The sequence below is a fragment of the Streptomyces sp. NPDC044984 genome, assembly GCF_040646935.1.
Taxonomy (GTDB): Bacteria; Actinomycetota; Actinomycetes; order Streptomycetales; family Streptomycetaceae; genus Streptomyces.
The window spans coordinates 208385-265600 of record NZ_JBEZBE010000002.1 but is presented as its reverse complement, the minus strand read 5'-3'; the positions used below and the strand labels follow the sequence as shown (position 1 = coordinate 265600).

The 57216-nt window shown below is 70.4% G+C and carries 49 protein-coding genes and 2 pseudogenes (2 of these 51 only partly in view); 17 read left to right on the top strand and 34 right to left on the bottom strand.

Annotated elements, in window-relative coordinates; all coding sequences use genetic code 11:
• Positions 1-1189, bottom strand: partial view of a serine protease gene (locus tag AB0A94_RS03360; RefSeq protein ID WP_361738097.1) — the 5' portion only. The gene continues 137 nt to the left of window position 1, outside the view; only the first 1189 of its 1326 coding nucleotides appear in the window; the start codon lies at positions 1187-1189; its stop codon lies beyond the left edge, outside the window.
• A gap of 91 nt (positions 1190-1280) precedes the next feature.
• On the opposite strand from AB0A94_RS03360, the gene AB0A94_RS03355 reads away from it, so the two are divergent.
• On the top strand, positions 1281-1595 hold the full coding sequence (locus AB0A94_RS03355; RefSeq protein WP_361738095.1) for a trypco2 family protein: 315 nt from the start codon (positions 1281-1283) through the stop codon (positions 1593-1595).
• Positions 1596-1793: 198 nt separating this feature from the next.
• Positions 1794-3332: a hypothetical protein gene (locus AB0A94_RS03350; RefSeq protein WP_361738093.1), complete on the top strand. Its 1539-nt coding sequence runs from the start codon at positions 1794-1796 to the stop codon at positions 3330-3332.
• 91 nt (positions 3333-3423) lie between these two features.
• Here AB0A94_RS03350 and AB0A94_RS03345 read toward each other — a convergent pair whose 3' ends face one another.
• On the bottom strand, positions 3424-3579 hold the full coding sequence (locus AB0A94_RS03345; protein WP_361738090.1) for a hypothetical protein: 156 nt from the start codon (positions 3577-3579) through the stop codon (positions 3424-3426).
• A gap of 150 nt (positions 3580-3729) precedes the next feature.
• Between AB0A94_RS03345 and AB0A94_RS03340 the strand changes: the two genes are divergently transcribed.
• Positions 3730-4302, top strand: coding sequence for a GNAT family protein (locus AB0A94_RS03340; protein WP_361738087.1), 573 nt, complete (start codon positions 3730-3732; stop codon positions 4300-4302).
• An 89-nt stretch (positions 4303-4391) separates the two neighbouring features.
• Positions 4392-4529: a hypothetical protein gene (locus AB0A94_RS03335; RefSeq protein ID WP_361738084.1), complete on the top strand. Its 138-nt coding sequence runs from the start codon at positions 4392-4394 to the stop codon at positions 4527-4529.
• Between the two features lie 251 nt (positions 4530-4780).
• On the opposite strand, the gene AB0A94_RS03330 is transcribed toward AB0A94_RS03335, so the two are convergent.
• From AB0A94_RS03330 to AB0A94_RS03320, 3 genes and pseudogenes are all read right to left on the bottom strand, one after another.
• Positions 4781-6916 (bottom strand): UvrD-helicase domain-containing protein, encoded by a 2136-nt coding sequence (locus tag AB0A94_RS03330; protein WP_361738081.1) that lies wholly within the window; start codon positions 6914-6916, stop codon positions 4781-4783.
• 37 nt (positions 6917-6953) lie between these two features.
• Positions 6954-8213, bottom strand: coding sequence for a restriction endonuclease (locus tag AB0A94_RS03325; protein ID WP_361738078.1), 1260 nt, complete (start codon positions 8211-8213; stop codon positions 6954-6956).
• Positions 8210-10026 (bottom strand): annotated as a pseudogene (locus tag AB0A94_RS03320) (DUF4357 domain-containing protein). Before AB0A94_RS03320 ends, AB0A94_RS03325 begins: the two are co-directional and overlap by 4 nt.
• Before the next feature lie 212 nt (positions 10027-10238).
• Between AB0A94_RS03320 and AB0A94_RS03315 the strand changes: the two are divergent.
• Positions 10239-11558 (top strand): hypothetical protein, encoded by a 1320-nt coding sequence (locus AB0A94_RS03315; protein ID WP_361738075.1) that lies wholly within the window; start codon positions 10239-10241, stop codon positions 11556-11558.
• Positions 11559-11592: 34 nt separating this feature from the next.
• Here the strand turns inward: AB0A94_RS03315 and AB0A94_RS03310 are convergent, their stop codons facing one another.
• A complete protein-coding gene (locus AB0A94_RS03310) occupies positions 11593-12045 on the bottom strand; it encodes an ATP-binding protein (protein ID WP_361738072.1) in 453 nt (150 codons plus the stop codon).
• A gap of 414 nt (positions 12046-12459) precedes the next feature.
• On the opposite strand from AB0A94_RS03310, the pseudogene AB0A94_RS03305 reads away from it, so the two are divergent.
• Together AB0A94_RS03305 and AB0A94_RS03300 are read left to right on the top strand one after the other, a co-directional pair.
• Positions 12460-13257 (top strand): annotated as a pseudogene (locus tag AB0A94_RS03305) (serine/threonine protein kinase).
• Positions 13254-14801 carry a serine/threonine-protein kinase gene (locus tag AB0A94_RS03300; protein WP_361738069.1) on the top strand — a complete coding sequence of 516 codons (1548 nt, stop codon included), beginning with the start codon at positions 13254-13256 and terminating at the stop codon, positions 14799-14801. The pseudogene AB0A94_RS03305 and the gene AB0A94_RS03300 overlap by 4 nt, the downstream one beginning before the upstream one ends.
• A 100-nt stretch (positions 14802-14901) precedes the next feature.
• Here the strand turns inward: AB0A94_RS03300 and AB0A94_RS03295 are convergent, their stop codons facing one another.
• The 4 genes from AB0A94_RS03295 to AB0A94_RS03280 all read right to left on the bottom strand — a co-directional run bounded on the left by AB0A94_RS03295 (position 14902) and on the right by AB0A94_RS03280 (position 16760).
• Positions 14902-15276 (bottom strand): hypothetical protein, encoded by a 375-nt coding sequence (locus AB0A94_RS03295; protein WP_361738066.1) that lies wholly within the window; start codon positions 15274-15276, stop codon positions 14902-14904.
• 266 nt (positions 15277-15542) lie between these two features.
• The gene (locus AB0A94_RS03290) at positions 15543-15905 is read right to left on the bottom strand and encodes a hypothetical protein (RefSeq protein ID WP_361738063.1); all 363 of its coding nucleotides are present in this window, start codon (positions 15903-15905) and stop codon (positions 15543-15545) included.
• 80 nt (positions 15906-15985) lie between these two features.
• Positions 15986-16453 (bottom strand): hypothetical protein, encoded by a 468-nt coding sequence (locus AB0A94_RS03285; protein ID WP_361738060.1) that lies wholly within the window; start codon positions 16451-16453, stop codon positions 15986-15988.
• An 82-nt stretch (positions 16454-16535) separates the two neighbouring features.
• Positions 16536-16760 carry a DUF397 domain-containing protein gene (locus AB0A94_RS03280; protein ID WP_361738057.1) on the bottom strand — a complete coding sequence of 75 codons (225 nt, stop codon included), beginning with the start codon at positions 16758-16760 and terminating at the stop codon, positions 16536-16538.
• A gap of 320 nt (positions 16761-17080) precedes the next feature.
• Between AB0A94_RS03280 and AB0A94_RS03275 the strand changes: the two genes are divergently transcribed.
• Together AB0A94_RS03275 and AB0A94_RS03270 are read left to right on the top strand one after the other, a co-directional pair.
• Positions 17081-17974, top strand: a complete 894-nt coding sequence (locus AB0A94_RS03275) for a helix-turn-helix transcriptional regulator (RefSeq protein WP_361738054.1) — start codon at positions 17081-17083, stop codon at positions 17972-17974.
• Entirely contained in the window at positions 17971-18162 is a 192-nt protein-coding gene (locus tag AB0A94_RS03270) for a DUF397 domain-containing protein (RefSeq protein ID WP_361738051.1), read from the top strand. The genes AB0A94_RS03275 and AB0A94_RS03270 overlap by 4 nt, the downstream gene beginning before the upstream one ends.
• Positions 18163-18241: 79 nt before the next feature.
• Here the strand turns inward: AB0A94_RS03270 and AB0A94_RS03265 are convergent, their stop codons facing one another.
• Complete coding sequence (locus tag AB0A94_RS03265) at positions 18242-20158, bottom strand: SMI1/KNR4 family protein (RefSeq protein ID WP_361738048.1); 1917 nt, start codon at positions 20156-20158, stop codon at positions 18242-18244.
• 513 nt (positions 20159-20671) lie between these two features.
• On the opposite strand from AB0A94_RS03265, the gene AB0A94_RS03260 reads away from it, so the two are divergent.
• Complete coding sequence (locus AB0A94_RS03260; protein WP_361738045.1) at positions 20672-25378, top strand: RHS repeat-associated core domain-containing protein; 4707 nt, start codon at positions 20672-20674, stop codon at positions 25376-25378.
• Positions 25379-25387: 9 nt separating this feature from the next.
• A complete protein-coding gene (locus tag AB0A94_RS03255; RefSeq protein WP_361738042.1) occupies positions 25388-26386 on the top strand; it encodes a hypothetical protein in 999 nt (332 codons plus the stop codon).
• A 935-nt stretch (positions 26387-27321) separates the two neighbouring features.
• On the opposite strand, the gene AB0A94_RS03250 is transcribed toward AB0A94_RS03255, so the two are convergent.
• Positions 27322-28344 carry an MFS transporter gene (locus AB0A94_RS03250; RefSeq protein WP_361738039.1) on the bottom strand — a complete coding sequence of 341 codons (1023 nt, stop codon included), beginning with the start codon at positions 28342-28344 and terminating at the stop codon, positions 27322-27324.
• 50 nt (positions 28345-28394) lie between these two features.
• A complete protein-coding gene (locus AB0A94_RS03245) occupies positions 28395-29156 on the bottom strand; it encodes an SDR family oxidoreductase (protein ID WP_361738031.1) in 762 nt (253 codons plus the stop codon).
• A gap of 288 nt (positions 29157-29444) precedes the next feature.
• On the opposite strand from AB0A94_RS03245, the gene AB0A94_RS03240 reads away from it, so the two are divergent.
• Together AB0A94_RS03240 and AB0A94_RS03235 are read left to right on the top strand one after the other, a co-directional pair.
• Entirely contained in the window at positions 29445-30017 is a 573-nt protein-coding gene (locus AB0A94_RS03240; protein WP_361738028.1) for a helix-turn-helix domain-containing protein, read from the top strand.
• A gap of 129 nt (positions 30018-30146) precedes the next feature.
• Complete coding sequence (locus AB0A94_RS03235; protein ID WP_361738025.1) at positions 30147-32147, top strand: ATP-binding protein; 2001 nt, start codon at positions 30147-30149, stop codon at positions 32145-32147.
• 14 nt (positions 32148-32161) lie between these two features.
• On the opposite strand, the gene AB0A94_RS03230 is transcribed toward AB0A94_RS03235, so the two are convergent.
• The 3 genes from AB0A94_RS03230 to AB0A94_RS03220 all read right to left on the bottom strand — a co-directional run bounded on the left by AB0A94_RS03230 (position 32162) and on the right by AB0A94_RS03220 (position 35506).
• A complete protein-coding gene (locus tag AB0A94_RS03230) occupies positions 32162-33166 on the bottom strand; it encodes a zinc-binding dehydrogenase (protein ID WP_361738022.1) in 1005 nt (334 codons plus the stop codon).
• Between the two features lie 67 nt (positions 33167-33233).
• Positions 33234-34355 carry a glycosyltransferase gene (locus AB0A94_RS03225; protein ID WP_361738019.1) on the bottom strand — a complete coding sequence of 374 codons (1122 nt, stop codon included), beginning with the start codon at positions 34353-34355 and terminating at the stop codon, positions 33234-33236.
• A gap of 407 nt (positions 34356-34762) precedes the next feature.
• A complete protein-coding gene (locus AB0A94_RS03220; protein WP_361738016.1) occupies positions 34763-35506 on the bottom strand; it encodes a thioesterase family protein in 744 nt (247 codons plus the stop codon).
• Between the two features lie 917 nt (positions 35507-36423).
• Here AB0A94_RS03220 and AB0A94_RS03215 point away from each other — a divergent pair.
• Positions 36424-38514: an AAA family ATPase gene (locus tag AB0A94_RS03215; RefSeq protein ID WP_361738013.1), complete on the top strand. Its 2091-nt coding sequence runs from the start codon at positions 36424-36426 to the stop codon at positions 38512-38514.
• A 69-nt stretch (positions 38515-38583) separates the two neighbouring features.
• Here the strand turns inward: AB0A94_RS03215 and AB0A94_RS03210 are convergent, their stop codons facing one another.
• The 4 genes from AB0A94_RS03210 to AB0A94_RS03195 all read right to left on the bottom strand — a co-directional run bounded on the left by AB0A94_RS03210 (position 38584) and on the right by AB0A94_RS03195 (position 41973).
• Entirely contained in the window at positions 38584-39270 is a 687-nt protein-coding gene (locus AB0A94_RS03210) for a response regulator transcription factor (protein WP_361738010.1), read from the bottom strand.
• A 39-nt stretch (positions 39271-39309) separates the two neighbouring features.
• Positions 39310-40551, bottom strand: coding sequence for a sensor histidine kinase (locus AB0A94_RS03205; RefSeq protein WP_361738006.1), 1242 nt, complete (start codon positions 40549-40551; stop codon positions 39310-39312).
• A 105-nt stretch (positions 40552-40656) separates the two neighbouring features.
• Entirely contained in the window at positions 40657-41121 is a 465-nt protein-coding gene (locus AB0A94_RS03200) for an SRPBCC family protein (RefSeq protein WP_361738003.1), read from the bottom strand.
• A 51-nt stretch (positions 41122-41172) separates the two neighbouring features.
• A complete protein-coding gene (locus AB0A94_RS03195; protein WP_361738000.1) occupies positions 41173-41973 on the bottom strand; it encodes an SDR family NAD(P)-dependent oxidoreductase in 801 nt (266 codons plus the stop codon).
• A 262-nt stretch (positions 41974-42235) separates the two neighbouring features.
• On the opposite strand from AB0A94_RS03195, the gene AB0A94_RS03190 reads away from it, so the two are divergent.
• Complete coding sequence (locus AB0A94_RS03190) at positions 42236-42916, top strand: TetR/AcrR family transcriptional regulator (RefSeq protein WP_361737997.1); 681 nt, start codon at positions 42236-42238, stop codon at positions 42914-42916.
• 60 nt (positions 42917-42976) lie between these two features.
• Here the strand turns inward: AB0A94_RS03190 and AB0A94_RS03185 are convergent, their stop codons facing one another.
• Entirely contained in the window at positions 42977-43330 is a 354-nt protein-coding gene (locus AB0A94_RS03185; protein ID WP_361737995.1) for a DoxX family protein, read from the bottom strand.
• 276 nt (positions 43331-43606) lie between these two features.
• Here AB0A94_RS03185 and AB0A94_RS03180 point away from each other — a divergent pair, with 276 nt between their 5' ends.
• Positions 43607-44032: an OsmC family peroxiredoxin gene (locus tag AB0A94_RS03180; RefSeq protein WP_361737992.1), complete on the top strand. Its 426-nt coding sequence runs from the start codon at positions 43607-43609 to the stop codon at positions 44030-44032.
• Positions 44033-44099: 67 nt separating this feature from the next.
• Here the strand turns inward: AB0A94_RS03180 and AB0A94_RS03175 are convergent, their stop codons facing one another.
• Complete coding sequence (locus tag AB0A94_RS03175) at positions 44100-44729, bottom strand: LuxR C-terminal-related transcriptional regulator (protein ID WP_361737989.1); 630 nt, start codon at positions 44727-44729, stop codon at positions 44100-44102.
• A gap of 444 nt (positions 44730-45173) precedes the next feature.
• Here AB0A94_RS03175 and AB0A94_RS03170 point away from each other — a divergent pair, with 444 nt between their 5' ends.
• A complete protein-coding gene (locus AB0A94_RS03170) occupies positions 45174-45776 on the top strand; it encodes a DUF6518 family protein (RefSeq protein ID WP_361737986.1) in 603 nt (200 codons plus the stop codon).
• Positions 45777-46396: 620 nt separating this feature from the next.
• Here the strand turns inward: AB0A94_RS03170 and AB0A94_RS03165 are convergent.
• From AB0A94_RS03165 to AB0A94_RS03110, 12 genes are all read right to left on the bottom strand, one after another.
• On the bottom strand, positions 46397-47311 hold the full coding sequence (locus tag AB0A94_RS03165; RefSeq protein WP_361737984.1) for an alpha/beta hydrolase: 915 nt from the start codon (positions 47309-47311) through the stop codon (positions 46397-46399).
• Between the two features lie 118 nt (positions 47312-47429).
• Positions 47430-48017: a ricin-type beta-trefoil lectin domain protein gene (locus tag AB0A94_RS03160; RefSeq protein ID WP_361738458.1), complete on the bottom strand. Its 588-nt coding sequence runs from the start codon at positions 48015-48017 to the stop codon at positions 47430-47432.
• 430 nt (positions 48018-48447) lie between these two features.
• Complete coding sequence (locus tag AB0A94_RS03155; RefSeq protein ID WP_361737982.1) at positions 48448-49182, bottom strand: hypothetical protein; 735 nt, start codon at positions 49180-49182, stop codon at positions 48448-48450.
• A 93-nt stretch (positions 49183-49275) separates the two neighbouring features.
• Positions 49276-49968 (bottom strand): TRIC cation channel family protein, encoded by a 693-nt coding sequence (locus tag AB0A94_RS03150; RefSeq protein WP_361737979.1) that lies wholly within the window; start codon positions 49966-49968, stop codon positions 49276-49278.
• Between the two features lie 34 nt (positions 49969-50002).
• Complete coding sequence (locus AB0A94_RS03145) at positions 50003-51172, bottom strand: D-alanine--D-alanine ligase family protein (protein ID WP_361737976.1); 1170 nt, start codon at positions 51170-51172, stop codon at positions 50003-50005.
• 73 nt (positions 51173-51245) lie between these two features.
• Positions 51246-51824, bottom strand: coding sequence for a sigma-70 family RNA polymerase sigma factor (locus AB0A94_RS03140; protein WP_361737973.1), 579 nt, complete (start codon positions 51822-51824; stop codon positions 51246-51248).
• A 249-nt stretch (positions 51825-52073) separates the two neighbouring features.
• On the bottom strand, positions 52074-52889 hold the full coding sequence (locus AB0A94_RS03135; protein ID WP_361738455.1) for a M15 family metallopeptidase: 816 nt from the start codon (positions 52887-52889) through the stop codon (positions 52074-52076).
• A 55-nt stretch (positions 52890-52944) separates the two neighbouring features.
• Positions 52945-54174: an MFS transporter gene (locus AB0A94_RS03130; protein WP_361737970.1), complete on the bottom strand. Its 1230-nt coding sequence runs from the start codon at positions 54172-54174 to the stop codon at positions 52945-52947.
• Between the two features lie 304 nt (positions 54175-54478).
• A complete protein-coding gene (locus tag AB0A94_RS03125) occupies positions 54479-55288 on the bottom strand; it encodes a DUF3152 domain-containing protein (protein ID WP_361737967.1) in 810 nt (269 codons plus the stop codon).
• Positions 55289-55439: 151 nt separating this feature from the next.
• Entirely contained in the window at positions 55440-55859 is a 420-nt protein-coding gene (locus tag AB0A94_RS03120) for a thioesterase family protein (protein ID WP_361737964.1), read from the bottom strand.
• 31 nt (positions 55860-55890) lie between these two features.
• The gene (locus tag AB0A94_RS03115) at positions 55891-56688 is read right to left on the bottom strand and encodes a methyltransferase domain-containing protein (protein WP_361737961.1); all 798 of its coding nucleotides are present in this window, start codon (positions 56686-56688) and stop codon (positions 55891-55893) included.
• Positions 56689-56718: 30 nt separating this feature from the next.
• Positions 56719-57216: the 3' portion of a ribonucleotide-diphosphate reductase subunit beta gene (locus AB0A94_RS03110; protein WP_361737959.1), read on the bottom strand. It continues 492 nt past the right edge of the window; 498 of the gene's 990 nt are visible here — the last part of the coding sequence; its start codon lies beyond the right edge, outside the window; the stop codon is at positions 56719-56721.

Sequence of the window (57216 nt, the reverse complement as noted above, 5' to 3'; positions counted from 1 at the left end):
CGGAGCCGAGGGAGGCGCTGTCGACGATGTCGCGGCGTATCGCCCGGCTGAACTCCGCGCGCTGCAGGCGGTCGAGCAGCGTGTCCGCGTGGTGGAGGAGCGCGGGCCGCAGGAGGAGGTCGCGGGACGCGGCCCAGCCGGGCCCGCCCTCGTGCCGGAAGACGAGCAGCAGCCGGAAACCGAACACCCGTAACCGGGCCAGGATCTCGATGAGAGGACCCGGCTGCGGCTCCTCGTCGAGACCGTCTACGAGGACCGTGACCGGCCGTACGGGCACCCGGTCGGCCGCCCGCTCGGGCCGCCGGGCCTTGGCGCCGCGCAGCCAGTCCCAGTACGCCAGGTACTCGCCGGCCGGGAAGGTCACCTGGTCCAGCGCGTGGTCGATTAGCTCGGGCCTGCTGGCGCCACCGCGGTGGACGACATGGGCGCGGTGCAGCAGATGGCGCAGGGAGCGGTCCTTGCCGCTGCCCGGGGGCACCACGGTGATCTTCACCGGGTCCTCGTCCGGGTCGTCGAACCACCGGGTCAACCGCTCCTCGAAGCCGTGGTCCCAGGCGCCCGGACCGCTCAGCTCCTTGACCACCGGCGAGAGTTCGGCGATGCGGCCGACGGGGATCAGGTACGAGAAGGAGAGCCGGTTGTCCTCGGGCAGGGCCGCGCCCAGGTCTCCGCGCCAGCTGACGACGAGGCCCACCACCCGGGCGGGACGGTCCTCCTCGGGCCGGGTGCACACGGCGGCGCCGCTGAACCCTGCGCGCACCACCTCCGACCGGGTGACGGCGTCGAGCTGCACCCGCTCACCGCTGGCACCGCCGATCCGCCCCCACAGGCTCATGCCGTCGTCGAAGCCCTCCGCGTAACCGGTCGCGTACACCTCCATACCACCCCACAGCCGGGTGTCCAGCGGAGCGCGGCGCGCCTGCGGACGGGGGCTGTCCAGGCGCAGCACGGCGACGTCCTCGCCGCCGGCGCCCTCCGCCAGCCAGCCGCCGGGCATGACCCGCGCGGCAACCGGTTCCAGCCCGCCGTTCTCGGCGAACTCCAGCCACATCACGGCGTCCGGACGGCGCACCACGTGCGCGCACGTCAGCGCCGTGTACTGGTCGACGAGCACGCCGGCGCCGCAGACGGGGCCGTGGGCGTCCTCGCGCCGCAGCCGGAGTCTCCAGTCCGCACGCAGTTCCCCCATGCCGTCTCACACTACGTGCAAAGCACGGGGCGTCCCTAGACTTGTGAGCAGGGTGCATCGGTCGATCAACCGAAAGTGGCGGTGTGTTGACATGGCGAACGGGGAACCGATCGGTCTGGCGGAGGCCATCGGCACGGTGCGCGCGGAGCTGGCGCGGGCCCAGGCCGAAGGCGCGGAGAGCGACTGGCGGTTCCACGTGGAGCAGGTCAGCCTGGAGTTCTCGGTCCAGTTCCACCGGGCCGGCGAGGGCGGGGCGGGCCTGCGCCTGGGCGTGGTCGAGGCACGTCTGGGCGGCTCGGTGAGCCACGACTCCACGCACCGCATCGAGGTCGCCCTCAAGCCCCTGCCCCGCCCCGACGGCCGGCACCACGAGGTCGGCCGCGAGGACACCACCGCCCGGAGCTGAGCCACTCCGCTCCGGAACCCCTCCCGCCGCGCTGCTGTGGCCATGCGTCGTCGGGCACCGAGGGGAACGAGGGGACCGGCCACGGCCCGGACGGTACCGAGGGGGACCGGCAATGCGATCACCGAAGGCGTCAAGTCGAGCTCCGCACGTTCCACTTGATACCAGTGGGCGGACGAGGCGATCGCTCCCGTGACCCAGATGCGCTATGACCGACGTGTACGGGTCTTCGTCGAGGTCTGCGGCGGCCCCGACGACTGGCAGGAGGCCGAGAAGCGCTTCGACGCGCACGGCTGGCCCGTTCGAGGGTTCCACTCGGACGGGGAAGGGCCTTTGGCGGCAGCGCTGCGGCAGGATCCCGGGTCGCGCGTGTACGAGGTCGAAGTCCGCCTGTTCGGTGCGGCGAAGCGGTGCGATCGCGGGGCTGTGGACCGGCTGCGCAAGATCATGCGCAGAGCCAGGATCGAGGCGTACGTCCGTCGTGCCGAGCCGTTGGACAGGGACCGCGAGATGTTCTCCAACTGGCGGGTCGTCAGTGTCGATCACCGGCGCCCCGGCGGGCGTCCGAGGTGGAAACGGTTCCTCCTGCGCAGGGCCGTGATGCTGGGCAGGTATGACATCGACGGCATCGTCTCGGGCACGCCCCGCCAGGCCGTGCGACTGGCACGCGCCGAGCCCATGGGCGGGGCAGCCCCCTCGGCTGTGTCCGTGAGGCCGCTCGACGGCCGCTGGCGGGGCTCCGTGAAGTACTGGCGGGAAGAAGAATTCGAACGCCGACTCCTCCTCTTGGTCTTCTGGGCGTTTCTGCCGGCCGCGGCGCTGGTCTTCGCCTCCGGCGCGCCCGGCCTTGCGCGCTGGTTCTGGATCCTTGTGGCATGCCTTGGCGTGTACCGAGCCGTGCGCGCGGGGTGGGGCCTGTTCCGTGAGGGCGGACCGGCGGGTGTCGGACTCTCCCTGTTGCTGGTGATGCTCTTCACCTCGATGGGGCTGGGGGTGTTCAACAGCGAGGGGAAGGGCTGGACACCGGAACAGATCGTGGTCACGGTGACCGTGATCGGTGTCATCAGTGGGCTGAGGCTTCTCGTGCGCCAGTGGACCTGGGGGGAGTGGGTCGCCTGGGTGGCTCCCCTCGTGGCGACCCTGGCCCTCTCCTCGTTCGTGGCCGCAGGCTCCGTCCTGCACGCCTTGTACGCCGACGGCCTGAGCCTCTCACCGGACGACCTCGGCGTACCGCCCGCCTGGCAGGCGCTGGCCGGAGTGAAACTGCTCATGATGTTCAGCATGGTGATGGTGCTGCCCGCCTGGTGGGGCTTCGCCCGCCACCGACACCACGGGTACGCGGCGCCGGGAGACGGGTTCAACATCGTCCTGTATGTGCTCGTCCTCCTGCTGATGGTCGCCGGCGCGACGCTGCAGGCTCTCGACTCGGCCAGAACCGCCGTGAACGAAGTGGTCGCGGCGGCCGAGAGCGGTGAGGTCCCCCCGTCCTACTTCGGGGCCGAACCGGCGTGGACGTGTGTGCGCCCCTTGGTCGCCCTCGACGAACTGTCCGGTGAAGGTCCTCCGCTGAACCCGCGCACCCCGTATCTGTCCTTCGGTGTATCGGGAGACACGGCGGTGCTCTGGGACCCGTCGACCAGGAGTCCCGTGAAGATCCTGGCGAGCCAGGCATGGCTGAAGTCGGTGAAGTCGGGAACCGTGTCCTGCGCGGTGGACGCGACCAGGTCGGAGAAGCCCTGACCGTCGTACCCCGACACGCTGGAGCCGCGCACCGGAGGGCGGAGTCATGGCTCCCTCCGGCCGGCGGCGCGAAGGCGAGTGTGTGACGCGATCATCGGGCTTCGAACGCGTCGCGCACGCGCGAGTCGATCTCGACGACAGCCCCGGCCGGGTCGCCGTTTGGCGGGACCTGATCCTTGCCGTGCACCTTCTCGAGGCCGCCCTCGACCGGCAGGCCCGACGAGACGGAGGAACCCCGCACGGCCACTTCGAGCTCCTCGTGCTTCTCAACGCCGCCGATCGTCGGACCCGGGCGCTGAAGAGCCTCACCGACAGTCTCCGCTTCCCCTGGAGGGTGTTGAGTCCGGGTCGGATGTTCGGTGTTCTGCCCGCCCCGTGAGGACGCAGGATGACGCGCATGACTTTGGCCACCCCCGCACTGCACACCGCTCGCCTGCGACTGCGTCCCTTCACCGACACCGACGGGGATCCCCTCTTCGCACTGCACAGCAGCGCCTACGTGCTGCGCTACTGGGACTCCCCGCCGTGGAACGAACGGGCTCGAGCCGACCGCTTCATCGCGACGTGCCGGAAGACGGCGGACGAAGGCACCGGGGTGCGGGTGGCCATCGACCGTGCTTCTGACGGGGCCTTCGTCGGCTGGCGCGGTCTGACCGGATGGAACCCGGACTACCGCAGCGCGTCGTTGGGCTACGTCCTCGGCGATGCGATGTGGGGCCACGGCTACGCGACGGAAGCCGCGCACGCCGTGCTGAAGTGGGCATTCGGCACACTGGACCTGAATCGAGTTCAGGCTGAGACCGATACGCGCAACGTGGCGTCCGCCCGGGTCCTGGAGAAGCTCGGATTCGTGCGGGAAGGGACACTGCGGGAGGACTGCGTCGTGAACGGCGAGGTGTCCGACTCGTGGGTGTTCGGGTTGATCAGGCGAGAGTGGCGGCCGTCGGCCATGCCGACCCCGGCCCGCTGAGCGGCCGTTGCATCCGCTTCCGGTACAGGCCGCGTCCGGACTGGGCGAGGACGCCTTGGCGGGCCGGCGGCCCGGCCGCCGCCCTCGCCATGGTGTTCAAGCTGGTCGAGTCCGCCCAGGAACGCCGGCGCGCGATCACCGGCGTCTCCCTCGTCGCCCTGGTCCGCTCCGGGGCCAGGTTCGAGAACGGCTTCCTGGAGGAGTGCGACGAGACCGTCGCGACCTGATCGCACCTGGGGCACAGCCGTTCGGGCACGTCGCGCCTTCCCGCAGCCACGAGCAGGCGATGTGCAAGGCACTGGAGGCGTCTCACGTCCTCCTTTCCGCAAGGACGGGCCCGTACGGGCTCTGGGCGCCCGCGCACGGGGCAGCGGAGCCGGGGGACGGGTCCTCGCCTCCACAGACGGCACGGGGCGCCCCATCGGAGAAGGGCACCCCGATGGGGGCGTCCCGCACGGGTCCGCGGCGGGAGGGCGGCTCAGGCGGCGTGCGGCAGGAACGGGCTCGGAGCTCCGCTCCACGTCACACTCAGCGCCTCGCGGGCGCGGGTGCAGGCGACGAAGAGGAGGCAGCGTTCCCGGAGCAGGTCGGCGTCGTGCTGCAGGGGGTCCGCCTCGCGCGGGGTGACCTCCCGGGCGAACGGGACGGCGCCCTCGCCGGCACCGAGGACGGACACCGCACGGAACTCCAGCCCCTTCATCGCGTGCATCGTCGCCAGCCGCACCCCCTCGGCGCCCTGCGCGGTCTGCCCCTTGACCCGGAGCACCGGTATGCCGGCGGCCCCCAGTTTCTCCTCGGCCGTGTCCAGGGAGAGGTTGAAGCGTGCGCACACGCCGATCTCGTGCGGTGCCAGGCCCTCGTCGAGCAGCTCCCGGACCCGGTCCACCAGGGCCTCGGTCTCCTCCTGCCGGGTCGCGTACCCCTGCGCGTGGGGGCGGCGCCCGTGCAGCAGGGAGCGGTACCCGGCCAGCGAGTCCGTCCCCGCGCCCTCGAGCGCGTCGACGGTGACGGGCGCGAGGAGCCGTGCCGACCAGGCGAGGATCTCCTCGGTGGAGCGGTAGTTGACGCGCAGCCGGAAACTGCGGCCGGCCGTGGCGATGCCCAGGGAGCCGAGCGACACCCGGGAGTCGTAGATCCGCTGGTGCGGGTCGCCGGTGACGAACAGGTCGTCGGGGCCGGGGGACACCGCGGCGCGCAGCACACGCCACTGCGCGGGATGCAGGTCCTGCGCCTCGTCGACGACGACATGGGCGTACGGAGCCGGCTCGCCCGCGAGGAGTTCCGCCGCGCGGGCGCAGACCCGCAGGTGCGTGGTCTCACCGCGGTCCCGCAGGAACCGCTCGAACCGCTCCACGCCGCTCCACACCTCACGGCGGCGCGCGGGGCCGAGACCGGTGCCGCGGCCGCGGCGGCTCGCGCCGAGGTAGGCGTCGAGATCACGGAGGTTCTGGCCGAGCACGACGTGCCGGTACTCCTGGGCCAGGAACCGGGCGGTGACCGGCAGACCGAGCTGCTTGACGGCCTTCTCCCACAACTGCCGCTGTTCCCGGTCCCCGATCGGCCGGGGCGCGGCCGCCGACCTCGCGCGCACGACGCCGTGCGCGTAGGCGTCGACCGTCGTCACGTCGACCCGCGCCAGCAGCTCCTCGTCCCCGTCGAGGAGCAGGCCGAGCATCTCGCGCAGTCCGGCGGCGAGCGCGTTCGTGTACGTGGTGAGCAGGACGCGGCCGTCACCGGACCGGCCGAGCAGGTGCTTGACCCGGTGCAGGGCGGCCACCGTCTTGCCCGTGCCGGGACCACCGGTGACCTGGACGGGACCCCCGTACGAGGTGCGGTGGGCGACGCGCCGCTGGGAGGGGTGGAGGAAGACCCGCCAGGCCGCGAACGGCTTCTCCAGCACCTCCTCCAGCTCCTGCGGCCCGGTGACCAGGCGGATGCGCGCGGGGGTGTTGGCGATCACCGTGGCCAGGTCCTCGACCGGCTCGGCGGGCGCGTCGGCGGGCCTGCGGACGGCCACGACGTCCCGGTAGACCTCCTCCGGGCCGAAGCCCTCGGCGAGGTACTGCAGCACCTCCAGCTGGTCCTCCGGCAGGAGCGTGGAGAACGCCTCCAGCTGGGCCTTGTCCACCAGGGAACGCGCGGCGCGCAGCACCTGGTCGTCGATGCCGAGCTCGCGCAGCGTGCCGTCGGAGACGTCCGCGAACAGCAGCCGGGGAGCCGTGCGGGCGGCCGTCTCGTACAGCGGTGTCAGCTCGTCCAGGGCGACGGCGTTGCGCACCTCCAGGGCCCGGGTCGCGGAGTTGGCGCTGTACAGGCGCTTCGCCGCCCAGGTGTAGGCGTCGTCGTGCGGCAGGACGTTGACCAGCAGGAACATGTCGCTGCCGTCGTCGGGGGCGAGGACGACGCCCCGCCAGAAGTCGGTGATGCGTATGGTGCGCATCCGCCGGTCACGGGCGTTCTCGACGGACTCCAGGTGCAGTCCCTTGTCCGCGTTGAGTTCGGCGACGCTCATGGCCTGGAACTTGGCCATGGCCTTGCGGACTCCGGCTCGGACCGGTTTCTCCAGGGTGTCGTAGCCGTCCCAGAAGCTCTGGGCGAAGGCGAGCCGGGGCATGGGGTTCCTTCCTTTCCGCCACGGGGGCGTTTCGTGGTCACTGATGCGCGGTGGCTCCGGTCAGCCGTCCGGCGATGTCCCGGAGGGCCGACAGGAGCTGTCCCGGTTCGCGGGAGAGGTCGAGGCTGTGCTGGTACAGCCGTACTCCCCGTCCGCCCGCCCCCACGGCTGTCCCGCGCACCTCGTGGAAGCGCTCGGGCCGCCGTCCGGCCGCGTACACCAGGTGCGCCTCGCGCAGACCGAGCACGGTGGCGTACGCGAGCGCCTGGTACAGGTCGGCGTTGAGGAGTCCGTCGGCCTTCTCGACCTTGTACTTGGCGTCGACGACGGCGAGTGGGGTGCGGCCGTCGCCGGTGCGGACGACGAGGTCGGGGCGGATCCGCACGAGACCCGCGGTGTCGAGGTGGTGGGGGTCCTGGAGGCGCGCGGTCAGGCCGTGCTCCTTCAGGGCCTCGCGCAGGGCGATGGTGACGAAGTCCTCGAACAGCCTGTTCATGTCGAACAGGAAGCCGTCCACGGCGAGCGGTTCGGCTCCTGACGGTGGCGGCCGATGCTCCGGCGAGGAACCGCGCAGGACGGCCTCGGCGAGCCGAAGGGCGGGCTGGTAGCGGGAGTTGAGACGCGAAGGCTGCCAGCGCGGCAGCTCCTGCCCCCGCACCAGCGGCAGGACGTCGGCGAGCCGGACCCGCTGGTGGGCCAGGCGCCGCCGGACGGGGCCGGGGACGCCCGGCAGCCGCAGGAGCCGCTCGGCGGCGGCGCGCAGGATGCGGTTCTCGGCGGTGTCGGCGGTGTACGCGTCGTAGGCGATCTCCACGGGCGGCGTACGGCCGAAGTGCCGCCGGAGCTGCTCGGCCTCGCGCAGCCGCCCGCGCACCACCAGCGCGGACTCCTCCACCTCCCGGTAGCCTTGGAGGACCCCCTGCCGCAGCGCCGCGTCGATCCGCCGCTCCACGGCGTGCGCGAGCGCGGGCACGACGTCGTCGTACGCGCCGGTGTCGACGGTGCCCTCCCGCCCGTCGCGCCAGGCGCGCGCCGGGTCGAGGCTGAACCCGAGCAGGAAGAACAGCCGGCTCACCGGGGTCTTCGGCATGATCCGCACGACCGGACCGCCGGGCGTGCGGACGGCGCCGACCCGGCTGCCCGCCCGCAGCAGCCAGTGCCCGTCCCGGCCGGGGTCGGGGGTGGCGCTCTGCAGGATGCCGGAGGCGGCCAGCGCCCGCCCGGCCGCGGCGTCCAGCGGGGCGGAGACGGCGGGCCCGTACTCGTGCAGCACCACCTCGGGCACGGGCACGGTCACGGCTGCCGCTCGCGCAGCGCGTCGAGACCGTAGCGGGCGGCGACGTCGATTCCCTCGCCGTAGTGGTGCTCCTCGAGCAGCGGCAGGATCTTCGTGCGCCAGGTCCGTTCGAGACCGCCGTCGCGGTACACGCCCGGCTTCATCAGGTACGACGGCCCGATGGCGAAGTCGGCGTCGTCGATACGGGCGTTGAGGGCGTCGAGGAGACGGGCGGGCTCCTGGTCCCTCCCCTCGCGCTCCAGCCAGCGCGCGAGCAGCCCGGCGGTCGGCTCGGTGCGGGGGGACAGCTCCACGAACGCGAAACGGCGCCGCATCGCCGCGTCCACCAGCGCGATCGACCGGTCGGCGGTGTTCATCGTGCCGATCACGAAGAGGTTCGGCGGCAGCCAGAAGTCGTCCCCGGAGTAGGTGAGACGGACGGACTTCTTCCGGTACTCCAGTAGGAAGTACAGCTCGCCGAAGACCTTCGCGAGATTGGCGCGGTTGATCTCGTCGATGATCAGGAAGTACGGGATGTGCCCGTTGCCCTCGCGGGAGGCGAGATCGGCGAGCTCCCGCAGCGGGCCCGCCGTCAGCCGGAACGCCACCTCCCGCGTCTCGGGATCGGCGACGGGCCGGAAGCCCTCGAAGAAGTCCTCGTAGGCGTACGAAGGGTGGAACTGCACGATCTTGACTTGCTCGGGGCCGCCGCCGAAGTGCTAGGCCAGCTTCATCGCCAGGTACGTCTTGCCGGTGCCCGGCGGGCCGTAAAGCACCAACTGCTTCTCATCGATGAGGAGTTCGCGCATCTCCTCCAGCCAGGCGCGGTCGTGGACCAGGAGGTCGGCGGCGAGGTCCCCGTCGACGTCCGGCAGCGTCAGCTCCCGCTGCACCGGCCGCTCGGCGCTGTCCCCGGTCTCCGTCGGGTCCGTGCCCTCCACCTGTCCGACAAGCCCGTCCAACGCGTCCAGCACACCGGTCAGGTCCACGACGTCGTGCTGCACGGACAGCTTCTGCTGCACTTCCCCCGGCAGCTCCTCGTACGCGTGGCTGTCCGCCCGCCAGGCGACGGCCCGGCGCAGATTGGACAGCCCGCCCGGCGACGCGCTCTGCGTGGCCTCCCCGGTGATCCGTCCGACGTGCAGCCGGTCGTCGTCGAAGGTGGCGACCGTGTCGCCGACGCGCATCTGGGTCAGGAAGGCGTGCAACTCGTCGACCAGGCCCTGCTTCTGGTTGTACGAGGCCGCGCTCCCTCGTACCCCTTCTCGACGAAGCGCCGCAGCGCGCTCTTGGTCGGGTCGGTGTCCTCCAGCGGTGGCAGGTGCGCGCCCGCGAGCGAGACGAACCCCTCCTTCAGCCACGACTGCCGCACCAGGTTGTGCCCCGACACGTTCGAGCCGCGCACCAGCCACGCCTTGCGCGGAGGGCGCCAACCGGTGGACAGGTAGTCGGAGAGCGGATGCCCCTCGGCGGTGCGCCACGACTCCGGGCCGGAGGCGTCGTAGCCGTACACCAGCGCGGCGGCGGCCGAGGAGGAGTTGCACTCGACGTCCCGGGTCACCACCCAGCGCGCGGGCGCGTTCCCCGGCCGGCCGGGACCGGCCGGGGCGTCGACGAGCGCGCCGCTAGCGCGCAACTCCGCCCGGAACCGGCGGGCGTGGCGGCCGAGGCCGGGCCACTCCTCTGCGGTCACGACCGAGCCCTCGCGCAGCGCGAACTTGTACGTGCCGTTCCCGCCGAACTCGGTGAGCAGATGCCCGCGCGCCTCGGCGCCGTCCGGGGAGAGCTTGATGCGGAACTCGGGCGTGCCGGGGAGACAGCCGGGCTGCGGCATGGGTGACCTTCCGGGTGCTCAGGCAACGCAAGAACCGTAGAAGAGTGTGTTGGTACTGTCAACGGAGTCTATGCTGCGAGAGTCGTTCGATTCTCACCGGTCCGGCGAGCCGGTCGATGTGGGTCGAGTGACCCCTGGGTGCTGTGATTCGGCTATACGGTTCTGCCGGGACGTCAGTCGTGGGCTGACGTGGGGATGAGTCAGGGGGGACGATGATCGACTATCGCAAGGCAACACCCGTTCCGGTGTGGACGCTGGCGACGGGTGACGTCCGGGTGCCGGCGGTGGCCGGGGACGGGCCGATGACGGCTGAGCGTCTGGCCGAACTGCGCGGGGTGCTGGCCGCGTTGGCCGACCGGCCGATCGCCACACTCGAGTTGCATCCGCTGCCGGACAAGCTCGACCGCAGCCGGGGCATCTCGCTCGATGCCGCGAGTCCGCTGGCGCAGCACCTGTCGCAGCTGATCACACAGTCGGCGCGCGGTTCCGCGGCGGCCAAGGCGACGGCTTCCGGCGAGGGGCTGTACCGCATGGTGGTTCCGGCGAAGGTCGCCAAGCAGTTGGGGCAGGGCATCCTCCGCTTGATGCCGTCGAAGGCGGTGGCCGGTGGTGCCCGTGCCTCCGTCGTGGATTCGGTGACGGGCAAGATCGTCGCCGGTGTGACGTACGTGCCGGTCGGTAAAACGGCAACGGCGGGCGCAGCCGGCGGAGCAGGTGCGACTGCTGGCGTCGCGGCCGCCGGCAGTGCGGCGCTCACCGTGGCCGCACCGCTCGTGCTCATGGCCGTGGCGGTCGGGGTGAGCGCGCACGCCGACGCCAAGCGGCAGGAGGCCATCGAGCACATCACGGAACTGCTGGAGCAGCTTCAGGCGGACAAACTCGACGACGAGCACAGCGCGCTCAACGGCTGCCGTCCCGCCATCGACAAGGCCACGGCCATCCTGCTGGACCAGGGCAAGCTCGGTGTCTCGCTGGGACTCGACTCGGCGGTGCACGCCATCGACACCGCGCTGAGCAAGGCCGACATCCGCCTGGCCCGGTGGACGAGCGCGCTCGACAAGCTTCCCGACGGCGAGCCCGTCGAGATCGGCACGCTGACCGAGTCGTTCCCCGGTGTGGACGAACAGGGTGGCACGTTCCGCACCCACCTCGAACTGGCCGCCCTGGCGATCGCGTTGAAGCGGCGTGTCAACGTCCTCCAGGCGGTAGAGCTGGCCCAGAGCGACCCCGACAACCTGTTCGAGAATTTCACCCGTACGCTGCGGGGTGACGAGCAGCGCCTCGACGAGCTGGAGAAGGGCCTTGCCGGTGTCCTGCTGCGCCTGTCGGCGTTGGAGCTGGCCCGCCCGAAGAGTGTGCGTCCCGTCCTGACGAACGGTGAGGTCGACCGGCTGATGCGTACGGCGTACCAGATCCGTGGGCTGGGCGACGGTGTCGCGGTGGGCGGCCGTCCGACGGATGTGGCGATCGAGATCGCCCGTGACAAGGACGGCTCGGTGGTCGTGTTCCCCGCGCTGGCCGCGGCGGCGTAGGCGCGGGGGGTTGGGCTCTCCTCGGGCGACGCGGTCACGCGCCGGCCGGTGTCGTCAGCACCGCCCGGACCGTCTTGCCGCTGGGCGGGTAGGGGACGCAGTCCCAGTGGTCGGCGAGGGCGGTGACGAGGGTCAGGCCGCGTCCGCCGGCGGGGAGGGGGTCGGGCGCGGCGTCCGTGGAGCGGCGGGGGTGCGGGTGGAGGTCTCCGCGGGCGTCGCTGACCTCGACGCGGAGGCGGCGGGCGGCCGGGTCGAGGACGAGCGTGAGCCGGAAGCAGCGGCCGGGTACACGGCCGTGGAGTACGGCGTTGGCGGCGAGCTCCGCGACGACGAGTTCGGCACGCTCGGTCAGGTCCTGCGAAGCGCCCCGGGAGCGCAGCTCGGTCACCGTGAGGAGCCGGGCGAGACGGGCGCCGCGCCGTGTGGACGACAGCAACTGGGTGAAGGTGCTGACGAGGGCGCCCACTTGGGGTGTTGCGTGGTTCATGGCGCCAGAGTGGCGGCCGGACGCGGGCGGGGGCGAGTGCCGCGCCCCGTACGGAGAGCAGGCGTACGGACGGGGGAGGAGGGCGGTACGCCGGATCCCCGCCACGCCGTGTGAGGAACGCGGGAAGGCGGCAGAGGGTTCCCGATGTCCCGGGGCACGCCCGCGACCGGGTGCGGTCGAGCGGCCCGGGGGCCGGTGAGAAGCCTTCGCGGCACTGTGGCGCGCCGACCGACCCGCCGTCCACGGCCCACTCGTGCGGCACCCCGTCCGGAGCGTGCGCCCCGGCGTGGCGGACGGTATCGGCCGGTGCGATGGGACGCGATGAGAAGGGGCGGATCCCGGGGGCGTCCGGGACGGCGGCGGCATGCGGAATCCGTGCGTAAAATCCACGCGACCACATCGGGGGAGTCAGACATGGAAACGATCACCGTCCAGTTGCCGGGCTCCGCGCGGTCGGCCGGAAACGGGCTCGACAGGCCTGAGTTACTGCACCTGGGGCCGGGGAACGTCGTCGACTTCGGACGCGGTCTGCCCGGTGACGGGGGAGTGGCCGTCCCCCTGACCGATCCCGGCGTCTCACGCCGGGCGGGGCGGCTGGAGGCGGCCGGAGACTACCGGCGGCTGTCCAACTTCAGCCGGAGCGTCTCCTACGTGGTGGAGAACCTGGAGGGCGCCGGCGAGTACATCACCGTGGCCCCGGGGCGCCTCGGCGCGCCCGTGCCGTTCGAGTTCTCCCGGGTGGTGCTGCCCGCGCTGTCGGGGACCGCGGCCTTCAAGGTGTTCGCCCCGCAGCACGCCTACCTCGGCCACGAGGTCGCCGACGGCGCCGGGGAGCAGACCGTCCACCCCATCGCCCTGGACCCCACGTCCAAGTACTTCCTCGTCCTGGTCGCCCTGTGCGAACAACGGCTGCGGGACGCCTCGGACACCACCCTGCCCGGCGTCGGGGACATCGTGGAGCGACTGCGTCCGCTGGAGTCCTGCCGCGGTCTGACGCGCTCGGCGGTCAACTAGCACATCGACTACCTGGCCTCCGCCAAGCTGCGCCCGGACCTCGGCGACGAGACCCCGGTCGACGGCGCCCGCACCGGGGCCAAACGTGCCCGGCCGGCCTCCGTGGCGCTCCGCTTCGGTCTGGTCCGCGAGGAACACCTCGCCCTGCTGCCGCCCCGCGGCGCCGGGCGACCCGCCCCGTGGGAGGCCCGCGCATGATGACGTCCGACGCCCGGGAACCCCTGGGAACACCGCGCCCGTCCCGCCTCCCGGAGGGTTTCCGCATCGACGGCTGGGAGATCGGGGCGGTCATCGGCTCCGGTGGCTGGGGCACCGTGTACGAGGCCCGTGCGGTCGCCGACGGCGCCCCGGCGGCGGTGAAGGTGCTGCCGACCGGCGCCCTGGCACCCGGCCAGAGCGCCGCGCTGGGCGAAATCGTCGAGCGGGAGGTGCGGTTCAGTTCCGAGGCCGACCACCCCCACCTGGTCCGCACCCGTGCCGTGCGCACCGTCGACGCCCCGGACCTGCCCGCCCTGGACGGAGCCGTCGTGCTGGTCATGGACCGGGCCGAGGTCAGCCTGAAGGACGTCCTGGACGCCGCCGGGACCGGTCGCCCGATCGCCGGCGCGGACCGTGTCCTGCGCGGGGTCGCCGCCGGGCTCGCCCACATGCACGGCGCCGGCTGGGTGCACGGCGACCTCAAGCCCGCCAACGTCCTGCTGGGCGCGGACGGGCAGGTGTGGCTCGCGGACTTCGGGCTGGCCGCGGAACTCGACGGCAGCCACGCCCACCTGCCGCCGCTCGGCACCCTCGACCACCTGCCGCCCGAGTGGTGGTCCCAGCGCACCGGCACCCGCGGCTCCGTCGTCCGGCCGACCGCCGACGTCTGGGCCTTCGGTGTCCTCGCCCACCAGGTGCTCACCGGCGGCCTGCACCCGTTCCCCGGCGCCGACGCACGGGCCCGCTCGCTGGCCGCCCAGGCCTACGCGCGCGGCACCGCGCCACTGCGTCTGGACGCCGGCCTCGGCGAGGGCTGGCGCCGGCTCGTCGCCGACTGCCTGGCCCCGGACCACGCCTCCCGCCTCCCGCACACGGCGGAAGCCCTCGCGGCGCGGGTCGAGCGGCTGGCGGGCGGGACGCGCCGCCGGCGCGGACGCCTGGTCCCGGCCGTCGCCGCCGGGCTGGTGGGCCTGGCCGTCGCGGCGGTCACCGGGACGGTCGTGTTCGGCGGCGACGAATCCGAGGACGACGACGGCCGCGGCGCCCCCGCCGTCGTCACCGACGCGCGCGTCGCGGCGCCCGGTGAGATCCCCGCGGACTCCGACGTGCCCGAGGCGCTGCGCTCGGTCATCACCAAGGCCGCCCACCGCTGCACCGACGAGGAGATCACGCCCGCCCTGCTCGCCGCCATGCTCAAGGCGGAGAGCGGATTCGACGAGGACGCCGCCCGCCCGGCCACCGACGAGTACGGCATCGCCATGTGGACGCCGTCGGTGTTCCGGGCCTGGGCGGTGGACGGGGACGGCGACGGGGACAAGGACCACATGTCGCCGCCGGACGCGATCGCCACCATGAGCGGGTACGTGTGCTGGCTCGACCAGCGGTTCAAGGAGGCGGGGATGCCGAAGGGGGCCCTGCCCGCCCTGGTCGCGGCCGGCTACCGCACGAGCGACCGCGCCGTCATCGAACAGGGCGGCGTGCCCGAGCAGGTCCGGCCGCACGTCGACGAGGTGCTGCGTCATCTCGCCGCGTACGGCGGGTGAGCCGGCCCCCGTGCCGGCTCACCCGCCGTCGTTCTCGCCGGCGACGCCGTCCCGGTTCAGACCGGTGGCACGGCGGCTACGGCCGCCGTGCGGGGTCTTCTCAGGTCGGGCGCCACTCGGAGAGCGTGACCGAGTTGATGGGATCGAGGTTGAAGTACAGGCCTTCCTGGGAGTTGATGCTGTCGTGGCAGTCCGTGCCGACGCTCTTGCAGAGGTAGGCGAGCGCGTAGTCGGACTGGTTGTTGAGCACCCAGTGGTAGCCGAACTGGTTGTAGATGCGGTGCGGCCCGTACGCCCAGAACACGTGGCTGGGGCTGACGGCGGGGTTCTGGTTCTGCGGGTAGATGCACACCGCGCCGTACGGGCAGTTGGCCCACGAGTCGGCGGCTTGGGCCTGGGTCGTACCGCCCGCCGTCATGGCGGCGGTCGCGAGAGCCAGCGCGGCGGCCCCGCGGAGGAGTTTGCGCACGGTCATGCCTTTCGAGAGTCGCCCTGTCGTTGCGGCAGCCCGGTGGCTGCGCTGACACAGTAGGAGGACGAGCGGCGGGAGTGGTCCTGACGGATGTCAGGGGCGGGCGGTGCCGGGGTCCGCCTCGCCGCACCCGCGGAGACCGGCTCGTCCCGGCCGCTCCGACAGCGGGCCGCGCCGGGAAGGGGAATCCCGAGGCGCCGGGGGCAGGGCCGTGAACCGAACGGGCCGCACCCCGGAGTGGGGGTGCGGCCGGGTGTGCGTCTTTGGTGTCAGTCGGCCGAGGGCCTGGGGTCCGTCGGCCCTTGGCCGGGGACCGCGGTGTGCTCCGGGCTCTGGGCGGGGGCGGGGACGCGGTCCGTGGAGGAGGAGACGGCGAAGATCTCGTCGAGGGTGGTGGCGTCGATGGCGCGGTCGAACCAGAGGTCCAGGAGCGGCATGTCCGTGCAGGTGGTGACGTGCTGTCGGGTCTCTCCCGTCAGCGAGAAGCCGCGGCGCTCCATCAGGCGCAGCAGTTGCTCGGCCTTTCCGGCCACGCGTCCTTCCTTGAACCCCTCCTTGAAGCCTTCTTCCAGTCCTGCGAGGCGGGCGTCGCCCACGATGGTGCCTCGTCTGGGGGTGAAGAGTGTTTCCATCAGGTTCCTCCGGATTTTCCGGGAGCGTTCGATGCCCAAGCCGCGTGCGGGTCAGGGCGGGGGCGAGTGCCGGGTCTGCTCTACGCGCACGGGCAGGGCAGTTCGGGGAGCGTGCGGTTCGGGGAGCACGTGACCACGGCCAGGGTGAGGTACGAGGGGCGTTCGAGGTAGTGGCCGTACGAGATGTCGGCCCCGGAGCGCAGGCGTTCGGCGGCGGCGTCCACCAGGCGGGCCAGGCGTGCGGTGTCCCGGTCGGCCTCCACCGCGAACCGGGGCGTGTACTCGGCCAGCCGTTCACCGAGCCAGGCCGCCGCCTCCTTCGCCTCGTCCCAGGTGCCCCGGACCAGTGAGCGGGGCTTGGCGAGCCAGTACGCCGTCTCCAGGGGCGGGAGGTCCGACGTGCGGAACTCCGCGGCGACCTGGCGGTAGCGGTCGATCAGTTCCGGCCTGCCCCCGGCCGGGGGCAGGCCGGGGTGCGAGGGCCGCCGCAGGGCCTCGTCGTCGAAGCGTGCCTTCGGGCCGGTCCAGAGGTAGGCGTGGTGGTGCACGAGCTGTTCCCGTTTCGAGAGGCGCCGGCCGGGCGCGGGCGTGGAAGGCGGGCCCGGCCCGGCCGGCGGGAGGGGAGGGGGATCAGACGCCGATGCCGAAGCGCGCCGGGTCGATGCCAGCCGCGTCCAGCTCCTGAGTGGTGAAGCGCAACGGCTGCGCGTCCGGGCGCTTGCTGTCGCCCAGGGCCCAGGCGTCCTCACCGATCCGGGCGAGGGTCACGCAGCCCTCGGTGCAGGGACCGCCGCACGCCTTCGTGAACGAGGCCCCGCTGATGTCGAGTGCGTACAGGTGGGTTCCGTTCTGCATCACTGCACCTTCTTCCGGTTCGTCTGAACGCGGCCAGGTCCTCCGGCCGCTGCCCGTGCAGGGCGGGAGTCCACGGGAGGGGCGACGGCCGCCCGGGTGTTTCCGCAGGTGACCGGCGGACACGGACGGTTTCTCCTCGCTCTCCGTGACCTCAGAGTGGCGGTCGGCCGGGGTGGGAGACGAGCATGGCACTCCATACGCTGAGTCAACGTACGGACACGAAGAGTAGGCGGTACGTCTGATTGTCCGTCAGGCTGGAGGTGAGCGCGGGGCGGCGTGAGGAGCCGCCGCGGTGCGGTACGTGAGGAAAGGGGCGGCGGATGGAGAGCGTGGGAGTCGAGGGGGAGGCGGCCGGGGCCGGGGGCGCCGGTGTGCGGGCGGTTCCGGTGGGGGAGTGGGAGCGGGAGCCGCATCCGTCGGACAGCCTGCGGACGTTCGGGGCGGTCGTCCAGGCGCTGCGTGAGCACGCGGGGCTCAGTCGGGTCGACCTGAGCGCCCGGGTCCAGTACTCCAAACACACGGTCGAGTCGGTGGAGTTGGGGCGGCGGATGCCGGACGAGGCGTTCGTGGAGCGGGCGGAGGAGGCGCTGGGCAACACCGGTGCGCTGCGGAAGGCGGCACGGCATCTGACGCGGGGGGAGGCGGGGCTGGCGGCTTGGTTCCGGCGGTGGGCTCGGCTGGAGCGGGAGGCGGTGAGCTTGTGCACGTATGAGTGCCGGTTGGTTCCGGGGTTGTTGCAGTCGGAGGGGTATGCGCGGGCGGTGTTCGACAACAGCATTCCGTTGCTGACCGACGAGCAGACGGAGGCGCAGGTTGCGGCCCGGATGGAACGGCAGGCGATGATGCGGGAGCGGCCGACTGTGCCGTTCGGCTTCATCGTGGAGGAGTCGGTTTTCCGGCGTGGGCTGGGTGGGGCGCAGGTCCAGGCGAACATGCTGGACCACGTGCTGGAGCTCACCGCTCCGCGCAACGTGACGCTGCAAGTGGTGCCGGTGGAGTTGGAGTTCCACGGGTGCCTGGACGGGCCTATGCGAATCTTGGAAACCCCGGAGGGGCGGCGGCTCGGGTACTCCGAAGGGCAGCAGAACGGACGGCTGATCTCCGACGCGAAAGAGATGAGTCTGCTCTGCCGACGCTATGACACACTGCGCTCGCAGGCCCTCAACCCCAAGGAATCCAGGGACCTGCTGGAGCGACTGCGAGGAGAGCTATGAGCAGCGGTACGTCGGAACTCGCCTGGTTCAAGTCCAGCTACAGCGGCACCCAGGGAGACGACTGCGTGGAGGTCGCGATCGCCGAACTGGCCGTCCACGTAAGGGACTCCAAGGACGCGACCCGCCCGTCCTTCGCCGTCGGCCGTGAAGGCTGGGGGCAGTTCGTACGGTTCGCGTCGGAGCGCTGAGCGAACTTGAGGGCGTACCGTCCGCTGGAGTAGCGAACGGCACGCCCTCACCGCGTTCGGGAGCGCGGGCCGTGCGGCTTCATCGCCGCTCCAGGCGGACCGTGACGTACGCGTAGGACTCGCCCTCCCGCGGCGCGCGGTTCCAGGACCGTGTGGTCAGCTGCGGCAGGACGCCCTCGGCCAGGGCGTGCCGGGGCAGGGAGAGGCCGAACTCGTCCTGCACGGCGGCCAGCAGGCACCGCTCGCGGTCCGCCTCGCCGACGCCGCGCAGGACCCGTTCCGGGTCGAGGGTGTCGGGTACCGGTCCCGAGCGTTCGACGTCGTTCGTGCCGCGCAGCGTATACGCGTACAGCTCCTCGCCCCGCTCGGCGACCGACAGGTGGAACAGCGTGAGGCCGTCGTCGCGGGTGCGGTGCGCCCACAGCACCACCGCGCGGCCGTCGCGCGAGGCGGCGGCGGCCGGGGAGACGAAGAAGTTCCCGGGCGTCGACGTCCGCGGAGCCGTGTCGTGGCCGAACGCCCACCCGGAGTCCGTCCGGCCCACCGCCAGCACGGCCCGGTCCTCCCACGGCGCCGACTCGTCCCGCTGCTTCCTGACGTCGTAGGGGAACCACCCGTCGGGGCGGAGGGGCGGCGGGGTCAGGCCCGAGCCCCCGTCCTCCCCGATCAGGCCGGGCAGCGCCTCCGGTTCCGCGCCCTCCACCCACAGGCACCGGTAGGAGCCGTACGGGGCGTTCCACCGCATGGTCTCCGCCAGCCAGCGCAGTCCCGGCGGATCCAGGTCCGGCACCGGATCGGGCACCGGGCCCTCCCGGCCGGCCCGGGGCGTGGCCAGCAGCTCCAGGCCGCGCTCCCGCGTCACCACCGGACCCAGCACGGGGTCCCCCAGCAGACCGACCGGTGCCAGCAGGTCCGGCCCCGGCGGTGACCACGACGGCAGCGCGGCACGGATCACCCGCCACGCCGTGTCCGTGTCCCCCCGTCTCGCCGACTCCCACGCCTGGGCCACCGCCTGTCCGAAGGCGCCGTCCGGCGCGTAGCGGTAGGTGCGGTCGCGCACCTGGGCGAGGATCGCGTCCGCGGCCGACGTGACACCGTCATCGGTCTCGGCGCCCAGCGGGAACCGGCGGGGAGGGGTGCCGGGGCGTTCGTCCCGCAGGTGCGCGGCGGCCATCACGGGCACCAGCTCACCCGTGTAGCGCGGATCGGCGACGAGCCCACCGAATCCGTGGTACCCGTACCCGACGCCGTGCGACAGCGCGTTCAGCTGTTGCAGCATGCCCCGGGCACGGGGCCGTCCGTAGCGCTCCGCCTTGGTGAGCAGCTCCCGGGCGGTCTCCCACCTCCCGCTCAGGGCCTCCTCCCGCGCACGCTCCACGTCGGCGTCCAGGGCCCGGGTGGTGTCGTTCTCGAAGCCGGGGAGACCCGCCCGGTCGGAGTGGAAGTCCTGGTACATCCGCTGCATATAGGCGCGGAACGACGGATACCGGTCAGGGTGTTCGCCGCTCCACCCCTTGTAGACGTACAGGGCCCACTCGCCGTCCTCGTCGGTGTCGCCCGGGTCCAGCAGGGCGTAGGACATGTCCGAGTCGGTCTCCAGCTGCAGTGCCCGCTGCCACATCCCGGCCAGCAGCACCTCCTGCTCGGTCGAGCGCTCGGTCAACCCCTCCTGGTAGGCCGGGGTCATGTCGAACGGGTCCCCGAACCAGTCGATCTCGTGGGCCGCGCCCAGCCGGTAGATGGATCCCCCGTCGAGCCGCCAGCCGTTGCTGGCCGCGAGGAACCGCCGGTAGGACGGAGGGAGCCGGGCGCCCAGGCGCTCCTCGGCGGCGGCTATCTCCGCCTCGGCCGCGGGCGGGGCGGCGAGCGCCAGGTCGGCGAGGGTCATGCCGCCCTCCGCCAGGTCCTCCATGTCGTCCTCGCCCGGGACCCATTCCTCCTGCCAACGCCGGAGGAACTGCTGCCAGTCGAAACGGTTCTCGGTCTCCTCGGTCACGGGCCGAGTGTGGCAGCCGCCACCGACAACGACGCGGGCACTCGGGCCCCGGTGGCCGTGGCCCGCCCACGTCGCTTCCCGCGCTCCTCGGGCGGCCGATCGCCCTCCTGGACCCGGATGGTGCCCAGGTGCCGTCGTGATCCGGGTGCCGAGCCGGACCAGGGCGTCCTGCGGGGCCTCGGCGGCACGCTCGCGAAAGGGTGACGTAACCCGCGGCGGCGCGGGTCCGGGAGTCCGCCCAGCCGTTCCGTCACTGGAGGCCCGGCCCGGTCGTGCGATGACCTGAATGTCCATGCCGTGCTTCTCGTGTCCCCGGGAGTGGTGCGGCGCCAAGGAGGCACAAGATGTCGAAATCGTCTCACCAAGGGTCGAACCGGACCTGGCCGGCGGAAGTCAAGCAACCACGTTCGCCTGGGAGACGGTTTTCGGGAACCGCTGTTCTTCCCGGGAGTATCTTGAAGATCAACGGATGAATGCCCGTAATGGCATGGGACAACGGGGAGTTGAGGCGGAGTGGGATACACCATTCCCGAAGGTGTCGACACGATGCTGGACGTGGTCGGGGTCGGTTGGCCCAATGTGGATGAGGACGCCTACCGGGACATGGCGGAATCGCTGCGGGAATTCGCCAACAACGCGGAAAGCGACGCCCATGACGGACGTCAATACATCCAGCGGCTGCTTTCCAGCGGCAATGCGGAGTCGCTCGATGCACTGGACCGGCACTGGCAGAAGGTGCAGGGGAAGCACAAAGACCTGGCGAGTGCGGCGCGGCTCGTTGCTGGTGCTCTGGACCGGGTGGCGGACATCATCGTCGCCCGGAAGATCGCAGCAGTCGGTGAACTCGCCGATCTGTGCGCCACGGTAGGTATCACGCTCGCCCTGGCCCCGGTCACCGCAGGCCTGACCACTCTGCTGGCCGCCGGCAAGATCGCGGCCACCCGGATCGCCTTCAAGCGCATCCTGAAGGAGATGGCCGAGGCGGCTGTTGCGGAGATCGTGGCGACGCTCACAGAACCCGCGGTCGCCGCGATCGAGAACATCATCACGGACCTGGCCATCCAGACGGCTCTGAACGTCACCGGTGTCCAGGACGGTTACGACACGGGCCGGACGGTGCAGACCGCCAAGGACGGGATGCAGCTCAATTCGACCGGCCGGGGCGCCGGTCCGGGGGGTGCCAAAGAACTCGGCATTGACTACGACGCCCACGGACGAGCTGGACTCGACCTTGCCGACGTACAGGTCAATATGCGCACCAAGACCGGTGGTTCGCTGGGAAAGGCGAAGGGGCACCATGGGCGGGCCAAGGGCAAGGACTCCCTGACGGCCGTCCTGGACACCACCATCGACGGGGTGGTGAAAAAGCTCGACAAGGCGCTCGACGACCTTGCGGAGCATGTGGGAACCAAACTTCCCAAAGCCATGGGTAAAAGCGCGAAGACCCATAAAGACACCGATCTCGATGTCCGTGACCGCCTCAAACGGATCGATGCCGGTGACCGCAAGGACGGCGAAGGGGGCGGGCGTCGTGGTGGTCCAGAGGGAGGAAGGCGCAACAGTCCGTCCGTGTCGCTGGCCAAGGCCAGGGAGAACCCGCGTGATCATGCGGTCCCGCTGAAGAAGCGCCGGTGCATGACTGACCCCGTTGACATCGCCAGTGGCGAGATGGTGTTGCCCCAGACGGATCTGGAACTGGCGGCGGTTCTCCCCCTGGTGCTGCGCCGTACGCACCTGTCCGCCTACGCCTACGGCCGCTGCTTCGGGTCGAGCTGGGCCTCCACGTTGGACGAGCGCCTGGAGATGGTGGGCACCGGTGCCGCCTGGGCCCGTGAGGACGGCTCGGTGCTCGTCTATCCGCGTCTGCCGGCCGGGCAGGACGACGAGGTGCTGCCGTTGGAGGGCGAACGGCTCGCGCTGACGTTCGTCGAGCGCAATGCTCTGGGAGACCTCACATACGCAGTGACCGACAGGCATGCCGGTTGCCTGACCCGGCGTTTCACCGGCAACCCGTACCAGGGGTCGGGCTTGTACTGGCTGACCGAGGTGGAGGACCGTAACGGCAATGCGCTGCGTATCGACCGTAGCGCTGATGGTCTTCCCGTCACCGTCGTCCATGACGGTGGTTACCGCGTGGCTGTCTCCACGGACGCCGGCCTCGGACGTGTCACGGCCCTGACGCTCCACACGCCGGAGGGCCCGGTCGATGTGGCGTCCTTCACCTATGGCGACACCGGCTGCCTCGAAGGTGTCACCAACTCATCGGGCGTGCCGGTGCGGTTCACCTACGACCACCAGCAGCGCATCACCTCCTGGACCGACCGCAACGGGTCGACGTACGAGTACGTGTACGATGCAGCGGGCCGAGTCGTGCGTACTGTGGGGCCCGAGGGTTTCCTGTCGTCCTCCTTCGGTTACGAGACGCATGAAGGCGATGACGGCGCCGGCAGGCGCATCACCCGCTTCACCGACTCCACCGGGGCCACCACCGTCTTCCAGCTCAACGAGCGGCGCCAGGTCGTTGCCGAGACCGACCCTCTCGGCAACACCACCGTCCAGAGCTGGGACCGCTACGACCGGCTCCTGAGCCGGACCGATGCGCGGGAACGCACCACGCGATGGACCTGGGACGAACACGGCAACCTCACAGCCGTGTGCGAAGCCGACGGAAGTGTCACCAGCGCCGAGTACGACCAGTGGGGCATGCCCCTCACCGTGACCGGACCCGACGGGGCAGTATGGCGGCGGGAGTATGACGCAGCCGGCAACAACACGGCATTGATCGCACCGGACGGAACGATCACCCGCTACACGCATGACGAGCGCGGGGGCATCATCGCGATCAGCGATGAACTCGGGTCAACGGAAACCTTCGTACCCAACGCGGCAGGTCTGCCGATGGCCCGGACCGACCCCCTCGGGCACACCCACACCTTCACCCGTGACGCGTTCGGCCGCCCGACTTCGCTCACCGATCCGCTGGGTGCGACCACTCGCCTGGAGTGGGACACCGAAGGCCACCTGACACGCCGCGTCGAGCCCGACGGCACCGAGCTGGCATGGACGTACGACGGCGAAGGCAACTGCCTCACCGAGACCGGTCCGAACGGCGGCACCACTAGTTATGAGTACACGCACTTCGCGCTGCTTGCGGCCCGCACCGAACCGGACGGCGCGCGTTACGAGTTCGCCTACGACACCGAGATGCGCCTGACCGAGGTGCGTAACCCGTCAGGGCTGACGTGGAGTTACGCGTATGACGCCGCGGGACGCGTTGTGCGCGAGGCCGACTTCGACGGGCGGGTGCTCACCTACGCATACGACGCGGCGGGCCGGTCGGTCTCCCGCACCAATCCGCTCGGCCAGACCGTCACCCACCACTTGGACGATCTGGACCGTCTGGTGGCGAAGGACGTCGACGGGACCGTCACCACCTTCGCCTACGATCCGGCGGGCAGGCTCCTGCAGGCCCACTCGCCGCACTCCGTGATGGAACTGGAGTGGGATGCGCAGGGACGCCTCCTCGCGGAGGCAGTCGACGGCCGGCGCCACCGCTACACCTACGACGCCGCCGGCCGCCGTACAGGCCGCACCACCCCCCACGGCGTGAGGACGACTCAGGGGTATGACGCGGCCGGCAACCGCACGCTCATGGAAATCGCAGGACATCCCCTGCACTTCACCCATGATCCCTGCGGGCAGGAAACCACCCGCACCTTCGGCTCGCCCGACCACTCCGTCACACTGGCCACCGCATGGGACACCCTGGGGCGCGTCAGCGAACGCAGCCTCATCACCCGGAGCACGACACTGCGCTCACGGGCGTACACCTACCGTCCCGACCACCACCTGGCGGCCGTCACCGACCAGCTCACCGGCAACGTCACCCATTTCGCCCTCGACCCCCACGGCCGCCCGACCGGTGTCGACGCGCGAGGCTGGAGCGAACGCTACCGCTACGACGCCGCAGGCAACCAGACCCAGGCCACTTGGCCCGACCGCGCTCCGCACCTCGACGCACGCGGTCCACGCACCTACGACGGCACACGACTGCGCTCCGCCGGAGCTCTGCACTACATCTACGACGCTGCCGGACGCGTCATCGAGCGTCGCCGCAAACGTCTGTCCCGCAAGCCCGACATCTGGCGCTACACCTGGGACGCCGAAGACCGGCTGACCTCCTGCACGACACCGGACGGCGTGCTGTGGACGTACACCTACGACGCCTTTGCCCGCCGCACCGCCAAGCGCAAGCACGCCGAGGACGGAACGGTCCTCGAGGAAACCGTGTTCGCCTGGGACGGGGGCCGTTTGTCGGAGCAGAGCGACACCGTTACGCAAACCACTCTGACCTGGGAATATGACGGTGTGCGACCGGTGGCGCAGGCCGAGACCCGCGAAGCTGGTGATGAGCTGGGGACCGTCGACTCGCGCTTCTTCGCGATCGTCACCGATCTGATCGGCACCCCGACCGAACTCGTCGACGAGGACGGCGGCATCGCATGGCACAGCCGATCCCTCACATGGGGCACCACCGCGTGGAACCGCGATGCACAGGCCTATACACCGCTGCGTTTTCCAGGCCAGTACGCCGACCCCGAGACCGGCCTCCACTACAACCACTTCCGCTGCTACGACCCCGAACCGGGGCGCTACGTCACACCGGACCCCCTGGGTCTGGCACCCGCACCCAATCCCGCGGGATACGTGGACAACCCGGCGACCATGTCGGACCCCATGGGGCTCGCGCCGTGCATGCAGGCTATGGAGGACATGGCGACGCAGATCAACAACCTCAAGCCCGAGGGCCGGGCCCGCAACAGCCAGGTCGTCGCTCTCATCCATGCCCAGACGCCCCACGGCCCGGTCACCTTTGTGGCGGGCACGAGCAAGAGCAAACTCGACAGTGCACAGGTCCAGTTGGCTCGATCCATGGGGTTGATACCCATTCCCGACGACGCGTACATGAAGGTGCCCAGGGGCGCCAAGGGCGGCCACGCCGAACAGAACATCCTCGCCTATCTCAGCCGCCTGAACGAAGGAAAGACCCAGCCGAAGTGGCTGCCCACCCACGGCGCCGCCTCCAACAGCGTGTGCACGGACTTCTGCTCCCCACTGATCAGGGGAAGCAACGGTGCCATGTACGGTCAGGTCCATCCGGGGACACAAGGTACCCAGCAGAAGCAGTTCTATTGGCCTGCACGCCACTCCCCGAGGTAGACAACTCCCATGACCCACCCACGCACTGCCGTCGAGTTGCTCGCCGAAGAAGAACTGCCGGGTTTCGGCGCCCGGTCCACCCGCCGTGACGCTTTCCTGGTGCGTGACGCAGCCTGCTGGCTGGTCGCCCGGAACGGGAACGAGACCGTCGTGGGCCGGGCGGCCGCAGACAGCACCCGCGTCTTCGCCGAACAACGGCGCTGGCCCTGCCCGGACCACGGATTCGCGTCACCGCTGCCGGACGGCGGCCTGGCTGTGGTCGGCAACGGCCTGCTCACCGTGTACGGCACGGACACCCGCAGGCGCTGGACCGTGGAGTTCGAGCCCTGGCACGACGGAGGGAACGCCGGCCCCGCCTGCGTCGCCGACGCGTCGGGCCGTCGGCTTCTGGTCACCCTGCCGGGCCCTGACGCCGGGAACGGCACCTACGCCGGTGACCTGTGCGTCGCCCTCGACGTGACCGACGGACAGCACATCGCGCAGACGGTGCTGCCCTCTGCCACCGCGGGCTACGTCTTCCAGCAGTCCCTCACCGACCCCGCGGAGATCTTTCTCGACGCGCTGCAGGGCGACACCTTCCACTCGCTGCGGGTCGGTCTGACGGACGACACCCTGCACACGCAGAGCGTCGGCGCGGACAACGAGCCGTTCGCCGGAGTGAGTCTGAACGGTGCGGTCCTCAAACTGGACGTCGGAGGGGAATGGCTCAGCCGCTGTGAAGCCGGCCAGGAGGACGTCGTCGCCGAAGCCGAGGACGTACTTCCCGAGGGCCTGCGTTTCGTGGGCTACCGCCCCGGCTTCCTGGACGACAGCCGGATCGTGGCCGCCATCGCCGAGGACCAGGACTCGGCCGACAACCGGCACCTGCTTCTGGACGGCCGCACCCTGCAGCCGGTGGCCGAGCTCGACTACCCGGGGATCACCTGCCCCGACCCGCTCGCGCTCGGAGACGGCACCTGGCTGACGGCACAGGGCGACACACTGCGCCGGTGGCGGCTGCGGGTGTGAGGAACCCTCTCGCACGCACCGCCGGTCCCAGCGGAGCGTCCCGACAGCACATACGGTGCACAACGGCTCCGCCCCGGCATGCCGGGGCGGAGCCGTTCGTCGGTACGGAAAACCGTACGGTGGGCCACGCGGCGGACTGTCACCGCCAACGAGCAGCTCATCCACCGCCGACTCGCCCGGAGCACACGCACGCGGCTGACCATTGAGGCGTCCTGCCCCGTACGGACCGAGCAGGTCGGCCCCGGGGCCTGTGGCAGGCGATGATGCCGGCGGGGCGGGAGCCGGTCGACTCCCCGCCTCGTCGGCGAGCTGCTCGCCCTTGACCTCGACGGGTCCGACTACGCGACGGCTGTCATGGAGCCGGGCACGGAGGTCGATCCCCCGGCGCCGTACATCGCGAGCGGCCGGCTCGCCGACCTCGCCGGTCGGCTCGTCCGGCCCGAGCGCTGAGCACGGCCCGTCCTCGCGGACCGCGCAGAAGCAGCCCGGACGCCGCGGGCACCCTCGCCCCCGCGGGCGGGAAGAGGGCGGCGGCCTCCGTCCTCAGATGTCCCGGAACTCATATACGACGTCTCTGACCTGCGCGAACGAATCCAACAAAGATCATCTTGCACGGTCGCTGCACAAACCGCGCAGTGCAGGAGTCACGAGGCCCTCGTGCAGGCACTCCGGACCGCGACGAGGATTCTGGAACGTCGGCGACATCGGCGAGGTTGGCCGGCTCGCGGGCTGCAATGGCCGACCACAACCCTTCCACCGGATTGGTGCGAGTGCGTAGACCGGCAGTCGCTCCGGCGTCAGTCCGTTCTGCTCGGCCGCCCGGGCCCGCACGTCCCGGCTCCAGCGGGCCGGCACTTCGCTCCATACCGGCACCACTGGCTCATCGGCGATCGGGGACGGGGAGTCGACTGCGGCCGACACTGCCACCTCTCGGCTCACCTGCTCGCGGAAGCCGGCCGCCGGCCTGCCGTGCGGAGCAGGGCCGCCGTGAGGCAGGCGACGACCGTGAGTGCACCCGCGGTGAAGAAGGCCGCCCGGACGCCGGGCACAAAGGCGCCGGGTACGGCTCCGACGGCGTACACCGACACGATCACGGCGAGTCCGCCGAGCCGTCGCCAGCTGTGGAGCAGAACCGGCGGCAGCAGGGGGGCGGACACGCGGCGCTCGGTCACCACGAGGACGACGACGCACACGATGCCGATGACGAAGGCGGCCACTGTCCGCGGCGAGGTCCAGCCGTGGTCCGGCGCCCCGATCGGAGCCCAGACGGCGAACACCGCGGCGCCGGTGGCCGCGACGGCCCCCACCGTGTCGAAGCGGCCGGGGCGGCGCGGGGTCTCCGTGACGAAGAGCCGGGCCAGAACGAGGACGGTCAGGCCGAGAGGGACGTTGATGAACAGGGTCCAGCGCCACGAGCCGTACTCGGTGACGAGCCCGCCGAGGACGAGGCCCAGCGTGCTGCCGCCGATACTGACGGCGGAGAAGAGCGCCAGCGCACGGTGCCGGGCGCTCTCGTCGGACGCGTTCGTGGTGAGGAGGGTGAGGACACCCGGCGCGGCCAATGCCGCGCCGACGCCCTGGGCGGTCCGGGCGGCGATCAGCAGTCCGGGTGTGTCGGCGATGCCTCCGGCGAGCGACGCGGCGCTGAAGAGGGCGAGTCCGGTCTCGAAGACACGCCGTCTGCCGTAGGTGTCACCGAGGCGCCCGCCCAGCAGGAGCAGGCCGCCGAAGGCGAGGGTGTAGGCGTTGAGTACCCAGGGCAGTCCGGCCGGGCCGAAGTGGAGGCCGGAGCCGATGTGTGGCAGCGCCACGTTCACGATGGTGGTGTCCAGGGCGAGCATCAGCTGTACGACGAGTATGACGGCGATGCCGACGGCCGGGGAACCGGTGCGCCGTGGTGCGGGAGCGGTGGGGGCGTGTCGGCCGGTGGGGCGGGAGGCGGAGCGGGTGGAGGGCACGAACGGTCTGTCTCCCGGGTCGGAGGAGTGAGGGCGGGGGAGGGGGCGGGTCACACCTGTGCCGTGCCTCCGTCGACGAAGAACTCGACGCCGGTGACGAAGCTCGCTGCGTCGCCGGCCAGGAAGACGGCGGCCTTCCCTATCTCTCGCGGGTCGGCGATGCGCCCGGTGGGATTGCCCTCGCCCATGGCCCGGACGAGGGGGATCACCGCGTCGGCTCCTTGAGCCTGCTCCGCGGCCCGTCGCAGGCTCGCGGTGTCGACGGCTCCGGGGCTCAGGACGTTGATCCGGATGCCCGAGCCCTTGATGTCCTGGATCCAGGCGCGTACGAGACAGCGGACGGCGGCCTTGGAACCGCCGTAGAGACTCATTCCCGCGGGCGGTCGGACGGAGGCCGTCGAGCCGATGACGACGATGGATCCGCCGTTCGGCATGAGCGGCAGCGCGGGCTGGACGGTGAAGAGCACGCCTTTGACGTTGACGTCGAAGGTACGGGTGAACTGGTCCTCGGTGATGTGGCCCAGGGGAGCGTGTGCTCCGATGCCCGCGTTCGCGACGACGGCGTCCAGGCGGCCGTGGACCGACTTCACCTCGCGGTACATGCGGTCCATGGCGGCGGGATCGGTGACATCGGCGACGATGCCGGTGCAGGAGCCGCCCGTCTGTGCGACGGCCCGGTCGAGATCGGTTCGGTCGAGGTCGGTGATGACGACCTTGGCACCGTGGGCGGTGAATTCCTGGGCGATCCCAAGGCCCACGCCGGAGGCGCCTCCGGTGATGACGGCGACCTTGCCGTCTAGTGGCATGCTCATGATTACTCCGGAACTTCGAGGTGCCGAGTCGGTCGGCGCCGTCGTGTGAAAGGAGAAGGCTCGTCGGGCGCGTCCTTGCGAGGGGTAGCCCGTTGCGTCAGTGATGTGCGCGACCTCCCGCCCCGCTGTGCGGGTGGGGGACCGCGCCGAAGAGGCGGTGCCCTACGCTGAAAGCGGAGGCGTCGCCGTTCAGTAAGTGGAGGAGCCCCCACTTCGAGTACAGTAAGTGGAGGCGCCCCCGCTTGGCAAGTGCGGGCATGCGCGCCGACGATCGACGGGAGTCCGCTCATGCCGAAGGAGACAGGGCGTCTGCTGCGCGCCGACGCCCAGCGCAACAGGGATAAGATCCTGGCCGCGGCGGTGCGGGTGTTCGCGGAGGAGGGCCTCGACGCGCACATGGAGCGCATCGCGAAAGAAGCCGGCGTCGGCTCAGGCACCCTCTACCGCAACTTCCCCACCAGGGAAGTCCTCATCGAGGCGGCCTACCGCAAGGAACTCGCCAAGCTCTGCGACGCCGCGCCGGAGCTGTTGGCCGCTCTGCCGCCGCGCGACGCCCTGCGGGCGTGGATGGGCCGCTTCATCGATTACGCCACCGCGAAGTTCGGCATGGCCGACGCGCTGCGCTCTTTGGTCGCGTCGGGCGTCAACCCGTACGCGCAGAGCCACGAGTTGATCCTCACGGCGCTCACCTCACTGCTCGACGCGAGCGTCGAAGCCGGCGCCGTCCGCCGGGACATCGGAGCGACCGACATGTTCGCCGCCCTCACCGGCATCGCCCTGGCCTCGGGCCGGCCCGAACAGCGCGAGCAGGCCGAGCGTCTCCTCGACCTCACGCTCGACGGCCTCTGTACCGGTACCTGAGCGCACGCCGGCGCCGGCCGGCACGACGTGGTGACCGAGGCGGCGGAAGCCGCCCAGTGTGAAAGGCATGGGATGGAAGCGCCACCACGTGGCAGGATCGCCGACCGGATCAGTGTGGGGAGGGACCATGTGTTCGTCGGCAGGGAAGCCGAACTGCGTCTGCTGCGTGATGTCCTCGCGGGGCGTCCCGACGCACCTTCCGTGCTGTGGGTGCACGGCCCGGGAGGCATCGGCAAGTCGGCGCTCATCCGGCAGTACGCCAAAGAGGCGTCCGCTGCCGGACGAACGGTCGTGCAGGTCGACGGGCGGGCGGTACCGGCCGCTCCTCGGACGTTCGAGACGGCCGCCGAGACGGCCGCGCGGGCTGCCCGGGCGCTGCTGCTGATCGACACGTTCGAGTACTGCCAGAGCCTGGAGGGTTGGCTGCGCGACGAGTTCCTGCCGGGACTGCCCGTCGACATCCTGGTCGTCGTGGCGAGCCGGCACGCGCCGGACGCCCGGTGGTCGGCGGACCCGGGGTGGGCGGGCGTACTCAAGGTGGTCGCCCTCGGCAACCTGGCCGCGGACGAGGCGGAGTCCTTCCTGGACAGGCGCGGGGTCGAGCCGGCCCGGCGCGACGCGCTGCTGGCGTTCGCCTGCGGTCACCCCCTCGCCCTGGTGCTGGCCGCCCACGCGTCCGCCGGGCACGAGCTGCCCGCTGCCCGGCCGTGGGAGCCCGCCTCCGAGGTCGTCGCGCCGCTGCTCGCCAACATCCTGGGGGATCTGCCCGGCCCACGGCACCGGCTGGCCCTGGAGGTCTGCGCGCAGGCACACCTGACGACCGAGACGCTGCTGCGTGCCGTGGTCGGTGACGACGCGCCGGAACTCTTCGCGTGGATCCGCGAACAGCCCTTCATCGAACGGTGCGCCGAGGGCGTCTTCCCGCACGACGTCGTCCGTGAGGCCCTCGCGGCCGACCTGAAATGGCGCGACCCCGAGCGGTTCGACCAGCTGTACCGCCGGCTCCACCGCCATCTGCTGGAGCGCATCGGCTCCGCCTCGGCCGGCCGGCTGCTCCAGGACGTGGGTTCCCTGCAATTCCTGTACCGGGGTGCCGGGCTCATGGCGCAGAGCCACGCGTGGTACACACCGGGACTCGTGGAGGACCACGCGTACGACCCCGCGGACGAGGCCGACGTCCTGGCACTCGTCGAACGCGGTGAGGGCCCCGACGCGACCGGTCCGGTCCGTTACTGGCTCCGGAACCGGCCGCAGGACTTCCGCGTGCAACGGTTGCGCGGTACGTCGGCAGCCGCCGCCTTCTCGGCCTGGCTCCGACCGGAACCCTCTCAGGGCCGCGACCACGATCCGGTCGTCAAGGCGGCCTGGGAGCACGTGGCGGCCCACGGTCCCCTCACACCGGGCGAGCACATGGTGCTCGGCCGCTTCCACGTGTACCCGCGCCAATACCAACGGCCCTCGCCGGTGATGGACCTGATGCTCTGGCGCATGCTGGGTGAACTGCTGCGCGACACCGACCTGGCCTGGTCGTTCATCGTGCTGCGGGACGACGGTTTCTGGGACGCCCACATGAGCTTCTGCGACATGACGCCGCTGGAAAGGCCCGTCATGGTCGGCGGACACCCCTACCGGCTCTTCGCGCACGACTGGCGCGACATGTCCCCCAGGGACTGGCTGGCCGAGAAGCAGCGGACCCTGCTCACCGACACGGTCGACGACGAGGACTTCGCCGTCACGGACCGGTCCTGGGCTCCGCTGCCGTCGCCGCAGTCGATGTCCAGGACGGAGTTCGCCGCCGCTGTCCGCTCGGCCCTACGGGACCTCCGGCGACCGCAGGCGCTGGAAGCGAACCCGCTGCGCAACAGCCGGCTCGTCGTCGAGCACGGTATGAGCTTGCGGGACGTCCTGTCCAACGCCGTCGCGGGCCTCGTCACCGGGCGTGGCGGTGACAAGGCGCATCAGGTCGCCACCCAGGCCTTCGTGGAGGGCGCACCGACCCAGGAAGCGGCGGCGCGGCGGTTGCAGATGCCGTACAGCACCTACCGCCGGCATCTGACGACCGCGACCGCGCGCATCGAGGAGAAGCTGTGGCAGCACGAACAGAGGGGGCTGCCGCTGCTTCCGCCCTGATGCGCGCCGCACGGTCACGGGCGGTCGCCGGACCGGGGTCGCAGCACCACCTTGCCGATGGTCTTCCGGGTCTCGAGCGCCGAGTGCGCCTGCGCGGCACGGTCGAGGGGAAAGGACTGGACGACGGGGCGGAACACGCCCTGTGCCGCCTTGTCGAGTGCGGTCCCCTCCAGCCGGCGGATGCCACCGGGCAGTGCGAAGAGGGAAGGTCCCACCACCAACCGCGACGTGATGCCGTACTTCGCCAGCTCCGCCTCGGTGAACGTGGTGAAGTGGCCTTCGTCGGACGCCCAGCCGTAGTACAGGTGCCTGCCCCCGGGGCCCAGCGATTCCGCGGCGCCCCGGCCGAGCCGGCCGCCCACCCCGTCGAGGACGACGGTGGACGCTCCGCCTCCGAGAGCCTCACCGAGGCGTCGTTCCCAGCCGGGCAGCGTGTAGTCCACGGCATCGTCGGCGCCCTGCTCCAGCACCACCTCCGTCTTGGTTCCGCCGCCGGCCAGACCGATCACCCTGGCGCCCGCCTGCCGCGCCGCCTGGACGAGCAGGATGCCCATCCCGCCGGCCGCGGCGGTCACCACCACGGTGTCCTCGGCCGACAACGCCGCCTGTTCGAGGACTCCGACCGTGGTGCGACCCGTGCCGATCATGGTGACCGCGGTGGCGTCGTCGACTCCGTCCGGGACGCGGTGCAGACTGTCGGCCGACGTCACGGCGTACGTCGCGTAGCCGCCGTTGCGTTCGTGCCCGAGGTAGGCCACCACCCGGGCGCCGATCCAGCTCCGGTCCACGCCGGCGCCGACGGTGTCCACCACGCCCGCCGCCTCCCTGCCCGGTGTCATCGGCAGGCGGGGCAGTGCCATCCCCGTCTCCCGTCCCGCGCGCAGCACGGTGTCCATGAGGTGGACGCCCGCGACTGTCACGGTGAGACCTGCTTCGCCGGGCCCGGGAGAGGGCGCGTCGACCTCTTCGTACACCAGCGTTTCCGGGGGACCGAAGACGCGCTGCCGCACTGCGTACATGATGTTTCCTTTCAACGGCCTCTCACCGGCCGATCCGGACAGGGATGTTCTGCCTGTTCCGCGTGCGTCAGCGGTCCCGTCGACCGGTCAGCAGGGCCAGGACCTCCTCGGCCGGGGTCATGGCCGCGATCTGCGCCGCCGCGTCCCGGGCGGCCGTCCGGTAGGACGGCTGTGCCAGCACCCGCGTGACAGCACCACCAGCCTCGTCCGCCGCGCCGATGACCTCGGCGGCCCCGAGAGCCGCGGTGCGCTCCGCGTTCAGGGGCTTGTCCAGGCCCAGGGGCCAGATCACCATCGGGACGCCGGAGCCGAGCACCGACAGCACCGTGCCGGCGCCACCGGAGGAGACGACCACGTCCACGTCCTGCAGCAGGAGACTCATCGGCACGAAGCCGGTCACGTGGACACCCGCGCCCTCCACCGGAAGCGTCTCCCCCTCGGCCGACGGCGGGAGGGCGACCACCACGTTGACGTCCTGGCCGGCGAGTGACGCGACGATCTTCACGAGAGCGTCGGAGTCGTCGATGATGGTGCCCAGGGTCACCAGCACCCGGGGCAGGTGCTCGCGGCCGGGGAAGACCGGCCGGTGCCACTCCGGGCCCGCCTCGGCCTCGTGCGCCTCGGGCCGGATCGTGACGCGGTCCGCGGACGGCTTCCAGTCGTCGCGCTGGAGGCAGGCGGGCCAGGGGTCCACCGAGGCGAAGGGCTGGGTCAAGGAGATGCCCCGCTCCGCCGCTCGGGCCACGGCCGTCGCCCGCATCGCCTCGGCCAGGGGGGCCTCCAGCGCGATGCCCACACCGTGCGACGCCCACTCCACGCCCAGTTCGGAAGCGACCAGCGGACCGAGGAAGTCCGCCGTCTCGGCGACCACCAGGTCGGGGGCGAACGCGCGGGCCGCCGACAGCGCCTCGTCGGCGCCCAGGTCGACCCGGGTACCACCGAAGAACTCGCCGGCGGTCGCCGGAGACATGTCGGTGGTGGCGTCCTTGCCGGTCCGCTGCGCGAACTCCAGCAAGGTCGCCTCCAGCGTGGCACCGGCCGGAACGACGGGCGCGGGAGCCACGACGGACTCCAGCGACGCGTGCGTCAGGAACGCGGTGGTGTGACCGGCCCGGCGGGCGGCCCTCTCCAGGGGAAGCAGCGGCAGCAGATGGCCGTAGGCCGGAGTACCGGAGAACAGAATGCGCATGGAACACCTTCGAACAGAGCGATCGTCGGGCCGACATGAAACGTGCCACGGTGAAGACGCGGCAGTGCCCGCGAAGGTCCGGCCGTCGCGGGCCGGGTGGCCGTGGCCGGACCCCGTCATTCCATCTTGCGGGTCGTGATCGCCGGAAACGCGGTTGCGGGCCGCTCAGAGGTGCTCACTTCCGCCAACGACCGCCACTGCGCCGCTGAGAGGTTCGCCGAAGACGACGTCGTGCGAAGCCGTGGGCCACAGCCCGTACACGGCCCAGCAAGGACGGACACCGGCCCCGGGTCCGGTTGGTGACATCCGTCGGCAGTGCCGACAGGGAACACCGTCGGCAGCGTGGCCGACCGCCCCGACCGACGCCTCCTAGACGATGCGGCAGCAAGACGTGTGGTCCAGGTCGTTCACACGGAGGCGGCGAACTGACGCGACTGCAGGACCAGGTCGCCGGACGAGTCCCAGACCTCGGCGTCCTCGATGACGTGATCGTCCCTCAGTGCCTTGGAGCTCGTGCGTACCTGCAACCAGCCGGGAGCGGGACAGCCGCGGATGTGGGCCGTGAGCTGGACGGTCGGCAGCCACCCGACACGGCCGAAGGCGAAGGAGATGGGAGGAAGCGCGTGTACGGCGGCCAAGAGCGCCAAGGGATCCGGTTCGCGGCCGTTGGCCAGTCGGAACCAGCCGTCGAAGTGTCCGGTGCGGGAGGGGGTGCCGAAGGCCCAGCCGGCGGACTCAGGTGCCAGCCGTATGTCCATACCGGCCAGATGATCGAGGCGTTTCGCCGCTTCTCCCGGGGCGTCATCGCGGCGGATGCAGGCCGAGGGCGGGGTGATGACCGGCGGCAGTGGAGCATCGACGGCCGTCTGGGAGTTGAGGGTTCCGTGCGAGACGAGGGCGCGCAGCCGCTCGATCTCACGGTCGTCCTCCGTCTTCTGGGTCAGCGAGACCTGGCTGGTGGTGAAACGGCTGCCGCGTTGGATGACCTCGATGCGCGCGCGGACCGGACCCGGTCGCGAGGCGGTGAGGAAGGAGGCACTGATGGAGCTGGGGAAGAAGCGGTCCGCGCGTACCGCCGTCGCCGCCGCTGTCGCGCGGGCGGCGACCGCCAGCAGAATTCCCCCGTCGATGCCCTCGGTGGTGTCCCACACCGGTGGAAGGTGACTGTCGAAAGTCCCTGGCGTGTCCGTCCGTCTGACGACGGATGTGGCCGCCAGGAAATCGGTGCTGTTGGCGCTCTCCATCTGTTGCACCTCCGGATGGTATGAGTCCGGCAACACACCCGTACCGAGATGAACACCGAATGATCATTCTGTGGGCAGAGTTCGGTGATCGCGGCGTGGCGCCGCCTTGCTTCAGGGATGACGGCGTGCAGGGCGTGCCCGCTCCCTGAGGTTCCGCTGTGATGTGTGTCCGGTCGCCGGGTGAGCAACAGTGAGCAGAAGTTGGCGTGATCATGAGCATCACCTGGCGTGGACGTCGCAAACAGAAGATTGCGGGCACTTCGCCTCTCGTGCTCGTCCCGGTGCTCCTCCTGCGGCCCTGCTCCCGGCGCACCGGGACGGCTGATCCCCCAGTGGGCATCCGGAGTGTTCGAGCCCCCTCCATCTGCCGAAACGAGCTCCCTGCCGCAAGGACCCCATCTCTGGACGGCTACTGACGGTGATCGAAAGGTTTCGTGGTCGACGGGTCGCGGACGGCAGGCACACAGTGCTCGGAAGCACATCGAGACCAAGGAAGGGTGATGTCCTTCCTCCTATAAAGTGATCGATCTATACGACGCGATTGTGCCTCGGGGTGCGGCTGGGCGCCGTGCATGCGGGCAGAGCGCGGACGTTCGGCGTGACGGTGCCGACGAAGTCCGGTCGGTCACGTCGCGTGACACAAGCCGCGTGCTGCCCAGCTCGCGGTGAGTCATGGGGAATTGGTGACACGTGAAGTCGAAACATGTCGGCCCGCGGGTCGGCTGCCCGTCCGGACGGCCGTTCTCCAGGCGCGCACGCAGACACCGAGCCGTACAGGGTGACTTGGCCCAGCGCGGTGCACAGTGAGGAAGGACAGGAACGGAATGGCGACGGAAGACTCCGCCTCCCGCTCCGCCGGCGAGACTTCTCGCCCGCATGCTCCGGACCGGCGCGGCCGGTTCGCCGACAGGCTCGCTACGGCGAGGATGCACAACTTCGTCGGCCGTGAGGAAGAGATCGAACTCTTCCGCCAGGCCCTGAGGGCAGAGCCGTCCGCACCGTCGGTCATTGTCGTGCACGGACCCGGCGGTATCGGCAAGAGCGCGCTGCTCCAGCGGTACGCGGTCGAAGCCCGCGGTGTGGGCAGGCCTGTCGTGTCCGTCGACAGCCGCACGATCTACCCTTCTCCGACCGCCTTCGAACAGGCGGCGGCCGGTGCCCTGTTCCAGGACGACTGTGTACTGCTGGTGGACAGCTTCGAGCGCTGCCGTGACATGGAGGAGTGGGTACGCAACCGGTTCCTTCCCCGGTTGCCCACCGGTGTCCTCGTGGTCCTCGCTGGCCGGCTGCCCCCCGATCCCTTGTGGCGCGCCGATCTCGGATGGCGTGAACTGATGCGGGTCGTTCCGCTGCCGGAACTCGACGGGGACCAGGCGGCGGCACTCCTGGCAGGACAGGGCGCCGACCCGACCGCGCACGGGGACCTCCTCGGTTTCGCGGGAGGCAATCCGCTGGCTCTGCGGCTGGCGGCCGAGGTCGCCGCTCACGGCAACACGGACGACACGGTCTGGGTGCCGTCCCGCACGGTCATCGAACAACTGCTGTCCCACCTCGTCGGAGAGCTGCCCTCTCCCGCGCACCGCCGCGCCCTCGAAGTCTGCGGCCACGCGCTGGACACGACGGAGGACCTGCTGAGGGTGGTGCTCCCGGAAGAGGACGCCACCCAGCTGTTCGCATGGTTGCGGCAGCTCCCCTTCGTCCGCTCCGGCCGGTTCGGTGTGTACCCGCACGACGTCATCCGCGACTCGTTGGACAGCGACTTCCGCTGGCGGGACCCGGACCGGTACATGACGATGCACCGGGCCATCCGCCGTCACCTCGTCGAGCGTATTCGCAACGCGCCCGAGCGGGAGGCACTGAGGGCCGCCGGCGCCTACAACTACATCATCTCCAGGGCCCCGTGGATCAGGAAGTTCCACGGCAGCCGTGATGAGGGGGGCGCTTACGAGGACACGGCGCGCCCGGAGGACGCCGCCGAGCTGGTGCGCATGACGCGCGAGGTCGAAGGCGAGGAGAGCGCGGCCGTCGTCGAGTACTGGCTTGCGAAGCAGCCCGAGTCCTTCAGGGTGCACCGCCGCTACAGTTCCAACGAGCTGCTGGGCTTCATGGTGTGGCTCCGCGTCGAGTGGCCCGACGAAGACGTGCGCCGGGCCGATCCCGTCGTCGCGGCGGCCTGGGACGCCGTCAACGACATGGCCCCTGTCCGCCACGGGGAACACCTCGGTGTCGCCAGGTTCATGGTGCACCGGCACACTCCGCACCGCCCGTCCCGGGCCTGGGACCTGGTGCACATGCGCATCGTCGCCGAACTCCTGCGGGCGAGGCACTGCGCGTGGTCGTGTGTGGTGATGGCGGACCCCGGCTTCTGGGAGCCGCTGATGACCTACATGGACATGTTCCAGCCGCCGGGCCGGCCGGAGCGGACACCGGGACTGTTCTGCCATGACTGGCGTGCCGTGCGGGTCGACGAGTGGGCCGAGGGCATCGACGTCCGCCTGCTGAGCGGGCCTCCGGGCAAGCCCGCGGAGGAGCCCAAGGGCGTCACTGTCGCCCTGACACGTGAGGAGGCCGACGCGGCCGTCCGGGAAGCGCTGCGGAACTGGCTCGACCCCGACGCGCTCGCCGTCAGCCCACTGCTGAAGTTCCGGATCATCGCGGCCGATGACGGACCCGAGGCCGTGGCGGCCCTCCAAGAGGTGCTCAACAAGGCCGTCCAGCGGCTCCAGGTCAATCCCCGCACCCGGCACCTGCACTCCGTACTGACGATGACCTTCCAGTCGTCGCTCACGCAGGAGGCTGTGGCACGCCGGCTCAACATGGCGTTCAGTACCTACCGCCGTTACCTGACACGAGCCATCGACGAAGTACGGGAGCGGGTCTGGCTGTGGGAGACACAGGGACACCTGCCCGACTGACACGACGGACTTCGGCCGGGTGCGCCGGCAACTGCGCACCCGGCGGGCGGCTGGCCCTCGCGGACTTCGTCAGCCGGCGTCGTACGACGACGCGGTGCCGGGGGTCACAAGACCACAGTCGTAAGCGAGCACCACGGCCTGCACCCGGTCGCGCAGCCGGTACTTGTCCAGGATGTGCGCGACATGCGTTTTCACCGTGGTCTCGCCGATCCCGAGCTCCCGCCCGATCTCGGCGTTCGACAGTCCTCGCGCCAGTGTGCGCAGAACGTCCAGTTCGCGTGCCGTGAGCGCGTCCAGGCGAGGCGGCGGCAAGGGAGTGGTCTGCGACGGCATACCGGCGAAGCGGTCCAGCAGCCGCCGGGTGACACGGGGCGCGAGGACCGCGTCACCGGTCGACACCGTGCGGATCGCCTCGATCAGGGAGTCCGCCGGCCCGTCCTTCACCAGGAAGCCGCTCGCTCCGGACCTCAGCGCGTCCACGACGTGCGCGTCCAGGTCGAAGGTGGTGAGGATGATGACGCGGCTGGACGGGTTGTTGCGGACGATCAGCTCAGTGGCTTCCACCCCGTCCATGTGGGGCATCCGGATGTCCATGAGGACGACGTCGGGAGACAGGCGCTCGGCCTCCTTGACGGCCTCTTGGCCGTCGGACGCCTCCGCCACCACCTCGATGTCATCCTCGGACTCCAGGATGAGCCGGAATCCCGTCCGGATCATGGGCTGGTCGTCGGCCAGCAGTACGCTGATGCGCCGCATAGGTCTTGGTTCCCTCGTCTCAGTGCGCCGTCGGTCGGATCACGTCAGATCCAGCACGGCGTGCACACAGTAACCGCCGCCGGGTCGTGGACCCGTGTGCAGCGTTCCGCCCACCGCGCCGATCCGCTCACGCATTCCCACCAGGCCGTGACCGGTGCCGTGGCCGACCACCGCGGCGTTCCGTGCCACAGGTGCTGGGTGGGCGGGTCCGTCGTCGCAGATGCGGATGGTGAGCCGCGCCGGCTGATCACTCCAGGCGAGGTGCACCCGGACCAGGGTCGGCCCGGCATGCTTCAGGGTGTTGGTCAGCGCTTCCTGGACGATGCGGTAGGCCGTCAGGTGCGTACCGGCCGGCAGGGCGAGCGGTCTGCCCGACACGGCGAAGTCGACGTCCAGACCGGTGGCTCGCACCGAGTCGACCAGCGAGGGCACGGCGTCGACGGTCGGCTGCGGCGGCTCCTTGGAGGGATCGGCTCGGTCCTCCTCTTCCTCCGTGCGCAACACGTCCAGCAGCCGGCGCAGCTCGGTCACGGTGTCCCGGCCGGTCTGTTCCACCGCCGCGTGCAGCTCGTGGGCCTTCTCGGGAGTACGGTCCTGCACCCGGTCGGCGGCGATGGTCTGCACGACCATGAGGCTCACGTTGTGCGCGACGATGTCGTGCAGCTCGCGGGCGATGCGCGCCCGTTCGTGCATCACCGCCGCCCGCGCGTTGGCCGTGTGCTCACGTTCCAGGGCGGCCGCGCGTTCCACGGCCTCGTCCCGGATCGCCGCACGGGCTTTCGCGAGGCGACCGAAGGCCCAGGCCGCCAGCAGGAGGACGGCCACGGTCGCGAGCGCGGCCAACCGGTGCCCCAGGGGTGCGAGCAGTGCTTCGGTGAGTGAGTAGAGCGGAATGAACACACCGGCGACGGCGGTCGTGAGCCAGGGTCCCCGACGCACGGCGGTGAGGAACACGGCCGTGGCGACCGCCAGGTTGGTCGGGCCGATCGACATGCCTTGCTCTCCGACCACCTGCGGCACGTAGGAGAGCCCTTGCAGCACAGTCGCGGCCGAGGCCGTGATCAGCAGACTGGCCAGTGGGGTTCGGCGGTGCGCGGCGAACCCCACAGCCGTCAGCAGCACGAGGCCGAACCACCAGGTGTCAGGTGTGCGTAGTGCCTGGCCGTCCGCCGGGACGATCTGGGGCAGCGCCAGGCAGCTGCCGAACACCAGAACGGCCAATCCCGTGTCGGTCACCGCAGGCGGTATGCCATGCCCGGCCAGGGACCTGATCGCTGTCATGGTGCAACAGTAGAGGGACTGCGGTTTCGGGCCGCTGTACGTGGGGTGGAGGCGACGCACTGTCCCTCCTCCCTGCTGCCTCCTCCTCAGGAGGGAGGTCGCGGCTCAGCCGGCGACGGAGTCCGGGAGGGGGCCGTCGCCGGTGAAGCGCCGGCGCAGCGCGGACAGACCGCTGCCGTAGAGCTCCTCGACCAGCGCCTGGACGCCGGCTGCGTCCTCCGCGTCCTCCTCCGACTCCGCCCACCACTCGACGAACGCCTCGCCCGTGTCCACCACGGGCAGCACACGCAGCGTGGAGACGCTGCGGCGGACCGGGAAAGGGTGCTCCACCAGTTCGTAGGTGAAGGTGCGCCGGGCGTCGTCGAGGACGGTCAGACGCTCCAGGACCTCGGTGTCGCCACCGGAGAACCGCAGTCGCCGAAGCGCCCCGACCGAGGCCGGGCCGCCTTCCTCCAAGACACTCGAAGCGATCGCCGGGTGCCAGAGAGGCAGACCGTCGAAGGGGCGGACGACGTGCCAGACGGCGTCGGCGGTGGCGGGAACGACCGTGCTGACGTAGGTGTGGGCCATGAACGTACTCCAATGTGGTGGGTGGGTCGCTTCGTACGGTTCTTGCGCGTGTCAGGTGTTCGCGGCGGCCAGGAGCCGCTGTGTCACCGCTGCCAGGCGGTGAAGGTACTCGGGGGAGAGGGCGTCCGGCTCCGAGGGGGCGGACCGGTCGAAGCTGTGGAAGTAGGCACCGGTCACCCCTGCCAGACCGGGATCGTCCACCAGACGGCGGGTGGCCGCGACACCCTTCTCCAGTGGTTCGTCGGCCGGCATACCGGAGTCCTTGGTCATCGTCGTCGCCATGAACGTCGCGGGGTGGACGGCGTTGACCGTGATGCCGGTGTTCTCCAGTCGGTGGGCGAGGTCCACCGAGTGACTGATGAGGGCCAGCTTGGAACGGCAGTAGGCGTGCGCCTGACTGAAGTCGCGTTCGTGCTGCGGGTCGTCGAAGTCGAACAGCTGCTGGCCGACCGAGGCCACGTTGACGACGCGGGCGGCGGCCGCCGCCCGCAGCAGGGGGAGCAACTCCTGCGTGAGCAGGACCGGGGCCAGGTAGTTCACCGCGAGACGCAGCTCGTGTCCGTCGGCGGAGAGCTCCCTGTCGGTACTGCCGACGCGGAATCCCACCCCCGCGTTGTTCACGAGGACGTCCAGATGGTCGTACCGGGCCGTGATCTCGGCCGCGAGACGCCGGGTGGCGGACAGGGAGGCCAGATCGGCGATGAAGGTGTCGCCGTTTGTGACCCTGGCCACCTCGGCGAGCCGCGCCATGTCCCGTCCGTGCAGCAGTAGGTGGTGTCCGTCCCGGGCGAGGTCTTCGGCCAGCGCTCGGCCGAGTCCGTCGGATGCTCCGGTGATCAGGATGGTGGCCATGGCAAGGCCTCTCTGGGGGCAGGTGGGTGTGATGGCGCTCCCGACCGTCGAGCGGGCGGAAGCAACGGGTGTCAGCGTAACTCAACACTTGTTGGGTAAATCGACAGGTGTTGGCCGCGGCGTCCTCGGCCTGGCCCCGCGTCGTGGCGGGGCCCCATGGCCGACGAGGTGCCGAACTACGATGGGCTGGCCGCGGGCCGGACACGGCCGCGGTGGTCGCCTCGAACCGGGCGAGAGCCGCAGGAGGGAAGGGACACGCACAGTGGTACAGCGTCCGGAGACGTCGGCGCGGAAGCCGCCCCAGGCTGCCGTCCGTAGCTGGAACCGGCCCGCCCCCCGCGGTGACGTACGTCTGGAGGCCCTGCTCAGCGCGGCCGAGGCGCTGCTCGCGGAGAAGCCGTTCACGGAGGTGTCCGTCGGAGAGGTCGCCGCCAGAGCGGGTATCTCGCGACCCACCTTCTACTTCTACTTCGGTACCAAGTACTCGCTCCTGGCTGCCCTGCTGGAGCGCGTCATGCACGACAAGCTCGAGATCGCCCTGCGCGGATTCGGTACCACCGAAACCGATCCGGACCCCCAGCGCACGTTCGAGCAGAACTACTCGGAGATCCTGGCGCTGTGGCGCGAGCACTCCGCCGTGGTGGTCGCCGCGTCGGACGCCATGGCGTCCGACGCGGAGCTGCGTGAGGTGTACACCGAGCTGCTCGGACTCTTCATCGAGCCGGCCACCGCGTGGATCGAGCAGGAGCGTGCCACTGGGCGTGCCCCCGGCGGCACCGACGCGGCGACACTGGCCACCACCCTGGTCTGGATGAGCGAGCGCAACCTCTATGCCGCGCTCCTCGGCATGGAACCGAGGGTGTCCGACGGGCAGCGAGCGGCCGCGCTCGCGGAAGTGTGGATCCGCGGTGTCTTCGGCACGGGACCCCGAAGCGCCGCATGACACCAGGACGGCGGCGCGGCGGCGTGAGGTGGGGTGCGTGCCCGGCCGGGCCTGACCGTCTCAGCGGCCGGCCAGGTCGAGTGCCGCGGTGAGTGCCACCGCCAGACCGAGGGTGAACGCGGGCATCGCTGTGCCGATCGGATCGCCGGCCCGCCGGTGATAGATGAGCGCGCCGGCCATCAGCAGGATGATGCCGATCGCCGCACCGGTCGTCAGTGGTGGGTACCACACGCCGAGTACCAGTCCGGCGCCGCCGAGGATCTCCAGCACTCCGATGCCCTGCTGGCCCCGGACCGTGAGCCCCAGCCGCTCCGCGTCCGCTCGCATCACCGCGGCTCCCGCGACCTTCGCCGTGCCCGCTGCCACGTACACCGCGCACAGCAGGATTGCCATGACCACCATGACCAGATGCATCGTCTTGTCCGTTCCTTCTGTAGTTCCGACGCACCGGTCGAGGTCCGGGCGTCTTCCCTCATCCTCGGTTCCGTGCGGCGTCGTCCCCGTCCAGCGGCCGGGGTGTGCGGGAAAGGAGACCGGACGGGGCGTGAGAGCTGCTCACTTGCTGGTCGGAAGTGGCTCGTTCACCGATCACGGCGCCCGACTCCCGCGAGCGGTGCGTACGTTGGCGGTGTCCGCCGGACAGCGACTGTGCCGGCCGATGAACGCGTCACACGACACGAAGGAAGCAGCATGGCAACCACGCGTTCCGCCCACACCGTGTGGGACGGGAACCTCACCGAAGGCACCGGAGTCGTGGCCTTCGACTCCTCGGGCACCGGCCGGCAGCCGGTGACGTGGCCCTCGCGGGCCGAGGAGTCGCAGGGCAGGACGAGCCCCGAGGAACTGATCGCAGCCGCCCACTCGAGCTGCTTCTCGATGGCGCTCTCGCACGCCCTGACCGAGGCGGGGACCGCGCCCACCCGGCTCGTCACCTCGGCCGATGTCACCTTCCAGCCGGGCGAAGGCATCACTGGCGTGCACCTCACGGTGGAAGGCACCGTCGCGGGTGTCGACGACGACGTCTTCGCCGCCGCGGCGGAGGAGGCCAAGGCCAACTGCCCTGTCAGCCAGGCACTGTCGGGCACGTCCATCACCCTCTCGGCCAAGCTCGTCTGAGCCGGTCGGGTACCGTGGCGACGCCGCGCCTCACACTGTGAGGCGCGGCGTTTCGCTACGCACGCCGTCAGATCAAGCCCTCGCGCCACGCGTAGGCCACCGCGTGGGCGCGGTTGCGCAGGCCGAGTCTGTCGAGGAGGGTGCTGATGCCCTTCTTCACCGTTCTGGTGGAACAGCCGATGGCTCCCGCTATCTCCTCGGTGTCGAAACCGTCCGCCAGCAGTCGAAGCACGGTGACTTCCCACGGTGACGGCGCGTCCGGCCGGACGGTGGTGACACCGGGACCGGACCGGTTCAGGGCAGCGCTCAACTCCAGCATCCTGCCCAAGAGGTCGGGCGGTAGGTCACCGTGGCCGTGAGAGACCGTCAGGACGGCTTGGTACAGACGCTCGGTGGAGATCTCGTGATGCCGGAGGACCACTCGTACCCGGGCGGCGACGGCCGTCAGCAACTCGGAGTCGCTCAGGTGCCGTACCACCAGTACCGAGCAGGCGCCTGTTGTCCGGCCATGTCGGTGCAGTCGCACCGAGGTGGTCTCGTCCAGGGTGTCGGAGACGAAGACAGCGACAGTGCCGGGGACGGCGGAGGCGTGGTCGACCAGTCGCACGGCTGGATGCCGTTCGAGTTGACGAGTGACCCCGACGCCGGACAGGGCGTCGGCCGAGTGGACGGCCACGGGCAGACGGCCGTCGCCCACGTGCGGACGGAGAAGGGATACGGGAGTGAGCAAGGCTGAGGTCTCCAAGCGGTTCTTGGCAACGGCGCTGCTCTCCGGGGAGCGGGACTTCCACGGGCCGCCCTCACGTGTCGGGGTGGCCGCCGGGTCCGGGAGCATGTGACGTGGCGTGGTCAGTGTCGGCCCGAGAAGTGGCCTGCCGCCATGCCAAGTTGTGTTCAACCGCTGCTCATGTCCGCATCTGTGCCCACGCGGGTTGAGAACCTACCGATGAAGCCGGTACCAGGCTGTCGGCCTGGTCAACCGTTCGTTCCGGCACGGCGTCTTGCGACAGCGCAAGGCGCCTATACATTCCGCGTATACGCACTGTGTATAGTCCGACGAGTTCTGGATCACGACCATGGAGGGGATCTCATGACCACCACCGCCACCGATCAAGCGACCACGGCGAAGGGGAAGACACGTGTGAGGGGTGAGAGTGGCATCGTGCCGGCGGTCGCCGGCGGTTTGCTGCTGGGCGTGTTCACCAACCTGGCCCAGGGGTGGCTCCCGGGATCCTGGAATCAGATCGCCAACTCCGGTGCGGTCTGGTCCGCCGCCGCGTTCGCCACCGGAGCGCTGCTGTACCGGCGAGCCTCCGTGGTGCGAGCCGTGATCGGTGGCCTGGCCGCGGAGATCAGCTTGGTCGTCGGGTACTACGGCTACGCGGAGTACGGGTACGGGCGGGACGGGATGGGTGCCCTCTACTGGCCGCTCCTCTGGCTGGGCATGGCCTGTGTGGCGGGGCCGTTGTTCGGCGCCGCGGGCCACTGGTGGCGAAACGGCCTGAACCCCGCGCGCCGCGTCGCCGGACTGGCCGCTTTCGCCGGACTGTTCGGAATGGAGGGCCTGCACTACGCCTGGATCCTCCATTACGCCCCGCAGGCGTGGGCGTGCTTCGCCTGCTCCGTCCTGCTCTCGCTGTCCATGGCGCGTACGCACAAGGAGCGCGCCCTGACGCTGGGTGCTGCCGTGGCCTTCTCGTTCCTCGCCTACGCGCTGGTCATGCTGCCCCTCGGCGGGCTGTGACACTCCGCTGCCGCCTGACGCAGTACGGTCTCGTGCACCGTGACCACCGCATGCGGTGAGGTGTCCCTCGCGCGGCGCACCTCACTTCGCGGATCGCGGAGCGTGTCCCGCACCCCGGACTCGGCGCAGTGGCGGAAAACCGCGGACGGCCGGGGGCGGCGGGCGGTCCCGCGGGCAGGAACGACCTCCACCGCGCACGGTGCCCAGGCCGGAGGCAGCGGCAGAGGCTGGCCGAGCGACCACTCCTGGTCCGGAACCAGGGTGGCGTGCGGGGTGAAGGTGGTGGTGACCCGGTGGCCGGCCTCGGTGAGCGGTACGCGGACCCGCGCGCTCTCGCACACCCCCTGTCCGACCGGATCGGCAGTAGCCCGGGACGGGTCTTGGCCTTGTGCAACGGGGGCCCGGCGGGTCCGGTCGCCCGCGGCGTGGAGGGTGCCGTCGGGCCGCGGCGAGCAGCGTTCGGGAGAGCGCCCTCGTAACAGTCGACGACGGGTCCCGCCCGCACCCGGCACGGTGCGGCCACGCGGATCACCGAGCGGGCCGCACCGGACGGGAGCCCGGCCGCCGGCGGACCCGGAGAAGAACCCGACGAGCCTGTCGAGATGACGCGTCGATGCGGGTCAGCGCCTGATCAGGATGCGCCGCAGCCAGTCGAGCCGGGCGGCACGGGCCTGCCGGGAGACCGCAGCGGCGGGGGCGAGGAAGTCGAACCCGTGGAATGCGCCGGACCAGATGTGCAGCTCGGCGTCGCCACCTGTCGCCCACATGCGGTGGGCGTAGCTGACGACTTCGTCGCGGAGGATGTCGAGCGCACCGACCTCCAGATAGGTCGGTGGCAAGTCGGAGAGGTCATCGGCGCGTCCCGGGGCGGCATAGGGGGTGACGTCCGAGGTGCCGCGGTGGTCGCCGAGGAGGTGGGTCCAGGCGGTTTCGATCGTCCTCGCCGTCCAGCCACCTGGGTGAGCGGGCCGAGCGTCCGGCGGAGGGACGGTACGGTCGTGGAGCAGCGGAGAGAGCAGTACCTGTCCGAGGGGCCGCAGGTCGAGTCGGTCGCGCAGCCGCAGTGCCAGGCCCCCGGCCAACGCGCCGGCGCCGCCGGAACCGATCAGCACGACGCGCTCGGCATGGACAGCCAGGTCCTGAGCGCAAGCGCCCAGCCAGGTCACCACCGTCAGGCAGTCGTCCGCCGCGACCGGGCAGAGACCCTCCGGTGCGGCCCGGCACTCGATGGCCACGACCGCGGCGTTCAGCTCTCGGGCCACATGAAGGTAATAGCCGAGATTCTGACGCGGGGAACCGAGGTCCATGCCGCCGCCGTGCGGGAGAAGAAGCACCGGCAGACGGCCGATGGCTTCCCTCGGCCGGCACACCAGTACCGGGACGTCGGGGGCCGGGCCCTGGACGGACGCCTGACGCTCCTCGATGATGAAGGCTCCGTCGCGCCTGAGAACCTCGAGGGCGGACGTGCTGGACGGAGCGCCGAGACCGACCATGGAGGCGAGCTCCGGATCGACGGGCGGTGCCGGGCAGTGCATGAGCAGGTCTCCGATGTTCGAGAACGGACGGGGAGCGGGGCTTGGAAATCATGGGAGGGCGCACCAGACGCCGCGAGGCCCGCCCACCGGGCGGACGACGCGACTGTGCGGACACCCCCTAGCCGGACTCCCACGTCTGATTGTCGCGGCCGTTGCACTCCCAGAACACGACCTCGCTGCCCGCCGCGCCGCCGAACAGATCGAGGCACAGGCCCGGTACGACGGCGACCAGGGCCTGGCCGGAGAGACGGAAAAGCTGGCTGGTGGAGCCGTCGCACGGCGCGGTGGTGAGCGGTGTCCGGCCACTCACCGTTCCAGCCGGTACCTGGGCACACTGGTCGCCCGAGCGCAGAGTGCGGCCGCTCAGCGACCAGCGCTGCGTGGACGCGCCGTCGCAGGCGGCTACCGTCAACGTGGCCGTACGGGTCAGGCACGTGCCCGAGGCACCCGAGATCAGCGGATCACCGTCGGTCTCACCGGTGGAGGCAGCCGTCGGTGAGGCAGGGCCTTCGGTGTCCGGCGCGCGGACCGCGGTGGGGGAAAAGGAGGTGCTCGCTCGTGCGGAGGGCGCGGAGGAGACCGAGGACCCGGCCGATGGCTCAGCCGGTGTCCGAGCGGAAGGGGCCGCGCTCCCGGCCGGGCCGGTGGCGGACTGCGGCGCCGTGCCGCTAGGAGCGACCGGCTCGGTGCCCTCCCCGCGTGGCATCAGGCTCACGCCGGTGATGGCGGCGCACACCACGAGGCCGGCCAAGCGGAGGGCGCCCCTGGCCCGCCCGCGTCGCGCGGTGGGCGGCTCCCCGATGGGCGCGTCGGGCGGCGGGGACACCAACTCGTCGGACGGATGCGGCGGTTTCGCCGTCACAGTCTCCGCATGAGCCGCTGCCGCCCGATGCAAGGCCGCCCGTGCCACGGAAGCCCGGGCGGCGTCCACTCGTGCGGTGTCCGGACGCGCGGGGTCCTGGCTGAGCCGTTGTCGTCCGGGCTCGGCCTCCGGCTGCTGTACGGGTCTGATGGGGAGTCGTGGCGACGGCATTCTCTTCCGGTTCCTTGCGGGCACGAGGCCCCGTGACTCGATGGCGGTGACCCCTCGGTGTCGCAGCGGCGGCAGATGGGCGCTCGGACGCGGGTGGTCGCTCTCAAGCACCACTGTGGCCGCCGGTAAGGCCCAGCAGGACGGTACGTCCCCACTGCGTCGAGCAGTCGACGTGCATGCCGGCGCAGTTGAGTCGTTCGTCAAGGCGGACGATCCTGGCCTGCAGAGCTCGCCTGCTCAGGGGGCTGTCCGCAGTGCCGAGCAGGAGCCTCAGCTCATGACAGCACCAGGGGCGTGCCGCGGAGCACAGCATGTCGAACAACAGCGCCTGCGAGGACTGCCGCGGTCGCAGCGGGTGGTTGCTCGGGGTGTGGACCAGCCTACCCCGGTCGGCTCTCCGCGAGTCGTCGAGCCAGCGCCGTTCAGCGGCGATCCGGGTGGCCAACTCCCTTGGAGACGCGTCGCGGGAGACCACGTTGGCGGCGCCTGCCAGGAGCAGAGGGGCGGGGTCCGCGTCCTCGGGGGTGAGTACGACGACCGTCGCCGAGAGATTGCTGAGGGCGCGTACGCGTTGGACCAGTGTCGCGTCCCACCGGGCATCCGGAACGTCGAGAACGGTGAGCGACCTCTGCCTGGTGTGCAGCAGTGTGCTGTACGCCTGCTCACTGCCCCAGCCGTGGATCAGCGTCGGGAACACGTGCTGACTGCGCAGCGTACGCAGCAGGTTGGCCGTTCGCTCGCGTTGCAGAGAGAGGACGACGTCGACTGGATAGGTGATGGTGTCGCCGGCCTCGTCCGGGGAGAGGGACGGGGCGGCCGTCAGTTCGGCAATGGGCATGTCGATGCCTTCGGACAGAGAAGTCGAGTGTTATTCGGTGGATATATGGAGATAATCCGCGACACTCATCGGTATTTGAAGGCACGGTCGTGCTCAATAACTGTTCGGTGATGTCCATCGGTGAGGGTTGGCGGCTTCGGAGTCCGCTGCCTCGCCTTGTTGCTTCCAGACAGCGGAGCGAGGCGTCCGCCACCCTCGGCGCAGCGCGGAGATGCGCAGGGTGAACGAGAGCGCGGCGACGCACCCGGCACTGAACAGGTCCAGGTGACCGGCCGCGTCAAGAGCAGCGGTGCCACCCGCGCCGACGAGTGCCGGGAGGACGTAGAGATCCTGGTCCCACCGGAGTACCGGGGGAATCTCCCCGGCAAGGACGCCGCATGCCAGACCGCCGCCCACGGCGGTCGTCACCCCCAGGGCGATGGCCGGGAGCGGTGCGAAGCCGTGTTCGAGTGCCTTGACCGTACCGGTCACACTGAACATGCCCAACGCGCCGGCGTCGCAGACGGTGGAGGCGGAGACCAGGCGCCGGGTCGGCCGCAGGACGAACACGACGACCGCGGCCACCGGCGGCACCAGGCAGTATCCGGTGTCGGTGAACGCCGCCGGAGGCAGCCGCAGCACCAGGTCCCGGAACAGCCCGCCGCCCGTGCCGGCGGCCTCGGCGAGCAGCAGGGTCCCGAAGAAGTCGAAGTCCTTGCGCACGGCGAGAAAGGCACCGGACAGAGCGAAGGCGAAGATGCCGGCCAGGTCCAGGGGGTACTGGGCGGCGGTGAGGAGGGAGTTCATTGGTGATGGGCTCGGTTCGGCCGGTTCCAGTGGGTCAGCGCAGTTCCGTCGACCGGTCGAGCGCGGCCGTCAGCAGCCGGTCCACCAGGTCCGGGTAGCTCATCCCGGTGGCCTGCCACATCTGCGGGTACATCGAGACGGGCGTGAAACCAGGCATGGTGTTGATCTCGTTGATCACGAACTCGCCGTCCTCGGTGAGGAAGAAGTCCGCGCGCACCAGTCCCTCGCAGGACGCCGCCTCGAACGCCTCGACCGCCAGCCGCTGGACCTCCGCCGTCTCCTCGTCGGTGAGCGGCGCGGGCACCAGACCGGGCGTGGAGTCGATGTACTTGGCCTCGAAGTCGTAGTACGCGTGCGCGCTCGGCGGCGGGATCTCGGCGGGTACGGAGGCCCGCGGGCCGTCCTCGAACTCCAGCACCCCGCACTCGATCTCGCGGCCGGTCAGCGCCGCCTCGACCAGGATCTTCGGGTCGTGGCGGCGGGCCTCGACGATCGCCTCGTCGAGCCCGTCGAGGCCGTCCACCTTGGTGATGCCGATCGACGAACCCGCGCGGGCGGGCTTCACGAACAGCGGCCAGCCGTGCTCGCCGGCGAAGTCGACGATCTTCTTGCGGGCGGCAGCGCCTTTCTCCCCGTTCGGGGCGGCCTGCTCCCACTCGCGGGGCCGGATCACCACGTACGGGCCGACCTTCAGCCCGAAGGAGGTGAACACCCGCTTCATGTACTCCTTGTCCTGGCCGACCGCCGAGGCGAGCACACCCGAGCCGACGTAGGGGACGCCGGAGAGCTCCAGGAGGCCCTGGAGCGTGCCGTCCTCCCCGTAGGGGCCGTGCAGCACCGGGAAGACCACGTCGACCTCGCCGAGCGCCTTGGGCACCGAGCCCGGTTCGCTGTAGACGACCTCGCGGTTGGCGGGGTCGACGGAGAGCACCACGGCGCCCACGACCGGGTCGGCGAGCTGCTCCACGGTGGGGATGCGCCGCTCGGTGATCGCCATGCGTTCGGGTTCGTCGGCGGTGAGGGCCCACCGGCCGTCCGTCGTGATGCCGATCGGCAGGACCTCGTACTTGGTCCGGTCGATGGCGGCGAGGACGGCGCCGGCGGTGACCACGGAGATCCCGTGTTCGGAGCTGCGCCCGCCGAACACGACGGCGACCCGCGGCTTGCGAGACGGCTGCGGGGAGGAGGAGGGGACGTCGGGCATGTGATGTGCTTCTTTCGCTGTGGAGAACAGGGGTGGTGGAAGGAGTACTGCGATCGCGTACGGGCCGGGTGTGTCACACAGCCATGTCCCGGGTGACGCCCCGATTCACCAGTGCCGACCGCAACGCCCTCACCGCGTGGTAGGAACGTGACTTGACCGTTCCACTGGGTATGCCCAGTTCCTCCGCCACCGTGGTGGTGCTCAGGTCGAGGAAGTAGACGCGCTGCAGGATTTGCCGGTGGTTGTCACTCAGATCTCTCATCGCGTCCCGGACGATGAGCTCGGTGAGCACGGAGCGGGTGTGGTCGGTCGCTTCCTTGTCGTCGGCCTCGACGTCGGTCGCGGCTTCGACGCGGCTCCCGTGCGCCCGGAAATCGTCTATGGCCAGGTTCTTGATGACGGTCTTCAGCCATGGTTTGACGCGCAGTTCTCGTTCCGGCATTTTGCGCATCTGGAGCCAGGCCCGGAGCATCGCCTCCTGCAACAGGTCCTCGGCGCGATGCCAGTCGCCGCCCAGCTTGTGGTGAGCGAACCGCCGCAGGTCTGCGCCATGTTTCTGATATATTTCGACAATGGTCTCGGAGGATTCGGCGTCGACCGACGTCTCATCCTGGGATACGTCTGATAGCAACTCTCTGACCTCCTCGTGCACCCCGAAAATCCGCCTGGAGGTACTCGCAAGTTTCTTGTCATCCCGGTAAGCCGCTGGTTGCCAGGGCTGGATGACGTCGGACGGGAGGTCAGTTGTCGTCGATATCGAGAACTGTGCGCCTCACGGAACTCGATATTACTGAGGGCGCCTGGCGCACATCGACGGATGAGCACTGATTGGTCACCATGTGAGCACTACCGCGCTGTCCCTTCCTCTTGGTGAGGAAGGGACAGCGCGGTAGCGACAGCGTCAGCGGCTCAGCGAGGCCTTCGAGACGGGGAAGTCGAAGTAGGTGGCCGGGAAGGGCTCCGCCGACAACGTGAAGTGCCACCACTCCTCGGGGAGATTCACGAACCCGACGGACTCCAGCCCGTTCTTCAGCCGCAGCCGGTTGGCCGCCTGCGTCGCGCTGACGCGGGGATCGAGCGTGTGGGACAGGGTGTCGAAGCAGTCGAAGCCCGTACCCATGTCTATGGAGTTGTCGGGGAATCTCTGCTTGACGGGTGCGTAGCACGGCACGAGCTTCTCCCCGGGCACGTAGGGCCGGGTGGTCGTGGCCGGCAGCTTCACCAGCGTGAGGTCCACCGTACTGCCGCGGCTGTGGCCGGACCTGGCCGCGATGTACCCGTCGGTGAAGAGATCCGACTTCTCCACCTGCGGGTAGAACTCCTCCTTCATCAGCTCGTCGTCCAGGTCCTCGGCCCAGCTGACGAATTGATCCACGGCGCGCTGTGGCCGGTAGCAGTCGTACACCTTGAGGCTGTAACCCTGCGAGAGGAACTCCTGCTGGGCTTCCGCCAGCGCCTGCGCGGCTGCGGAAGTGAGGATGCACAGGGGCTCGTCGTAGCCGTCTATCTTGCTGCCGACGAAGTTATGGGCGGTGTAGTACCGCATATCCTGCAGAATGGATGGTGCCACTTTCTTCAGGGCCACGAACCCGGCCGGAGCTGTTTCGTCTGCGTCGGCCCGCGCTTCGCCGGGTGCGCTCAGCGTCGTGATGAAAATGGCCGAGACGGTGGCGAACAGAGCCGTGAGGCGCCGTATGGCGTTGTTGTTGATTATCACGATCAATTACTGAACATTATGCGCCAAGAAAAGGCAATGCCTTTGTGTATAGGTTTCACGACGCACGCTTCGGGGCCTGCTTTGCCAGCATGGTGAAGGGCACCAAGGACAGAATGACGACCAGCAGACCGAAGAGCTCGGTCGACCGGACGAGGCCGTAGTGGCCTGCGAGCACTCCGGCGGCCAGTACCGGCACGCACATCGCCAAATAGGTGATGGTGTACACGGCAGCCATCAGACCGGCCCGCTCCGTCGTGTGTGCGGTGGCCGTCACAAGGCGTACACCGCCCTGGAAGGCGGGACCGAAACCCAGACCGGCGATCGCTGTTCCCCAGTAGAGGAGGGCACCGGAGTCCACGTGCACGGCGGCGAGGGTGACGACCACTCCGCAGGCCAGCAGCAGCGAGCCTCCCAGAGTCGTTCGCTCCGCCGTCACGTGCCGGGTGAGCAGGACAGCCGGCACGGCGCAGGCGGTGAGCAGGGAGACGATCAGTCCATTGCTGACCGACGATCCGGTGACGTGTTGGATCAGGTCGGGCCCGAGGGACAGATAGAAACCGCCCAGTGCCCAGACGGCGACGAAGACCGGAGCCGTGAGCACGAGGGCGGGACGGCTGGCGTGAGGTGTCCGTATCCGGGGGTGCAGGGATCGCAGAGCACCGGGCCTGCGGGTTCCCGGCTCGCGAACGAACAGCAAGCCGACCACCTGAGCGGCCATCGCGGCGAGCAGGACGGCGTACACGGACCCGGTCCGCGCGGGGTGGAGATCCAGCAGCAGGCTGGTGACGAGGGTCCCGGACGCCATGCCGATGAGCGGAGCCACGCTCACGAAGAGGGCCCCCCCTCGCTTCGTGACATCCAGCAGGGCGGCTCCCAGCGAGCTGGTCGCCGCACCGGTCGCGAACCCCTGCACCGTCCTGGCGACAACGAGCGACGTCATGCCGTCGGCTTGCAGGAAGAGCACCATCGACAGCGACTCGAATGCGAGAGCGCCCCAGATGACCGGACGTCGGCCGACATAGTCGGAGAGCGAGCCGACCGTCAGCAGCGAAGCCAGGACGCTCAGGCAGTACACGCCGTAGATCAGTGTGATGGCACCGGACGCGAGGTGCCATTGCGCCTGGTACTCGTGGTACAGGGGGGTGGGGGCACTGGACGCCGCGAGGAAAGTGACGAGGACCACGGATAAGAAGACGGCCGCGTTGCGGTCGCGCATCGTGTGCCTGCGCGGTTGGTCTGATCCCAACGACATGCGGGCCGTCGTCTTGTTCAGCCCATGAAGCATCGTGTTCCTTCCTGCGGGGAGAGGCAGACAGCCGGGAGAGGGGGAAGCCCCCGGGTGCGAACCATGGGGACGTGAACGCACCCGGGGCGAGAAACACCTGCCGGGCGTGTGTGCCGTGAACGGGGCTCACCGACGACTGCGGAGGCGCTCACGGTGAGAACGGGTGACGTCGGAGGTCGGTTCACTCCAAGCGCCGGCGCACACCCGCGGCGGTGTCGGCCGCGTCGTGCGGCACGGGAATCGCGTGGAGAACGCTCCACAGGGGGCTGAGTACGCGGTACCCGCCCGTCGGCGCGCCGGCCGGTCAGGCCGTCGGCGGGCCGCTGATGTACACGCCGTCGCTGTCGTAGGGCCAGGCATTGGCCTTGCAGCCGTGCAGCCCCTTGATCTGCTGCATCATCACGGGTGCGGGCCGGCCCTCCCCGGAGCACGTCTCGTGACCATGTCCGAGGCGGTGTCCCACCTCGTGATTGATGATGAGGGCCCGGTAGTCCTGCAGGGAGCCGTCGAACTGCGGTGATCCGAGCATCCAGCGCTTGAGGTTGACCACCACGACGGAACCCACTGAGCAGTTGACCTCGCCCTGGGTGTCCAGGCCGGCGGCTCCGCAGATGGCGTCGACCGTGCCGGGCGAAGCCACCTGCACGGTCAGCTCCGCCGGCTCCGAGGAGACCAACTGGAACGCCTGTCCGCCGGCTGTCCAGCCGCGGGGATCACCCAGGACCGAGTTGATCTCCCGGGCCGTGTCCGCCGGGGACAGGTCCAAGGAGGTCTCGACCTGCACGCGGTACCTCATGGGAGTGCCTGTTCCGACCGGATCCAGGCTCTCCTGCGCGGTCGTGAACTCCCCGGAACCGGTGAGCGGCACAGTCGGGGTCGGGGTGGGCGTGGGTGTGGGGGTGGTTGCCGACGGCGTCGGCCGCGGGGTCTTCGCCGACCGGGCCTGGGCGGTCGAGACGTCGGACGGGCTGCCGAGGGCGTCGTCGGCGGAGGACGCCTGGTTCTGGCAACCACCCGTCAGGGGAACGAGCGCGAGCAGCGCGCAGCCCAGCAGCGCGGCGTTGAGCCGCCCCTTCCGGGCATGGTCGGTATGACTGGCCAGATGTCGCCGCATGGTTTCTCCTCGGAGCGCGAGGTGCGCAGGTGTGCGGAAGGCGTATACATGGGCGATAACGGCTGAGAGTGGTACGAGGTTCAACAAACGTGGTTTTCGCGGTGAGCCGTGGCCCGCACCTGGCCCCTGACCACGTCGCCGAGCCGACAGGTCAGCAGCTGCCGAACTGGGCGAAGAAGGCGCGCTCCGCGGCTCCCAGCCGAGCGGGACGACCGTCGCCGCGCGTCACGCACGCCATGGTCGTGGACGCCTTCGCACAGAGGTGGTCGCCGTCCAGGATCTCGGCCGAGAGGTCGACGGTCGCTCCCCTCAGCTTCGTGACCCGGGTCTCTATGGTCACGGGTTCGGGGTGATACGTCAGGGGGCGCAGAAAGAGGATCTCCTGGCGCGTGACGATGTAGGCGTTCCCGGAGGGGGCGATGCCTTGCCGTTCGGCGAAGGCGGTCAGCTCGCGGTACAGGTGCACTCGGGCTTCCTCCAGGTAGCGCGAGTACTGCACGTTGTTGACGTGGCGGTTGGCGTCCACGTCCGCCCAGCGCATGGGGCAGAGGAAGAGGTGACGGTCGGTCAAGGCAACCCCTTGGGGCGGAGGGCGGGTGTCGTCATACAGGCGGCTTGGTGCCCCAGGCGGCGACGAGGGGCATGCCCATCCAGCTGAAGTGCGGATCGTCGAAGCAGCGATGACTGATGTCCCACTCGTTCTCCGTCACCTCACCTGAGGCCAGCACACCGTCGCGGAACACCTCGAAGGGTGAGCGGAACGTGTCCTCGCCGCCCTTGAGCACGCGGAAGGTCGCTTCGTTGTCCACATCGGCCAGGGACAGTGACCTCAGCATGCCCGGCAGCAGTCGGCCGAGATTGAGGTCGAAGGCCTTCCTCGTCCGGGTGTGCCGAAGGATCGTCTCCATGACACGGACGAACGTGCCGGCGTCCGGATGGTCCCGGGTGACGGCCTCGACGCCCAGGAGATCCCCTTCCTCGACGAGCAGCCGACCGCCCGGCCGCAACGCGGCGACCATGGTCTTGAGTGCTGCGAGCGGGTCGGGGAGATGCATGAGTACCAGGCGGGCGTGCACGAGGTCATAGGCAGCTTCCTCGAAGGCGTCCGTGGTGATGTCGTGCACGCGCACTTCCAGGTTCGGGGCCGTCTCGCTGGTCAGGAAGCGGGGATTGATGTCCGCCGCCACCACGTGCCCCTCGGGCCCCACGCGTCCAGCCATCCACCGGGCGATCGATCCGGCGCCCGGCCCCACCTCGAGGCACCTCCAGCCCGCGGAGACGCCGAGCGAGCGCAGGTGGCGCCGAGTGGTGCGATCACGGCTTTCCTGGATCTTCTCCAGACGTGTGGACTCCTCACGATGACCGGCGCGGTCGGCGAAGTACTCGTGCTTGATCGTCATGCTGGGCATGGCCTTCTTCCGTCGTTGTCGTTACGCATGCTGCGCCCCGGCGTGCCTGATCTGCCGCCGCAGACCGTCCAGAGGAGCCGCCATCCCGTCGCGGATCCACTGGTTCACCTCGGGTCGTATCCCGAGCGCACGCAGGCGTACTTCCGCCTCTGCCTGCAACTGCCTGCCGAACTTCCAGGCGAGTATGCGCTCGGAGCGGGTCGGCTCGGTGGGCAGTTCGACGACCGCCACCATGGCAAGGGCTTCGCGAAGGGTGTGTGCGACGGCGTCCACACGTTCTTGTGGGGCATTGGCCAGGCCCCGCCTGACAGCTTCGACTCCGAAGGCTATGTGACGTGACTCGTCACGCGTCAGAGCGGTGAAACCCGCCCGTACTCCCTGGAGCGTGTCACTGCTCTTCAGCGCGGACAGGAGGTTGCGCTGAGCGGTGACGCCCATCACTCCTTCAGCGACGACGTGGAAGAGGGCGACGGCCTGCAGCCAGTCGGTCAGTCCCGCCTGCGGGGAATCGAGCTGACG

Bases quoted from the DNA above. Each gene is read 5' to 3' on its own strand.
- AB0A94_RS03275 (WP_361738054.1), top strand. From the start codon at position 17,081: ATGGAGAGCGTGGGAGTCGAGGGGGAGGCGGCCGGGGCCGGGGGCGCC.
- AB0A94_RS03300 (WP_361738069.1), top strand. From the start codon at position 13,254: ATGATGACGTCCGACGCCCGGGAACCCCTGGGAACACCGCGCCCGTCC.
- AB0A94_RS03280 (WP_361738057.1), bottom strand. From the start codon at position 16,760: ATGCAGAACGGAACCCACCTGTACGCACTCGACATCAGCGGGGCCTCG.
- AB0A94_RS03210 (WP_361738010.1), bottom strand. From the start codon at position 39,270: ATGCGGCGCATCAGCGTACTGCTGGCCGACGACCAGCCCATGATCCGG.
- AB0A94_RS03150 (WP_361737979.1), bottom strand. From the start codon at position 49,968: ATGAACTCCCTCCTCACCGCCGCCCAGTACCCCCTGGACCTGGCCGGC.
- AB0A94_RS03225 (WP_361738019.1), bottom strand. From the start codon at position 34,355: ATGCGCATTCTGTTCTCCGGTACTCCGGCCTACGGCCATCTGCTGCCG.
- AB0A94_RS03125 (WP_361737967.1), bottom strand. From the start codon at position 55,288: ATGCGGCGACATCTGGCCAGTCATACCGACCATGCCCGGAAGGGGCGG.
- AB0A94_RS03355 (WP_361738095.1), top strand. From the start codon at position 1,281: ATGGCGAACGGGGAACCGATCGGTCTGGCGGAGGCCATCGGCACGGTG.
- AB0A94_RS03145 (WP_361737976.1), bottom strand. From the start codon at position 51,172: ATGCCCGACGTCCCCTCCTCCTCCCCGCAGCCGTCTCGCAAGCCGCGG.
- AB0A94_RS03155 (WP_361737982.1), bottom strand. From the start codon at position 49,182: ATGCCCATTGCCGAACTGACGGCCGCCCCGTCCCTCTCCCCGGACGAG.
- AB0A94_RS03330 (WP_361738081.1), bottom strand. From the start codon at position 6,916: ATGCCCCGGCTCGCCTTCGCCCAGAGCTTCTGGGACGGCTACGACACC.
- AB0A94_RS03295 (WP_361738066.1), bottom strand. From the start codon at position 15,276: ATGACCGTGCGCAAACTCCTCCGCGGGGCCGCCGCGCTGGCTCTCGCG.
- AB0A94_RS03165 (WP_361737984.1), bottom strand. From the start codon at position 47,311: ATGCACTGCCCGGCACCGCCCGTCGATCCGGAGCTCGCCTCCATGGTC.
- AB0A94_RS03290 (WP_361738063.1), bottom strand. From the start codon at position 15,905: ATGGAAACACTCTTCACCCCCAGACGAGGCACCATCGTGGGCGACGCC.
- AB0A94_RS03230 (WP_361738022.1), bottom strand. From the start codon at position 33,166: ATGTACGCAGTGCGGCAGCGCGTCTTCGGTCCCCCGGAAACGCTGGTG.
- AB0A94_RS03270 (WP_361738051.1), top strand. From the start codon at position 17,971: ATGAGCAGCGGTACGTCGGAACTCGCCTGGTTCAAGTCCAGCTACAGC.
- AB0A94_RS03255 (WP_361738042.1), top strand. From the start codon at position 25,388: ATGACCCACCCACGCACTGCCGTCGAGTTGCTCGCCGAAGAAGAACTG.
- AB0A94_RS03315 (WP_361738075.1), top strand. From the start codon at position 10,239: ATGATCGACTATCGCAAGGCAACACCCGTTCCGGTGTGGACGCTGGCG.
- AB0A94_RS03195 (WP_361738000.1), bottom strand. From the start codon at position 41,973: ATGGCCACCATCCTGATCACCGGAGCATCCGACGGACTCGGCCGAGCG.
- AB0A94_RS03130 (WP_361737970.1), bottom strand. From the start codon at position 54,174: ATGCTTCATGGGCTGAACAAGACGACGGCCCGCATGTCGTTGGGATCA.
- AB0A94_RS03245 (WP_361738031.1), bottom strand. From the start codon at position 29,156: ATGAGCATGCCACTAGACGGCAAGGTCGCCGTCATCACCGGAGGCGCC.
- AB0A94_RS03205 (WP_361738006.1), bottom strand. From the start codon at position 40,551: ATGACAGCGATCAGGTCCCTGGCCGGGCATGGCATACCGCCTGCGGTG.
- AB0A94_RS03180 (WP_361737992.1), top strand. From the start codon at position 43,607: ATGGCAACCACGCGTTCCGCCCACACCGTGTGGGACGGGAACCTCACC.
- AB0A94_RS03310 (WP_361738072.1), bottom strand. From the start codon at position 12,045: ATGAACCACGCAACACCCCAAGTGGGCGCCCTCGTCAGCACCTTCACC.
- AB0A94_RS03185 (WP_361737995.1), bottom strand. From the start codon at position 43,330: ATGCATCTGGTCATGGTGGTCATGGCAATCCTGCTGTGCGCGGTGTAC.
- AB0A94_RS03160 (WP_361738458.1), bottom strand. From the start codon at position 48,017: ATGCCACGCGGGGAGGGCACCGAGCCGGTCGCTCCTAGCGGCACGGCG.
- AB0A94_RS03350 (WP_361738093.1), top strand. From the start codon at position 1,794: ATGCGCTATGACCGACGTGTACGGGTCTTCGTCGAGGTCTGCGGCGGC.
- AB0A94_RS03335 (WP_361738084.1), top strand. From the start codon at position 4,392: ATGGTGTTCAAGCTGGTCGAGTCCGCCCAGGAACGCCGGCGCGCGATC.
- AB0A94_RS03240 (WP_361738028.1), top strand. From the start codon at position 29,445: ATGCCGAAGGAGACAGGGCGTCTGCTGCGCGCCGACGCCCAGCGCAAC.
- AB0A94_RS03200 (WP_361738003.1), bottom strand. From the start codon at position 41,121: ATGGCCCACACCTACGTCAGCACGGTCGTTCCCGCCACCGCCGACGCC.
- AB0A94_RS03215 (WP_361738013.1), top strand. From the start codon at position 36,424: ATGGCGACGGAAGACTCCGCCTCCCGCTCCGCCGGCGAGACTTCTCGC.
- AB0A94_RS03115 (WP_361737961.1), bottom strand. From the start codon at position 56,688: ATGACGATCAAGCACGAGTACTTCGCCGACCGCGCCGGTCATCGTGAG.
- AB0A94_RS03340 (WP_361738087.1), top strand. From the start codon at position 3,730: ATGACTTTGGCCACCCCCGCACTGCACACCGCTCGCCTGCGACTGCGT.